This is a genomic window from Affinirhizobium helianthi (genome assembly GCF_042680945.1).
Taxonomy (GTDB): domain Bacteria; phylum Pseudomonadota; class Alphaproteobacteria; order Rhizobiales; family Rhizobiaceae; genus Neorhizobium; species Neorhizobium helianthi.
Genome location: NZ_JBHUEQ010000017.1, coordinates 169,229 through 225,160 on the forward strand (window position 1 = coordinate 169,229; position 55,932 = coordinate 225,160).

The 55,932-nt window shown below is 58.3% G+C and carries 49 protein-coding genes (1 of these 49 running past the window's edge); 10 read left to right on the plus strand and 39 right to left on the minus strand.

The features are described from left to right. On the minus strand, positions 1–85 hold the beginning of the coding sequence (locus ACFSE1_RS10850) for an acetoacetate--CoA ligase (protein ID WP_377400644.1). It extends 1,868 nt beyond the left edge of the window; only the first 85 of its 1,953 coding nucleotides appear in the window; the start codon lies at positions 83–85; its stop codon lies beyond the left edge, outside the window. Positions 86–288: 203 nt separating this feature from the next. Here ACFSE1_RS10850 and ACFSE1_RS10855 point away from each other — a divergent pair, with 203 nt between their 5' ends. Continuing rightward, on the plus strand, positions 289–2,136 hold the full coding sequence (locus tag ACFSE1_RS10855; protein ID WP_377400647.1) for an AsmA family protein: 1,848 nt from the start codon (positions 289–291) through the stop codon (positions 2,134–2,136). A 21-nt stretch (positions 2,137–2,157) separates the two neighbouring features. Here ACFSE1_RS10855 and ACFSE1_RS10860 read toward each other — a convergent pair whose 3' ends face one another. The 5 genes from ACFSE1_RS10860 to ACFSE1_RS10880 form a co-directional block, all read right to left on the minus strand. Continuing rightward, a complete protein-coding gene (locus tag ACFSE1_RS10860) occupies positions 2,158–2,979 on the minus strand; it encodes an ABC transporter permease (RefSeq protein WP_377400650.1) in 822 nt (273 codons plus the stop codon). Position 2,980: 1 nt separating this feature from the next. After that, a complete protein-coding gene (locus ACFSE1_RS10865; RefSeq protein ID WP_377400653.1) occupies positions 2,981–3,889 on the minus strand; it encodes an ABC transporter permease subunit in 909 nt (302 codons plus the stop codon). A gap of 12 nt (positions 3,890–3,901) precedes the next feature. Next, positions 3,902–5,068 (minus strand): ABC transporter ATP-binding protein, encoded by a 1,167-nt coding sequence (locus tag ACFSE1_RS10870; protein WP_377400819.1) that lies wholly within the window; start codon positions 5,066–5,068, stop codon positions 3,902–3,904. Positions 5,069–5,136: 68 nt separating this feature from the next. Next, positions 5,137–6,231: a polyamine ABC transporter substrate-binding protein gene (locus tag ACFSE1_RS10875; RefSeq protein WP_377400657.1), complete on the minus strand. Its 1,095-nt coding sequence runs from the start codon at positions 6,229–6,231 to the stop codon at positions 5,137–5,139. A 143-nt stretch (positions 6,232–6,374) separates the two neighbouring features. Then, on the minus strand, positions 6,375–7,793 hold the full coding sequence (locus ACFSE1_RS10880) for a helix-turn-helix domain-containing protein (protein WP_377400660.1): 1,419 nt from the start codon (positions 7,791–7,793) through the stop codon (positions 6,375–6,377). Between the two features lie 205 nt (positions 7,794–7,998). Here ACFSE1_RS10880 and aceA point away from each other — a divergent pair, with 205 nt between their 5' ends. Beyond that, the gene (gene aceA / locus ACFSE1_RS10885) at positions 7,999–9,288 is read left to right on the plus strand and encodes an isocitrate lyase (RefSeq protein ID WP_377400663.1); all 1,290 of its coding nucleotides are present in this window, start codon (positions 7,999–8,001) and stop codon (positions 9,286–9,288) included. 46 nt (positions 9,289–9,334) lie between these two features. Continuing rightward, positions 9,335–9,571: an SMc00767 family acetate metabolism repressor gene (locus tag ACFSE1_RS10890; RefSeq protein WP_377400666.1), complete on the plus strand. Its 237-nt coding sequence runs from the start codon at positions 9,335–9,337 to the stop codon at positions 9,569–9,571. 67 nt (positions 9,572–9,638) lie between these two features. Here the strand turns inward: ACFSE1_RS10890 and ACFSE1_RS10895 are convergent, their stop codons facing one another. The 3 genes from ACFSE1_RS10895 to ACFSE1_RS10905 all read right to left on the minus strand — a co-directional run bounded on the left by ACFSE1_RS10895 (position 9,639) and on the right by ACFSE1_RS10905 (position 15,965). Then, the gene (locus tag ACFSE1_RS10895) at positions 9,639–11,468 is read right to left on the minus strand and encodes a methyl-accepting chemotaxis protein (protein ID WP_377400669.1); all 1,830 of its coding nucleotides are present in this window, start codon (positions 11,466–11,468) and stop codon (positions 9,639–9,641) included. A 563-nt stretch (positions 11,469–12,031) separates the two neighbouring features. Then, positions 12,032–14,566, minus strand: a complete 2,535-nt coding sequence (locus ACFSE1_RS10900; RefSeq protein ID WP_377400672.1) for a methyl-accepting chemotaxis protein — start codon at positions 14,564–14,566, stop codon at positions 12,032–12,034. Positions 14,567–14,768: 202 nt separating this feature from the next. Next, entirely contained in the window at positions 14,769–15,965 is a 1,197-nt protein-coding gene (locus ACFSE1_RS10905; protein WP_377400675.1) for a BaiN/RdsA family NAD(P)/FAD-dependent oxidoreductase, read from the minus strand. 131 nt (positions 15,966–16,096) lie between these two features. On the opposite strand from ACFSE1_RS10905, the gene ACFSE1_RS10910 reads away from it, so the two are divergent. The 6 genes from ACFSE1_RS10910 to ACFSE1_RS10935 all read left to right on the plus strand — a co-directional run bounded on the left by ACFSE1_RS10910 (position 16,097) and on the right by ACFSE1_RS10935 (position 23,404). Next, positions 16,097–17,533: a glutamine synthetase family protein gene (locus ACFSE1_RS10910; protein ID WP_377400678.1), complete on the plus strand. Its 1,437-nt coding sequence runs from the start codon at positions 16,097–16,099 to the stop codon at positions 17,531–17,533. Positions 17,534–17,540: 7 nt separating this feature from the next. Then, complete coding sequence (locus tag ACFSE1_RS10915) at positions 17,541–18,827, plus strand: NAD(P)/FAD-dependent oxidoreductase (RefSeq protein WP_377400681.1); 1,287 nt, start codon at positions 17,541–17,543, stop codon at positions 18,825–18,827. A 92-nt stretch (positions 18,828–18,919) separates the two neighbouring features. After that, on the plus strand, positions 18,920–20,392 hold the full coding sequence (gene zwf / locus ACFSE1_RS10920) for a glucose-6-phosphate dehydrogenase (RefSeq protein WP_377400684.1): 1,473 nt from the start codon (positions 18,920–18,922) through the stop codon (positions 20,390–20,392). Between the two features lie 5 nt (positions 20,393–20,397). Then, positions 20,398–21,096, plus strand: a complete 699-nt coding sequence (gene pgl, locus ACFSE1_RS10925) for a 6-phosphogluconolactonase (protein ID WP_377400687.1) — start codon at positions 20,398–20,400, stop codon at positions 21,094–21,096. A 106-nt stretch (positions 21,097–21,202) separates the two neighbouring features. Beyond that, entirely contained in the window at positions 21,203–23,023 is a 1,821-nt protein-coding gene (gene edd / locus ACFSE1_RS10930) for a phosphogluconate dehydratase (RefSeq protein WP_377400689.1), read from the plus strand. A 3-nt stretch (positions 23,024–23,026) separates the two neighbouring features. Then, a complete protein-coding gene (locus ACFSE1_RS10935; protein ID WP_377400692.1) occupies positions 23,027–23,404 on the plus strand; it encodes a nuclear transport factor 2 family protein in 378 nt (125 codons plus the stop codon). 115 nt (positions 23,405–23,519) lie between these two features. Here ACFSE1_RS10935 and ACFSE1_RS10940 read toward each other — a convergent pair whose 3' ends face one another. The 6 genes from ACFSE1_RS10940 to ACFSE1_RS10965 form a co-directional block, all read right to left on the minus strand. Continuing rightward, on the minus strand, positions 23,520–23,876 hold the full coding sequence (locus ACFSE1_RS10940; RefSeq protein WP_377400695.1) for a hypothetical protein: 357 nt from the start codon (positions 23,874–23,876) through the stop codon (positions 23,520–23,522). A 167-nt stretch (positions 23,877–24,043) separates the two neighbouring features. After that, positions 24,044–25,132, minus strand: coding sequence for an ABC transporter ATP-binding protein (locus ACFSE1_RS10945; RefSeq protein ID WP_377400698.1), 1,089 nt, complete (start codon positions 25,130–25,132; stop codon positions 24,044–24,046). A 63-nt stretch (positions 25,133–25,195) separates the two neighbouring features. Then, a complete protein-coding gene (gene bglA / locus ACFSE1_RS10950) occupies positions 25,196–26,851 on the minus strand; it encodes a beta-galactosidase BglA (RefSeq protein WP_377400701.1) in 1,656 nt (551 codons plus the stop codon). Positions 26,852–26,878: 27 nt separating this feature from the next. Continuing rightward, positions 26,879–28,042, minus strand: a complete 1,164-nt coding sequence (locus ACFSE1_RS10955; protein ID WP_377400704.1) for a carbohydrate ABC transporter permease — start codon at positions 28,040–28,042, stop codon at positions 26,879–26,881. A 1-nt stretch (position 28,043) separates the two neighbouring features. Next, positions 28,044–29,057 carry a carbohydrate ABC transporter permease gene (locus ACFSE1_RS10960; protein ID WP_377400707.1) on the minus strand — a complete coding sequence of 338 codons (1,014 nt, stop codon included), beginning with the start codon at positions 29,055–29,057 and terminating at the stop codon, positions 28,044–28,046. Between the two features lie 114 nt (positions 29,058–29,171). Next, on the minus strand, positions 29,172–30,533 hold the full coding sequence (locus ACFSE1_RS10965) for an ABC transporter substrate-binding protein (protein ID WP_377400710.1): 1,362 nt from the start codon (positions 30,531–30,533) through the stop codon (positions 29,172–29,174). A 274-nt stretch (positions 30,534–30,807) separates the two neighbouring features. Between ACFSE1_RS10965 and ACFSE1_RS10970 the strand changes: the two genes are divergently transcribed. Beyond that, on the plus strand, positions 30,808–31,833 hold the full coding sequence (locus ACFSE1_RS10970; RefSeq protein ID WP_377400714.1) for a LacI family DNA-binding transcriptional regulator: 1,026 nt from the start codon (positions 30,808–30,810) through the stop codon (positions 31,831–31,833). A gap of 3 nt (positions 31,834–31,836) precedes the next feature. Here the strand turns inward: ACFSE1_RS10970 and folD are convergent, their stop codons facing one another. The 24 genes from folD to ACFSE1_RS11090 all read right to left on the minus strand — a co-directional run bounded on the left by folD (position 31,837) and on the right by ACFSE1_RS11090 (position 55,596). Next, positions 31,837–32,736, minus strand: coding sequence for a bifunctional methylenetetrahydrofolate dehydrogenase/methenyltetrahydrofolate cyclohydrolase FolD (gene folD / locus ACFSE1_RS10975; protein WP_377400717.1), 900 nt, complete (start codon positions 32,734–32,736; stop codon positions 31,837–31,839). Positions 32,737–32,854: 118 nt separating this feature from the next. Then, a complete protein-coding gene (locus ACFSE1_RS10980; protein WP_377400720.1) occupies positions 32,855–34,729 on the minus strand; it encodes a GumC domain-containing protein in 1,875 nt (624 codons plus the stop codon). Positions 34,730–34,860: 131 nt separating this feature from the next. Further along, positions 34,861–35,550 (minus strand): WecB/TagA/CpsF family glycosyltransferase, encoded by a 690-nt coding sequence (locus ACFSE1_RS10985; RefSeq protein ID WP_377400723.1) that lies wholly within the window; start codon positions 35,548–35,550, stop codon positions 34,861–34,863. A 229-nt stretch (positions 35,551–35,779) separates the two neighbouring features. After that, positions 35,780–36,319 carry a hypothetical protein gene (locus tag ACFSE1_RS10990; protein WP_377400726.1) on the minus strand — a complete coding sequence of 180 codons (540 nt, stop codon included), beginning with the start codon at positions 36,317–36,319 and terminating at the stop codon, positions 35,780–35,782. After that, complete coding sequence (locus tag ACFSE1_RS10995; RefSeq protein ID WP_377400729.1) at positions 36,319–36,684, minus strand: hypothetical protein; 366 nt, start codon at positions 36,682–36,684, stop codon at positions 36,319–36,321. Before ACFSE1_RS10995 ends, ACFSE1_RS10990 begins: the two co-directional genes overlap by 1 nt. A gap of 25 nt (positions 36,685–36,709) precedes the next feature. Next, complete coding sequence (locus ACFSE1_RS11000; RefSeq protein ID WP_377400732.1) at positions 36,710–37,273, minus strand: rod-binding protein; 564 nt, start codon at positions 37,271–37,273, stop codon at positions 36,710–36,712. A gap of 310 nt (positions 37,274–37,583) precedes the next feature. Next, a complete protein-coding gene (locus tag ACFSE1_RS11005) occupies positions 37,584–37,991 on the minus strand; it encodes a hypothetical protein (protein WP_377400735.1) in 408 nt (135 codons plus the stop codon). A 7-nt stretch (positions 37,992–37,998) separates the two neighbouring features. After that, positions 37,999–38,751 carry a flagellar biosynthetic protein FliR gene (fliR, locus tag ACFSE1_RS11010; protein WP_377400738.1) on the minus strand — a complete coding sequence of 251 codons (753 nt, stop codon included), beginning with the start codon at positions 38,749–38,751 and terminating at the stop codon, positions 37,999–38,001. Next, the gene (gene flhA, locus ACFSE1_RS11015) at positions 38,748–40,835 is read right to left on the minus strand and encodes a flagellar biosynthesis protein FlhA (protein WP_377400741.1); all 2,088 of its coding nucleotides are present in this window, start codon (positions 40,833–40,835) and stop codon (positions 38,748–38,750) included. The genes fliR and flhA overlap by 4 nt, the downstream gene beginning before the upstream one ends. Before the next feature lie 129 nt (positions 40,836–40,964). Next, positions 40,965–41,231 (minus strand): flagellar biosynthesis protein FliQ, encoded by a 267-nt coding sequence (gene fliQ / locus ACFSE1_RS11020; protein WP_377400744.1) that lies wholly within the window; start codon positions 41,229–41,231, stop codon positions 40,965–40,967. Between the two features lie 217 nt (positions 41,232–41,448). Continuing rightward, positions 41,449–41,964 carry a flagellar hook assembly protein FlgD gene (gene flgD / locus ACFSE1_RS11025; protein WP_377400747.1) on the minus strand — a complete coding sequence of 172 codons (516 nt, stop codon included), beginning with the start codon at positions 41,962–41,964 and terminating at the stop codon, positions 41,449–41,451. Next, on the minus strand, positions 41,955–42,404 hold the full coding sequence (flbT, locus tag ACFSE1_RS11030; RefSeq protein ID WP_377400750.1) for a flagellar biosynthesis repressor FlbT: 450 nt from the start codon (positions 42,402–42,404) through the stop codon (positions 41,955–41,957). Before flbT ends, flgD begins: the two co-directional genes overlap by 10 nt. After that, complete coding sequence (flaF, locus tag ACFSE1_RS11035; protein ID WP_377400753.1) at positions 42,401–42,748, minus strand: flagellar biosynthesis regulator FlaF; 348 nt, start codon at positions 42,746–42,748, stop codon at positions 42,401–42,403. Before flaF ends, flbT begins: the two co-directional genes overlap by 4 nt. Positions 42,749–42,785: 37 nt before the next feature. Further along, positions 42,786–43,874: a flagellar hook-associated family protein gene (locus ACFSE1_RS11040; protein WP_377400756.1), complete on the minus strand. Its 1,089-nt coding sequence runs from the start codon at positions 43,872–43,874 to the stop codon at positions 42,786–42,788. A 3-nt stretch (positions 43,875–43,877) separates the two neighbouring features. After that, complete coding sequence (gene flgK, locus ACFSE1_RS11045; RefSeq protein ID WP_377400759.1) at positions 43,878–45,323, minus strand: flagellar hook-associated protein FlgK; 1,446 nt, start codon at positions 45,321–45,323, stop codon at positions 43,878–43,880. 31 nt (positions 45,324–45,354) lie between these two features. Continuing rightward, positions 45,355–46,566: a flagellar hook protein FlgE gene (locus tag ACFSE1_RS11050; protein ID WP_377400822.1), complete on the minus strand. Its 1,212-nt coding sequence runs from the start codon at positions 46,564–46,566 to the stop codon at positions 45,355–45,357. A 223-nt stretch (positions 46,567–46,789) separates the two neighbouring features. Next, entirely contained in the window at positions 46,790–47,461 is a 672-nt protein-coding gene (locus ACFSE1_RS11055) for a winged helix-turn-helix domain-containing protein (protein ID WP_377400762.1), read from the minus strand. Between the two features lie 282 nt (positions 47,462–47,743). Beyond that, positions 47,744–48,313 carry a transglycosylase SLT domain-containing protein gene (locus tag ACFSE1_RS11060; RefSeq protein ID WP_377400764.1) on the minus strand — a complete coding sequence of 190 codons (570 nt, stop codon included), beginning with the start codon at positions 48,311–48,313 and terminating at the stop codon, positions 47,744–47,746. Then, positions 48,249–49,724, minus strand: coding sequence for a flagellar hook-length control protein FliK (gene fliK, locus ACFSE1_RS11065; protein WP_377400766.1), 1,476 nt, complete (start codon positions 49,722–49,724; stop codon positions 48,249–48,251). Before fliK ends, ACFSE1_RS11060 begins: the two co-directional genes overlap by 65 nt. A 4-nt stretch (positions 49,725–49,728) precedes the next feature. Further along, positions 49,729–51,003, minus strand: a complete 1,275-nt coding sequence (gene motC, locus ACFSE1_RS11070) for a chemotaxis protein MotC (RefSeq protein WP_377400768.1) — start codon at positions 51,001–51,003, stop codon at positions 49,729–49,731. Then, complete coding sequence (locus ACFSE1_RS11075; RefSeq protein WP_377400771.1) at positions 51,003–52,268, minus strand: MotB family protein; 1,266 nt, start codon at positions 52,266–52,268, stop codon at positions 51,003–51,005. The genes motC and ACFSE1_RS11075 overlap by 1 nt, the downstream gene beginning before the upstream one ends. Then, the gene (locus tag ACFSE1_RS11080; protein ID WP_377400774.1) at positions 52,265–52,906 is read right to left on the minus strand and encodes a hypothetical protein; all 642 of its coding nucleotides are present in this window, start codon (positions 52,904–52,906) and stop codon (positions 52,265–52,267) included. The genes ACFSE1_RS11075 and ACFSE1_RS11080 overlap by 4 nt, the downstream gene beginning before the upstream one ends. Positions 52,907–53,156: 250 nt before the next feature. After that, positions 53,157–54,125, minus strand: a complete 969-nt coding sequence (locus ACFSE1_RS11085; RefSeq protein WP_377400777.1) for a flagellin N-terminal helical domain-containing protein — start codon at positions 54,123–54,125, stop codon at positions 53,157–53,159. Positions 54,126–54,621: 496 nt separating this feature from the next. Then, positions 54,622–55,596 carry a flagellin N-terminal helical domain-containing protein gene (locus ACFSE1_RS11090; protein WP_377400780.1) on the minus strand — a complete coding sequence of 325 codons (975 nt, stop codon included), beginning with the start codon at positions 55,594–55,596 and terminating at the stop codon, positions 54,622–54,624. Positions 55,597–55,932: the final 336 nt, after the last annotated feature.

The following is a 55,932-nucleotide window of genomic DNA, read 5'->3' on the forward strand; positions in this document are numbered from 1 at the left end:
CGCTCAACCAGGCCATGAACTGCGTCAAAGGCGCCTGCTGGCAGCGTTCAACCGAAGGGACCCAAAGCGGCATTTCTGCATTCATCAGCACATCCTCCAACCCTGATTGAGAAGCTATAGCATGTTGCAATGCAGGATAAAGAGGGTTCAACCTGCTCGCATTTGCAAGAAAGCCACATTTCCGTTAGAGCCATCGACACAGATCACAGCCTCATCTGTGCCGGAGAAACGTCCTAGTCAGAACACGTCCGCAGGACCGGGCATCACCGTGGAAGCCTTTTCAACCGTATGAACCAGCACAAGCCGCGCCACCTACTGACCAGCGCCGCACTTCTGGCGAGCCTGCTTGTGCTTGCGGGTATTCTGGCTTTCCGCGTCTTCTCGCCTTCACTGATCTCTTCCGCACTGGTTCGCGAGCGCATGGAAGCATCCGTCGAGGAATGGCTCGGCCATGATATTCTCATCGCCGCCGAGCCGGATCTCAGCTTCTGGCCACGCCCGGTGGTGACGTTGAGGGATATCACCATCCGCACGCAGGACCGGGCGGACGCGGCAATCATTGGTCATGTGGAAGCGCTGTCTGCCCGTTTCAGCATCTGGCAGGCTCTGCGGGGTGCGCCCGTCTTTGAAGATTTCACGCTCGTGGGACCACATATCCTGTTGAAGCGCAATGCAAAGGGGCAACTGAACTGGGGCACGGACGGGCTTCTTGGGCAAGCCCTTCGGGAAGCGGCGGAGCGCGAAAACGCCAGTGGTGCCCCCTCCGACGATCCGGTCATTGGCGACATCACCATTGTTCAAGGCTCCGTCCTTCTCAGTGATGCCGCTGGCCGATCTCTGTCCATCACCCAGATCGAGGGTTCGCTGGATTGGGCACGGCTTTCTGCCTCCGCACGGTTGAGAATGAAGGGCATGGTGAACGAACAGAGCGTGGCGCTGGATATCAGCACAGCCGCGCCCCTGATGCTGCTCGCCGGTCACAGTGCGCAGGTCGATGCCAGTCTCCAGTCCCCGCTGGTGTCCGCCACATTCAGCGGATCGGCCGATCTGGCGCGCTATGCCTTTTTCGCCGGAGACCTGAGGCTTTCGGTTCCGAAAGTGGCAGATGTCGTGACCTGGGCGAACCTGCCAATTCACATCGCTGACCGGCTGACAGACTTTTCCCTCTCTGCAAGGCTCGTCACACTTGGCCATGTGCTTCGTTTCGATCAGCTTTCTATCGGAGCCAATGGCACAACGGGAAGCGGCGTGATGGATCTTTCCATGGCCACGCAGACATCTGCGCCAAGGGTGACCGGAACCCTGGCTTTCGACGCCATGAACCTTGGCGATCTGGTGACCGCTATTTCGGGTCAATCCGATGAAGACGTTGAGCCGCCTGCCCGGCCAGACTTCCCGCCCTTCGAGCGCCAGCTTGGATTTGATGTGCGGTTTTCGGCAAGCAAGGTTGAGTTTGGCCTGCTGAACATGACGAATGCGGCGGTGAGCGTTGTCTCCGATTCTGAACGCGCGCAGGTGGAAATCCTGGACGCGGACCTGTTCGGCGGCAACCTGACCGGCGATGTTTCCATGACCAATGAGCCTGCGGTTCGCACCGCGCTGAACCTGAAGGCACGGGACGTCAATCTTGCCCAGCTGGCCAAGGCCCTGAACCTGGGCAACAGCGCCATCAGCGGAACAGGCAATCTTTCCGCCCGGTTCTTTGCCGATGAAGCGATCCGTGGCATCAGCGCGGACGACATCCAGGGACAAATACAGTTCAATGCCAAAAATGGCACCCTTCCGGCGATTGACCTGACAAGGCTGGAAACACTGGCGGGCGGCACCAGCTATTTCGAGCTGAAGCAGCTTCGCCGAACCTCGCTCGACTTCGACACTCTCGACGTCAAGGCCGATATCAACAGCGGCACCGCTGAAATCCAGTCCTTCCTGTTGCACGCCGCACCCTATCGCCTCGCACTATCCGGCACGGTTCCCTACCTCACGCGCAGCCTCTTTCTGACTGGCGAGCTGGAAAACACATCCAGTGGCAAAGCCGCGCATGGCTTGCTGGTTGGCGGTGTCTGGCCCAATCCGGTCATCTGGCCGTCGGCAAGCCCGGCACGGCTTGCACCGACCGCGCCGGGCCAACCCTGAAACGACATGAGATGAGAAGGCCTATCCGGCCGCTCCACGCAGAGCGACATGCTCATCCCGGATCCGCCGCAATTCATTCCGCTTTGAACTGAGAGAGGCGACGATCACGCCAAGTGTCACGAACCCGATCAGGATCGTGCAGATGGCGTTGATTTCCGGTGTCACACCGAGCCGCACCTGGGAATAGATCTTGATGGGAAGCGTGGTTGCGCCGGGGCCCGTCGTGAAGCTTGCGATGACCAGATCGTCCAGAGACAGTGTGAACGCGAGCATCCAGCCGGAAACGATGGCGGGCAGGATCAGAGGCAGCGTGATGCGGAAGAAGGTCTTGACCGGAGGGCAACCAAGATCAAGCGCGGCCTCTTCAAGGCTGCGGTCGAAGGTGAGAAGCCGCGATTGCACGATGACCGCCACATAGCACATGGTGAAGGTGGTATGGGCGATTGTCACCGTCCAGAAGCCGCGATCGACATTCATCGCGACGAAGAGAAGCAGCAATGAGAGGCCGGTGATGACCTCCGGCATGACAAGCGGTGCATAGATCATGCCCGTGAAGGGAATGCGGCCGGGAAAGCGCGGAAAACGCACCAGGGTCAGGGCAGCCAGCGTACCGAGAATGGTGCCGAAGGTGGCACTGAGCACGCCGACCCGCGCCGTCACCGAGGCCGCCTCCATCAGGCTCTGGTTGCTCCACAATGCCCGGTACCATTCGAAGGAAAAGCCGCCCCAGACGGTGACGAGCTTGGACGCGTTGAAGGAGTACGTCACCAGAATGATGATCGGGATGTAGAGAAAGGCAAAGCAGAGGGTGAGGACGGTGCTGTCGAAGCGACCTGGTTTCATCTCACGCCACCTTCTTCTGCTGGTTCTGGAAGATCACAATGGGGATTACGAGCGCCATCAGCAACAGCACCGCCACTGCCGAGGCCAGCGGCCAATCCCGGTTCTGGAAGAATTCGGTCCAGAGTGTCTTGCCAATCATCAGGGTTTCCGGCCCGCCCAGGAGATCGGGAATGACGAACTCGCCGGTGATGGGAATGAAGCAGATCAGCGCGCCAGCGATCACGCCCGGCAGGGAGAGCGGGAAGGTAATGCGCCAGAAGGCTTTCCAGGGCGGGCACCCCAGATCGCTCGCCGCCTCAAGCAGGGTTCCATCCATCTTTTCCAGCGCCGCATAGAGCGGCAGGACCATGAAGGGCAGATAGGAATAAACAATGCCGATGACGACCGCATATTCCGTGCGGTAGATCTGGACCTGCTGGTCCGGCCCAAGAATGTGAAGGCTCTGCAAGAAAATCGTCAGCAAGCCTTCAGGCTTCAATATGCCGATCCAGGCATAGACGCGGATCAGAAACGACGTCCAGAATGGCAGGATCACCATCATCATCAGGATGGGACGAATGGCCGGCCTGGCCCGCGCCATGGCAAGCGCCATGGGATAGCCCACGAGAAGCAGCAGGAAGGTGGAAATCAAGGCAATGCGAAGGGACGAAAGATAGGCTCCGATGTAGAGCGGATCATCCGTGAGATAGGTATAGTTCTCGAAATCCAGGTTGGACAGGAATTCGCCGATTGCATCGAAGCCTTCGAAGACCGGCGTATAGGGCGGCATCGAGATTTCCGTGTCGGACAGGGAAATCTTGAAAATGATGAAAAAGGGCGCCACGAAGAAGAGCAGCAGCCAGACATAGGGTATGGCAACGACCAGCCAGCGCAGGGGATGGGTGCGGGAGGAGACTGCAATGTCTGCCATGTTAGAAGCCTCCTAACGGGTTAGCACCATACCGGCATCTGCGGGCCAGCTGAGCCAGACCATATCGCCGAAGGTGATGGGCCGATCCACAAGCCGCGAGACATTGGCCTGGGCGGCGCGCAGGATGCGCCCGTCGTCCAGCTTGACGAGAAAGAGCGAAAAGTCGCCCAGATAGCCGATATCCCAGACCTCGCCATGGGCAATATTGACATCCCGGCCAGTGGGCTGGTCCAGCGAAATTCTCACCTTTTCGGGACGAAGGGCAAAGGCGACGGAGGCGCCGACGGCAGCCGCGCAGTCCTGTTCCACCGCAATTGCCAGCCCTTCCGATTGTAGCCTGACGACCGGCGGGTGACCCGGGGTCAGTACCTCGCCATTCTTGGCGGAAATCTGCGCCTCGAGAATATTGATGTCGCCGATGAACTCGGCCACGTAGCGGCTGTTCGGCGCCTCATAGATTTCCGCAGGGGTTGCCACCTGCACCACCACCCCCCTGTCCATCACGGCGATACGGTCCGACACTGTCATCGCCTCTTCCTGATCATGGGTGACGATCAGGAATGTAAGACCAAGCGTGTGCTGGATGTCCATCAGCTCGAACTGGGTTTCCTCCCTGAGCTTGCGGTCCAGCGCGCCGAGCGGCTCATCGAGCAGCAAGACCTTAGGGCGCTTTGCCAGAGAACGGGCAAGCGCCACGCGCTGACGCTGACCGCCGGACAATTGGGCAGGCTTGCGCTTGGCAAAGGATTCGAGCTTCACCAGTCTCAGCATTTCCCCGACACGTGCAGCAATATCCGCCTTCGGGAGCCCATCCTGCTCCAACCCGAAGGCCACGTTCTTTTCCACCGTCATATGCGGAAAGAGCGCATAGGACTGGAACATCATGTTGGTGGGGCGACGATAGGGCGGAACGCCAGCCAGATCCTTGCCTTGCAGGAGGATGCGCCCCTCGGTCGGCTCCTCGAAACCGGCCAGCATGCGCATCAGCGTGGTCTTGCCGCAGCCGGATGGTCCCAGCAGAGAAAAGAATTCGCGCTCGTAGATATCGAGCGTCAGATTGTCCACGGCAATGAAATCACCATAGCGCTTGGTGATGTTCTCAAACCGTATGAAAGGTGTGGCAGATGGATCGGTCCAGGGAGAGAACTTGCGTTTAACGGGTCCGAGAGTCTTCGCCATGCCCTGCCCACTTTGCTCGTCGCCAGATTGGAAAATGGCGGGCATGACGCCCGCCAGAAAGAAACGCCTCAGCGGCCGTTCTTGAACTTGGTCCAGATAGACGTCGCCTCTCGCTGCGACTTGCCCTCGTAAGGCGAAATCGTGAAGAGACGGTCGAGAACCTCCTTCGTCGGATAGACGGATGGGTTATCGAGAATTTCCTTGTCGATGAACTTCTGGGAGGCAAGATTGCCGTTGGCATACTGAACATAGTTCGATGCCTTGGCGATGACTTCCGGCCGCATCAGATAATTGATGAACTCGTGCGCCTCTTCGACATTCTTCGCATCGGCTGGAATGGCGAGGTTGTCGAACCACATATATGTGCCCTCTTTCGGGATCACATAATTGATGTTCACGCCATTCTTGGCTTCCTCGGCGCGGCTCTTGGCCTGCAGGATATCGCCGGACCAGCCGATGGTGATGCAGATGTCGCCATTGGCAAGATCATTGATATAAGCGGCCGAGTTGATCGAGGTCGCATAGGGGCGGATCTTGTTATACACCTCGCCGGCTGCGCGAAGATCGGCAGCATCCTTGCTGTCGGGGTTCTTCTTCAGATAGTTCAGCGCGACGGCAAAGGTCTCATCCGGCGCATCCAGTACGTTCAGGCCGCAGGCTTTCAGCTTTTCGGCATTTTCCGGCTTGAAGATGATATCCCAGCTGTCAATCGGCACGTCGCCCAGCACGGCCTTGACCTTTTCGACATTATAGCCAATGCCCGTTGTGCCCCACATGTAGTTGACCGCATGGGCATTGTCCTTGTCGTACTTGGCAAGGCGCTGCATGATTTCCGGCCACATATTGCCGAGATTGGTCAGCTTGGATTTGTCCAGTTCGCGATAGACACCGGCCTTGATCTGGCGCTGGAGGAAAGGACCGGTCGGCACCACCACATCATAACCGGAACCGCCAGCCAGAAGCTTGGTCTCCAGCAGGCTGTTGTCGTCGAAAACGTCATAGACAACCTTGATGCCGGTTTCCTTGGTGAAATCGTCAATGACGGCGGGGTCGATGTAATCCGACCAGTTATAGACGCGGACTTCACGATCCTGAGCCAGAACCGTAGTGGAAGCGAAAGCGGCGGTGGCCAGCGCCAGGATGCCCAAGGTGGCGGTTTTCATGTCAGCTCCTGTTCCCGTCTTTCCGCCCATCTTCCTCATGACGACAGGCGCGATTTCTGTATTCGTGGCAGGAGAGTAGAAAGGAATGAGGAAAGCGACAAGCGCAAATCTTCGGCAACGCACAAAGCCTGTGCATTCATCGACTATTGGAAATCGAAGGCACTGAGACCGGTGACCATCTCATCCAGTCCCACGGGACGCGTAACGGGCGGCTCTGCGCGGGAAAGACAGCCCTGGCGCTCGCACAGGCGGCATGCGGTGCCTGCCAGAACCTTGGCGGCAGGCAGATCCGCCGCGGCGCGATAGACAAGCTCTCCGGCGGCCTCCAGATCGCAGCCAAGCAGCAGGGCCCTGCGGCGCACCCGTTCGCCAAATGTCGCATGCGCCCCTTCAATACTGCGCGAAATCGTCAGGAACCGCGTTTCATCCGGCATTTCGACAGCATCCACCACCGTCTGCCCCGGCTGCATCAAGGCCAGATGCACCCCCAGCCTCGGACACTTGCCGCCAAACCGGGCCTTTGGAAAGCCTTGCGCGCCCGCCCGGCGCAGAACATGACCGGCGTGATCCATCTCCATGATGAAAAAGGCAGGAGCTGAAGCACCCGGCCTGGCCAGCATGGGAAGCCGGTAAGCGGCCTGCTCGAAAGAGACGTCAAAGCGTGCGGCCACCACATCCACATCGAATCTGGCCCGCGACGCTGCCGTGAGAACGCTGCCATAGGGCATCAACAGGGCAAGCGATGCGAGCCGTGCCAGTTCGAAGCGGGCAATGCGCATGGCTTCTGCCGAATCGAGCGACAGAGCCTCCAGCTCTGCATCAATTTCCTGCCGCAACGCCAGCAGTGCCACCTCCTGCGCAATTTCCCGCCGCCGGTCTGCCGAGGATAAGCGCTCGGACAGGAAAAGCCGCATGGAATGGCGATCGTAACGGCGGCTGAAATTGGGCATGGCATGAACCGGCAAAAGGCGCACGGAAATGCCATGCCGTTCCCGCAGCCAGGCCTTCAGCCGCGCCGCAATATCCTCCCCCGAGGGCAGAGCCTCGATGAAGCTTTCTGCCGCCGCCTCGATCTGCGGATGGAAGCATGAGCGCTGCTCCAGCCGATCCCGCACCAGATCGACAGGAAGCCGCGCACCCGCAAGCGATGTCTCATGCCCCTCGCGCGCCAGCAGTTCCGAAAGGTCGGTCAGGCGCGCCGCCTGCTCCCGATAGGCGCGATAAAGCTTGATGATGCCGCCCGCAGCATTGGGTGCGCTTTCTGCCAGCTCCAGCACCTCCTGATCGCCCGGAATTTCCCCTGCCAGAAGAGGATCGGCGAACACCTCGCGCAATTGCACGGCCGCGCCACCGCTTTCGGCCTGCAGCTGATCGAGATCCACCTTGTAGACGGAAGACAGGCGCAAGAGCAGTTGCACGGTCAAGGGGCGCTGATTGCGTTCTATGAGGTTGAGGTAGGAGGGAGATATGCCCAATCCCTCCGCCATTGCGGTTTGTGTCAGTTGCAGGGCCTGCCGCACCCGGCGCACTTTCGGTCCCGCAAATATCTTCCGCTCGGCCATATCCCGCCCCCGTTCTTTACATATTTTACAAATTTACACGCGGTCCGGTGAAAGACAAGACAACTTAACCTCATTTGCCTCCAGGTTTTGCCCGAATTTCTGGAAATATGCTGCAATGCAGGGTAAAACAGCATTATCGAATTCAGGCGCCAGGGATGAGACATACTTTGTCAAAGCACTTGCGCCTCCATTGGGAGAGAGAACCATGACAGACTTTTACAATCTTGTTCCAACAGCACCGAAAGGCCGCTTCGATGGCATTCAGCGCCCCTATACGGTGGACGATGTAAAACGTCTGAGAGGCTCGGTTGAGATCAGATATTCGCTAGCGGAACGAGGAGCGAACCGCCTTTGGCAGCTTCTTGACCAGGAAGACTTCGTCAACGCACTGGGAGCGCTGTCCGGCAATCAAGCCATGCAGATGGTTCGCGCAGGGCTGAAAGCCATCTACCTTTCCGGATGGCAGGTTGCCGCCGATGCCAATACCGCATCAGCCATGTACCCCGACCAGTCGCTCTACCCGGCCAACGCGGCGCCGGAACTGGCAAAGCGCATCAATCGCACCCTGCAACGCGCCGACCAGATCGAGACCGCCGAGGGCAAGGGTCTTTCCGTCGATACCTGGTTTGCGCCCATCGTTGCCGATGCCGAAGCTGGCTTTGGCGGTCCGCTGAATGCCTTCGAAATCATGAAGGCATTCATTGAGGCCGGTGCAGCCGGCGTTCACTACGAGGATCAGCTCGCATCGGAAAAGAAGTGCGGCCATCTGGGCGGCAAGGTTCTCATCCCCACCGCAGCCCATATCCGCAACCTGACTGCGGCCCGACTGGCAGCCGATGTGATGGGCGTTCCAAGCCTTGTCATTGCCCGCACTGATGCGGAAGCCGCAAAGCTCCTGACCTCCGACATCGACGAGCGCGACCAGCCTTTCGTCGATTACGAAAAGGGCCGCACAGTCGAAGGCTTCTATCAGGTCCGGAACGGGCTTGAGCCCTGCATTGCGCGCGCCGTAGCCTATGCGCCCTATTGCGACCTTATCTGGTGCGAGACCTCCAAGCCGGATCTGGAGCAGGCGCGGAAATTTGCCGAGGGTGTACATAAGGTTCATCCGGGCAAGAAGCTTGCCTATAATTGCTCACCGTCCTTCAACTGGAAAAAGAACCTGGATGACGCGACGATCGCCAAGTTCCAGCGCGAGCTGGGCGCCATGGGCTACAAGTTCCAGTTCATCACGCTGGCTGGCTTCCACCAGTTGAACTTCGGCATGTTCGAGCTGGCGCGCGGCTACAAGGAACGCCAGATGGCGGCCTATTCCGAACTTCAGGAAGCGGAATTTGCCGCCGAGATCAACGGCTATACGGCCACCAAGCATCAGCGCGAGGTCGGCACCGGCTATTTCGATCAGGTCTCGCTGGCCATTTCCGGCGGCCTGTCCTCCACCACCGCGATGGCAGAATCGACCGAGCACGATCAGTTCCGCCCCGCAGCCGAGTAATTGCAAGCACCCTTCAAGAACCCCCGAAGACAAGAGGAGAAATGCCATGAATGCCCAGACACGAGTCAAGGAACGTGCAGAAGAGCAAAGCACCTCGATGAGCACGGATCAGCAATCCGCCATCCGCATTCTCGCAAACGAGCTGCATCGTTTGAACCATGCGGTGATGAAGGCGGTTGAGGCAGGCGTTTCCGTGGAGCTTGTCCGCTCTGCGCGGCACCATGGCGGCAATGGAAACTGGGGGGATCTGATGATTCCGGTCGTGGTTGCACAGCCGCGCTAAAGCAAACGGCATGAAACGAAAAAGGGCGGCCCCGTGGACCGCCCTTTTTGATGGCTTCGATAATCGATCAGGCCGCGCGGCGGGACTGCTGGCTTGCCTCTGTGCGGAACTGCTCGACCAACTGACGCAGGTTCTCCGCCTCTGCGGCAAGACGGGCGCTTGCCTGGCTGGTTTCGGACACCATGGCACCGTTCTGCTGGGTCAACTGATCCATCTTGTTGACCGTTCCATTGATTTCCTTCAGCGCCAGCGACTGGTCGTGGCTGGCGGTTGCAATCGCTTCCACATGGCTGCTTGCACCGGCAATCTGGCGGCTGATCGTCGCCAGCACCTGCCCTGCCTGCTGGACCAGTTCAGAACCGTTCCGCACTTCATTGCTGGACTGATTGATCAGATCCTTGATTTCATGCGCCGCACTTGCAGAACGCTGCGCCAGTTCGCGCACTTCCTGCGCAACGACCGCAAAGCCCTTGCCCGCCTCACCCGCGCGGGCTGCCTCGATACCGGCGTTCAGCGCAAGCAGATTGGTCTGGAAAGCAATATCATCAATAACTTCGATGATGGATTCGATCTTGGAGGATGCCTCCTCGATCCGGCCCATGGCATCCACGGCGCTATTGACCACGGTGGACGAGCTGTCCGCTGTCTTCTTCGTCTCGGCAACTGCGTTGTTTGCCTCACGCGCCCGCTCGGCGGAATTGGTGACCGTGACCGTGATTTCATCCACAGCGGCGGCCGTTTCTTCCAGCGAAGCCGCCTGGGTTTCGGTTCTGCGGGCAAGATCCCCGGAGGAATTGCTCAACTCGGCCGTCCGTGCCTCGATGCTGACAGTCGTATCGCGGATACGGCTGATGGTTTCGCTGAGACGCGCCATGGAGGCATTGTAATCCAGGCGCAGATTTTCCAATCGTCCGGCAAAGGCCGTCTTGATCGTATAGGTCAGATCGCCCTGCGCCAGACGGGCAAGCGCGGCACCCAGTTCATCGACCGCCTGATCGATCTGGCGCGCCACGAGATGACGCTCCTCGTCATGTCGGCGCCGATCGCTCTCTGCAGCGGTGCGCTCTTCCTCCGAGCGCGCTTCCACCAGCCGCTTTTCCTCGGCATTGCGGCGGAACACCTCAAGCGCTCGCGAAATATCGCCGAACTCGTTTTCGCGATCCGTATAGGGAACCTTCACATCCTTGCCGCCAGCAATGGCGAGAACCGTTTGTGTGAGTACAGGAAGAGGCCGAACCAGACGGCGGGTCATGATGAGGCCGATCAGGCCGACGGCACCGATGGCAAGAATCCCGGTCAGGATCATGACCCAAACGGAGGCGGTAATCTGCTCGAAATAGACTTCGGCATGGATGCCGATGAAGAGAACGCCAGTCACGCTGCCGCTTGCGTCCTTGATCGGATAATAGCCGGTGACAAAGCTTTTGCCGAACAGGGTTGCAGGACCGAAATAGGCTTCACCACGGGCAAGTTCCGCCTGAGCCGGATGATCGGCAGCCAGTTTCGTGCCGATGGCGCGATCCCCGTTCTCCTTTTTCACATTGGTGGAGATGCGGACGAAATCCGTGCCCTGACGCTCGAAGATAGTGGCGACACCGCTGATCGATTCCGCAACACGATCCACCAGGGCGTGATCCGTTATGCCAATCTTGCCGGCCTGCTGCACGGACGTGACCGTTCCATCACGAACGGTGATGGTGGAGCCCTGAACAGCCGCGCCATAAAGGACGGCCATGGCCCGCATGGCAGAGCGCGCATCCTTGTCAGACCTGGTCTCGATCTCATTGCGGAGATTGACATAGGTCATGCCGGATACAGCGGCAACAGCGGCCACAACCAGCGCAAGACAGAGTAGCAGCATTCGGGCTGTTACTGTTTTTGGGAAAAAGATCTTCATCGGCCCCTCGCGTGGAAATTCACGGATCAGCCTATGCGGATTCAGTAAAAGACCTATAAATTTGACAGATGCTAATATCGTTTTCGGTGATGTTTTGGCGAATTACCCCCTAAAAATTTGGGGATAATTCTTACCAAGCCCTCAATCTTTGTGCTTCGCCACGCTCCATCAAAACATACTAATATATTCGATGTTAATTTAGCTACAGCAGCGACGATTATTATCCCATTACTATAAGTAGTACTGACACAACAGCTGTAGCGCAGCTGGCTGCGAGGAAGAGACGAAGGCGGACCATGTTCTGGGCCTCGGCAATGGCCAGGGCGACGGCACGTGCACGATGTCTCTGCATCTTATCCTCCTTCGTTGTTCCTTCCCCGGAGCGGAGCAAGGGCATCAGCGATTGATTGATCGCCTCCGCATTGGGAAAGCATGGCTCAACCCACTTAACAAGTGTTGAATAAAGGAGGCAGACAACGGCCCTGCCGCGATGGCCGATCACTATAGTAAAAGACCTCCCAACAGGGGGGAGGTCTTGTCTCGAAATATTAATGAGCAGCCCGTCAGGCCGCATGAGAGCGGCGGGGTTCATATCCCTCAACCGCCTCTGCCTGCACACGGAACTGGCGCAGCAGAGTGACAAGCTGATCCGCCTCATCGGCAAGTTGGCGGCTTGCAGCACTGGTTTCTTCCACCATGGCCGCATTCTGCTGGGTCAACTGGTCCATCTGGTTCACCGCGCCGTTGACCTCCTGCAATGCGGAGGACTGATCGCGCGAGGAAAGCGCGATGCTTTCCACCTGCGTATTGATGCGGGCAACCTGCGCACCAATGGCTTCCAGCGCTTGCCCTGTCTCCTGAACCAGCCGCGATCCGTTATCGACTTCGGCGGTGGAGGCGCCGATCAGCTCCTTGATTTCCCGCGCCGCGCTCGCGGAACGTTGCGCAAGTTCACGCACCTCCTGCGCGACAACGGCAAATCCCTTGCCGGCCTCCCCTGCGCGGGCGGCTTCCACACCGGCATTCAGCGCCAGCAGATTGGTCTGGAAGGCAATGGCATCGATGACCTCGGTAATCTGGCCGATCTTCTGCGATGCGGCCTCAATGCGCTGCATGGCGCTGACGGCGTTGCGCACGATGACAAGCGATCCATCTGTATTCCGGCGCGTATCGTCGACGATGGAATGGGCTTCATGCGCCCTTTGCGCCGCCGAACGCACATTGGAGGTCACCTCGTTGACGGCAGCAGCCGTCTGCTCCAGCGATGCGGCTTGCGTTTCCGTCCGGCGGGACAGATCGTCCGTGGACTGCGACATCTGGCGGACATTGCTCTGGATGGCGGCAACATTGTTCTGGATCAGGCGGATCGTATCCTGAAGACGCTCCGTCGATTTGTTGAAGTCGAGACGCAATTGTTCCAGACGACCCACGAAGGGTGTGTCGATGGTGCTGGAAACATCGCCCGAGGCCAGACGCTCCAGTCCGGCGGCGAGCTCGCTGACGGCAAACTGAATCTGGCGATCGATCTCCTGCTTTTCCTGTTCGTTGCGGCGGCGCTCCTCTTCCGCGGCTGCGCGTTCCTGTTCACTGGCAACCTCGATGCGAACCTTCGCCTGCGCGTTCTCCTTGAAGATACCAAGCGCACGCGCCATGTCGCCGATTTCGTCGCCACGGCTTACGCCATCGATGTTGGTGTCGAGGTCGCCGGATGCGAGTTTGCGCATGGCGGCTGCAATCTGCAGGATTGGCCCCTTGAAAGTGAAGACGAGGCCGATGCCAGCGAAGATTGCCACCAGGATGCCCAGCACCATAGCGGTAACGGAAATCTGGTTTGCCTTGTTGCGCTCAATCCCGGCGGCATCGCGCTGGGCCGCGGCAAAGGCGGTCATCCGGCCCCAGATATTGCCGATTTCAGCACCGGCCGCCTCGAATTCCGCATTGCGCTTGACGGCAATGCCCAGAAGCGTCTCAGCCTCCTTATCCATCACAGCCAGCACCGGCAGCATGGCGTCCGCGCGCTTGTGAAGCTCAGGCGAAAGGGAAGGATCGGCCAGCAATGCGCCAACCGGAATATCCAGCCCCATCAGTGCATCCTGCAATTCACGCAGCTTTGTCTTGTCGGGTGACGTGGTGAAATGAACCGCTTTCAGCTCGATTGCGCGAATGGCGTCAAAGATCTGGCGCGTCGTTGTCAGGAAAGCGGTTGCCTTGGCAATGGGCGCATCCAGCTTGCCGAAAACCTCCGTCGCCTGACGGGATTTCAGCGTGGCAGTCCCCTGCAGGCGGATGGTAAAGGGCCGCATGAGGTTGATGATGCGCTCCACGGAGCTGACGGTCGCATCGCTGATGCCCTGATCCATCTGTTCGCGGATCTGCTTCATATTGTCGGAAAGCTGGGTCGCCAGCACCTGCTGCTCGGCCGGTAGCGCTTCCCCAATATCTTTGACGGCCGTGGCGAAATCATTCATCTGCGCCGTGAGCACGCCCATTTTCTCATCCGGCGCAGTCTTGCCGTTGAAATCGGCCACCAGCTTGGCAATGACATTGGCGCCCCGGTTCAGGCGCTCTGCGTCACGCAGCAAACCCTTTGCCGAAGCTTCATCGGTGGCGAGGTTTTCGCGGGCGCTGGTTGCATAACTCAGCAGATCGGTCTGGCTGCGGATGAGAATGGCCAGATTGCTTTGCAGGCTTTCGCGAACCGAGACTTCCTTCTCATAGTCTGACCAGAGCTGGTTCACGCGCCCGCCGATCGCCTCCGTCGCAGTCACGGCACTTTGCATGTCGCTGTAACCATCTTCGGAATTGGCGCTGTCGCGAACCGATTTCAAAAGCGCCGCTTGCGTTGCAATTTTCTGGTTCAGGTCGTTTCGCGCCTGCTCTGTGGTGTTTTGCAGGAAGGAGCCCATGCTTGAATAGACATCCTTGAACCCGCTGAGGGATTGCAGCACCGCGTTCGACATATCCATGCGCGACTGCAGCAGGCTGGAGGCATAGAGACCCGATAAGCCCACCGCTGAAATGCTCACGACAAACGGAACGATGAAGGCAATTACCTTCGTCTGGATCTTGAAGCGCGCAAGCATGCGATCGATCATCATGCCAATCCCCTTGTATTTGTTCGGCTTTGCTAAAACTAACGGGTACTCGCAAAACCCTCTTTTCTCCTTTCTGCACCGAACCCATGAACGAAAAATAAAAATTGGTGGTTTTGGAATTAAATTTAAATTCCGTTAATTAGAGACTATCAATCCCGGGAGTGAATTTGTCCCGAATCAAGTCAGGCCAAGCAAGAAAAACACTTTAGGCGAGTATAGATGCAATAGATTCGCCGGATGCGTGTCCAGATGCCCAGGCCCATTGGAAATTATAGCCACCAAGCCATCCGGTCACATCCACGCATTCACCAATAAAGTAGAGGCCGTTCACCAGATTTGACTGCATTGTCCTGGAATCGAGCTCTTTGGTATCCACCCCTCCGACCGTCACTTCTGCAGTCCGATAGCCTTCCGACCCTGCAGGCCGGATCGTCCAGTTCTGTACGGAATCGGCAATGGCCTGAAGACGGCGATCATTCTGCTCGGCCATTGGCCCGGCGAAGGAGCCGGCCTCAACCAGGTAAGCGGCAAGACGACGAGGCAGCATATCGGACAAGACGGTTTGCACGGCCTGCTTGCCACCGCTCTGGCGCGCCGCCTTCAATTGCTCCAGCAAAGCAAGGTCCGGTCTCAGTTTCAGGCTGATTGCATCTCCTTCCCGCCAATAGGACGAGATCTGCAAGATGGCGGGGCCGCTGATGCCCCGATGGGTAAACAAAAGGGCTTCCCGGAAAGCCGTCTTCGCGTGAGAGACTTCCGCTTCCACTGCAACACCGGCAAGTGTGGCCAGACCTTCCAACAATGCGGGATCGAGCGTAAGAGGCACGAGACCGGGGCGGGTCTCGACAATCCTATGGCCGAACTGTTCGGCAAGCCGATAGGCGAAACCTGTCGCGCCCATCTTGGGGATGGATTTGCCGCCGGTTGCCACCACAAGGGACCGACATTCCACCGTGCCCTGATCGAGTGCTATGCGAAAGCCGCTTTCTGTCTTCTCGACGGAGGTGATGGTCTGCTGCAGTTTAAGCTGCGCACGGCCAACCTGCATCTCATGCAGCAACATCTGGATGATGTCCTTGGCGCTGTTATCGCAAAACAGCTGCCCGAGGGTCTTTTCATGCCAGGAAATGCGGTGCTTTTCCACCAGATTGAGGAAATCGCGCGGGGTGTAGCGGGCGAGCGCAGATTTGGCGAAATGCCTGTTGCTGGAAATGAAATTGGCCGGGCTTGCGTGAATATTCGTGAAATTGCAGCGCCCACCGCCGGATATGCGGATCTTTTCGCCGGGGGCGCGCGCGTGATCCAGCACCAGAACGGATGCGCCGCCGCGCCCGGCACGGGCCGCGCACATCAACCCGGCAGCGCCTGCGCCCAAGATCACCACATCATATTTCGGCTTCACGTCGATCTTCCTTCATTCAACTGGCGCGGGCCTTTGTGTTCGCGAGGATAGCGATAAAGTCAATGCGGGGCGCTGGCCAATTCCCCGCTCTCGACTATGATGCGGCCAACGTCAACAATGATCGGTGACTTATGCCGCCTAAGAAAAAGTCCTCAACCTCCGCATCCAGAAGCACTGTGAAAGCCGCCCCTCCTGCGCCGCTGACATCGCTGAGAGGTGTTTCAAGCTGGCGCGAGGCAACCGCATGGTTGAAGGCGCGCGGCATTGAGGACGTGGAATGCATCACGCCGGACCTGGCAGGCGTTCCGCGCGGCAAGATGATGCCGACCTCGAAATTTACCTCCAACACATCGCTGGCCCTGCCTTCCGCGCTCTATCGCCACACGATTTCCGGCGAATATCCGGATGAAACGGAAAACTTCCGCTACGAGCCGCGCGACAGCGATTTGAAACTGGTCCCCGATCTTTCCACGCTTTCCGTTGTTCCGTGGGAAAGCGATCCGACCGCACAGGTCATTTGCGATGTCGTGGGCACCAATGGCGAGGAAGTGCCCTATACGCCCCGCAACGTGTTGAAGAATGTGATGCGGCTCTACAGCGAAAAGGGCTGGAAGCCGGTGGTTGCGCCGGAAATCGAGTTCTATCTCGTCGCAATCAACGAAGACCCGGATTATCCGCTGCATCCGCCGAAGGGCCGCTCGGGCCGTTCCATTGTCGGCGGTCAGGGCTATTCCATCGCCGGGATCAACGAATTCGACGAGTTGATCGACGATATCTATCACTTCTCGGAAAAGCAGGGTCTCGAGATCGATACGCTGATCCATGAGGAAGGTCCGGCGCAGCTCGAAATCAACCTGCGCCACGGCGATCCGATCCAGCTTGCCGACCAGGTCTTCCTGTTCAAGCGCACCATTCGTGAAGCAGCCTTGAAGCACGGCATCTATGCCACCTTCATGGCCAAGCCCATGCAGGGCCAGCCAGGTTCGGCCATGCACATTCACCAATCGGTGGTGGATGCCAAGACAGGAAAGAACATTTTCTCCAACCCGGATGGCACCCCCTCCCGCGCCTTCTTCAACTTCATCGGCGGAATGCAGAAATATGTGCCAAGCTCGCTGGTGATGCTGGCACCCTATGTCAACTCGTATCGCCGCCTGACGCCTGACATGGCCTGCCCGGTGAACAATGCCTGGGGCTATGACAACCGCACCACCGCCTTCCGCGTACCGATTTCCGAGCCTCAGGCCCGGCGCGTGGAAAACCGCCTGCCAAGCTCCGATGCCAATCCCTATCTCGCGCTTGCCGCCTCGCTGGCCTGCGGCTGGCTTGGCATCATGAAGGAGATCGAACCGACCGAGCCGACCTATGACACGGCCAACGAAGGCTCCATCGACCTGCCACGCGGACTTCTGGAAGCGGTGGCCCTGCTGGAGGACGAAACGGCGCTGGAAGAAGTGTTCGGCAAGGAATTCATCGGCATCTATGCGGGCGTGAAGCGCGGGGAGTTTGAAACCTTCATGCAGGTGATCAGTCCGTGGGAGCGTGAATTCCTGCTTCTCAACGTGTGAGGGTCCCATGGTCTGGCAAAGCCCGATAGCGCCTGGCGTTTCCTGGTATCAGGAGAGCCTGGGCGAACGCCCCGAATATCCGCCGCTGGATGGTTCGGTATCTGTAGATGTCGCCATCATCGGCGGCGGCTATACCGGGCTTCAGGCAGCCTATAACCTCGTCAAGCGCGGCGTTTCGGTGGTTCTCATCGAAGGGGCGCGCTTCGGCGACGGTGCTTCGGGCCGTAATGGCGGACAACTCGGCACCGGCCAGCGCGCCTGGCCGGACGAGATGGAAGAGGAACTTGGCTTCGAGCGCGCCAAGGCCCTGTTCGACATGGCGGAGAATGCCAAGCGTCACCTGCTGGAATTTGCGGAAGTCCATGGCATCGACATGGACTATATCCCCGGCCAACTGAACGTTTCGCACAAGGCCAGCTACGAAAAAGCGTATCGCCGCTCCGTCGAGGTGATGACAGGGCGCTACGGTTATCGGCACTTGACCTTCATGGACAGGGCCGAAACAGCCGAACGGCTCGGCTCCACGCACTATTTCTGTGGCGTGCGCGACACCGGCACCGGCCATATTCATCCGCTGAAGCTTCTGGTGGGCCTTGCCCGCGTGGCGGCAGAAGCAGGAGCACGCATCCACGAAATGACACCGGCGCAAGCCATTCGGCAAGTCTCCGGGAAAACGCTGATCGACACCAAACGTGGCACGATCACTGCCGAACGCGTTCTGATCGCCACCAATGCCTATATCGGCAATCTGGAACGCGAAACGGCAGCCCACGTGATGCCGATACGCTCCTTCATCGGTGCGACCGAGCCGCTGGACAAGTTCCCCTCTATCCTGCCGGGCAAAGAGGCCGTGGCCGATAGCCGCTTCGTTGTGCGCTATTTCCGCAAGAGCCGCGATAACCGGCTGCTGTTTGGCGGGCGCGAAGCCTATACAGCCGATAGCCCGCGCGATATCTCGTTGCATATCCGCCGACAGATTGCCGAGCTTTATCCCTCGCTGGCCAACATCAACATCACCCATGGCTGGGGCGGGTCTGTTGGCATCACCATGCCACGCAAGCCCTTTGCCCGGGAAGTGATGCCCGGCGTCACCTCCATCGGCGGCTATTCCGGCCACGGCGTGATGCTGTCGAACTATAGCGGCAAGATCTACGCCGATGCGATTGCGGGCAATAGCAGCGAACTGGATCTCTTCAAGGATCTCAAGGTGCCCCCCTTCCCCGGCGGCGCCAGGTTCCGAAGCCCGCTGCTGTTTCTTGCATTGACCTGGTATGCCCTGCGCGACAGGTTTTGATGCAAAGTGAAGCCTTCTCACCGAAGAGGGCTGGCTTTTTTAAATCGATTAGATTATTGAGTATCCAACCCGAGACTTGGAAAGAGTGAGGCATGAGCAGCCAGATCATTCCCGTTGAACCATTCGATTATGTCGTGTTTGGCGGCACTGGAGACCTTGCGGAGCGCAAGCTGCTCCCGGCGCTTTACCACCGCCAGATCGAAGGTCAGTTCTCCGAACCGACACGGATTATTGGCGCTTCGCGCAGCGCATTGAGCGATGACGAGTTTCGCAAATTTGCCGATGCCGCACTGAAGGAACATCTCAAGCCTGGCGAATACGACGACGCTGAAGTGTCGAAGTTCCTCAATCGGCTGCATTATGTATCCGTCGATGCGAAATCCGATGGCGGCTGGGACAAACTGAAAAAGCTGCTGGACGATGGAAAGGAGCGCGTTCGCGCTTTCTATCTCGCTGTTTCGCCTGCCATTTTCGGTGCGATCTCCGAGAAGATCCGCGACCACAAGCTGATCACCAAATCCACGCGCATCGTGGTGGAAAAGCCGATCGGACGCGACCTTGCCTCCGCACTGGACCTGAACGACACGATCGGCAAGGTTTTCCGCGAAGAACAGATCTTCCGCATCGACCACTATCTCGGCAAGGAGACGGTGCAGAACCTGATGGCGCTGCGTTTTGCCAACACGCTCTATGAGCCGCTGTGGAATGCGCAATATATCGACCACGTGCAGATCACGGTGGCGGAATCGGTCGGTCTGGAAGGTCGCGCCGGTTATTACGACACCGCTGGCGCGCTGCGTGACATGGTGCAGAACCACATTCTGCAGCTCCTCTGCCTTGTTGCCATGGAGGTCCCCTCCTCCATGGATTCCGAAGCGGTTCGCGATGAGAAGCTGAAGGTTCTTCGCGCCCTGAAGCCGATCAATGCGGACAATGTCGAGCAGATGACGGTGCGCGGCCAGTATAAGGCAGGCGCTTCTGCGGGCGGTCCGGTGAAAGGCTATCTCGAAGAGCTTGAAGGCGGCGTTTCCAACACGGAAACCTTCGTTGCCATCAAGGCCGAAATCAACAATTGGCGCTGGGCTGGCGTTCCCTTCTACATCCGCACCGGCAAGCGCCTGACGAGCCGGATGTCGGAAATCGTCATCACCTTCAAGCCGATCCCGCACAACATCTTCGAAAACGCTGCCGGTCGCATCGTGGCAAACCAGCTGATCATCCGCCTGCAGCCGGATGAGGGCGTCAAGCAATCACTGATGATCAAGGATCCCGGTCCGGGAGGCATGCGTCTGCGCAATGTTTCGCTCGACATGAGCTTTGCCGAGGCCTTCAACGTGCGCAATCCGGATGCTTACGAGCGCCTGCTGATGGATGTGATCCGCTCGAACCAGACGCTGTTCATGCGTCGCGACGAGGTGGAGGCCGCATGGCGCTGGGTGGATCCAATTCTCAAAGGTTGGGAGACCACCAATCAACCGGCACAGGGCTATACCGCCGGAACCTGGGGCCCAAGCCAATCCATCGCGCTGATCGAGCGGGATGGCCGTACATGGCATGAAGGATAACTGGCATGGTGGTGCGTCTGCATAGCTTTTCCGACACGCAAGTTCTTGCCACCCGATTGGCAAGCGATGTGGCGCAGCATCTGGCCGATGCCATCTCGGCGCGGGGAATGGCCTCCATGGCCGTTTCCGGCGGCTCTACCCCGAAGCGTCTGTTCGAGATGCTTTCGGTGGCGGAAATCGACTGGAGCAAGGTTACGATCACGCTGGTCGACGAACGTTTCGTAGCCGCAGACAATCCGCGCTCGAACCATCTTCTCGTTGCGACCCATCTTTTGCAGAACAAGGCTGCGGCAGCGACCTTCCTTCCGCTCTATCACGATGTCGCCTCCGCCCTTCAGGCAGCTGCCATTGCCACCGAGAAGACAGAGGATATCGGCAATCCCTTTGACGTGGTGATCCTTGGCATGGGAACGGATGGCCATACGGCCTCGTTCTTCCCAGGTGGAAACCATCTGGCTCGCGCCATTGCCCCCGATGCTCCTCGCGGCGTGATGACGATGGAAGCGGATGGAGCAGGCGAAGAGCGCCTGACATTTACCTATCCGTCTCTGGCGGATGCGCGCTTCCTGGTGCTGCATATCGAGGGTGATGGAAAGCGGGCGGTTCTTGAGCAGGCCGAAGCTGGCACCGATGAAACCGAGATGCCGATCCGCGCCATGCTGAATCGTGCGCCTTCGGATCTGGATATTTACTGGGCACCCTGAACTGGCGCTTTGCCCGGCGCCTATTAGCCGCCCGTTGTGCGGCCCACACACAGATTGATAGACCGGCGCGGCTCCCAGCCGCCGGTTCTCCCATGGAGGATTGAGCATGACTGCAAATTCAAGCATCGAAGCAATCACCCGCCGGATCATCGAGCGCTCCAAACCGCGCCGCGAAGCCTATCTGGATCGTGTGCAGCGGGCCGCATCCAAGGGCGTGCATCGTGCGACACTCTCCTGCGGCAATCTCGCCCACGGCTTTGCGGTCTGTTCCCCCTCCGATAAGGCGGCGCTTGCCGGCGATGTGGTTCCGAACCTTGGCATCATCACCGCCTATAACGACATGCTTTCGGCACACCAGCCCTACGAGACCTTCCCGCCCATCATTCGCGAAGCAGCCCGTGAAGCGGGCGGCGTCGCTCAAGTGGCAGGTGGCGTTCCGGCCATGTGCGATGGTGTAACGCAAGGCCAGCCCGGCATGGAGCTTTCGCTCTTCTCGCGCGATGCCATTGCCATGGCGGCGGGCGTCGGTCTCAGCCACAATATGTTCGATGCGGCTGTCTATCTCGGCATTTGCGACAAGATCGTTCCCGGTCTGGTGATTGCGGCCCTGACCTTCGGGCATCTTCCAGCCGTTTTCATTCCAGCCGGACCGATGACCTCCGGGCTGCCCAATGACGAGAAATCCCGCATTCGCCAGCTTTATGCAGAAGGCAAGGTGGGACGCGCCGAACTTCTGGAAGCGGAATCCAAGTCCTATCACGGCCCCGGCACCTGCACCTTCTACGGCACTGCCAATTCCAACCAGATGCTGATGGAAATCATGGGCTTTCATATGCCGGGGGCCTCTTTCGTCAATCCCGGCACGCCGCTGCGCGAAGCCCTGACGAAGGAAGCGGCCAAGCGCGCGCTGGCCATTACGGCACTGGGCAACGAGTTTACGCCTGCGGGCGAGATGATCGATGAACGCTCCATCGTCAACGGCGTGGTCGGCCTTCATGCGACGGGCGGCTCCACCAATCACACGCTGCATCTTGTGGCCATGGCGCGCGCCGCAGGCATCGAGCTGACATGGCAGGATATTTCCGATCTTTCCGATGTTGTGCCCTTGCTGGCCCGTGTCTACCCGAACGGGCTTGCGGATGTGAACCACTTCCACGCCGCAGGCGGCATGGGCTTCCTCATCAAGCAGCTTCTGAAGCAGGGACTGCTGCATGACGACGTGCGCACCGTCTTTGGCCAGGGCTTGCACGCCTACACGGTCGAGGCACGGCTTGACGAAAAGGGCGCGGTGGTGCGCGAGGCAAGCCCGGAAGAGAGCGGCGACTCCAAGGTTCTCACCAAGATCGACACGCCATTCCAGTCGAACGGCGGTCTGAAAATGCTGACCGGCACACTCGGCAAGGCCGTCATCAAGATCTCTGCGGTCAAGCCGGAACGCCATGTGATTGAAGCGCCTGCCGTGGTCTTCCACGACCAGCAGGAATTGCAGGACGCCTTCAAGCGTGGCGAGCTGAACAAGGATTTCGTCGCCGTCGTGCGCTTCCAGGGCCCGAAGGCCAACGGCATGCCGGAACTGCACCGCCTCACCCCGCCGCTCGGCGTGCTGCAGGATCGCGGCTTCAAGGTGGCCCTCGTCACCGATGGCCGCATGTCCGGCGCCTCCGGCAAGGTTCCGGCCGCCATTCACGTCACGCCCGAAGCCTGCGATGGCGGGCCGATTGCCCGCATCAAGGATGGCGATATGATCCGTCTCGATGCCATCAACGGCACTTTGGAAGTGCTGGTGGATGACGCCGAATTTGCCGCCCGCCCCTTGGCGGAAGCAAAGCTGGAGGATAACGAATTCGGCATGGGCCGCGAATTGTTCGCTCCCTTCCGCCGCAATGTCGGCCCTGCGGACCAGGGTGCCAGCGTATTTTTCGGGTGAGAGATGGAAGTTTCAGGCAGTCAGGCTATTGAACATCCGGTTCAGATGCAGCTGGAGGCCTACAACCGGCGCGACATCGACGCCTTCATGCAATGGTGGGCCGATGACTGCCTTTACTACGCCTTTCCAGACCAGCTTCTGGCATCGGGCAAGGCTCAGATCCGCGAACGCCACATCGAACGCTTCCGCGAGCCGAACCTGCACGGCAAGCTCCTCAACCGCATGGTGATGGACGGCATGGTGATCGACCATGAAACCGTCACCCGCACCTTCGCGGAAGGACCGGGCGAGATCGATGTGATCTGCATTTATGAGATCGCGGACGGCAAAATTGCGAAGGCATGGTTCAGAATGGGCGAGAAGCGGCTGAGCGCGGAATAGGTCACCAAGGTCGGAAAAACCTATTTCCGGATCAACGAGGAAGCATACCCAAACGATATCATGAATATCAGGCTGTAGGGTCAGACCGCGCAGCCAGGGTTTAGCCCCCGCCCCCTCACCAGCTCCGCACGTCCAGCTTCTTGTCCTTGTGCGCCGGGTGCGTGGAGAAGATGAAAATGCGGTCCAGTTCCTTCTGCGTCAGCATGCGCAGGAAGCGAACATCAATGGTGTTATTGGCATTGGTGCGCATCAGCACGCAGCCGATCTTCGAAATCCGAGCATCGGGAATGTCGAGCACAAATTGTTCCGGCAGATTATACTGGGTCAGCAGTGCAAGAACTGCCCCGCTCATGGAAATGCGGATCACATCGCAACGGCGTGACGCCATGTGCATGACGTGCTTTTCGGTATACTCGATACGAGCCGCATTCATTGTGTCTTCCATGCGAAACCGCGTTTCGCGGTCATACATGAAAGATTCCTCTCGCTTAAGGTAGTGGTTCGGACCCGTCGTCATCTCAGCACCGGCTATGCATATTCGATCGATGAAAGCCTAAAGCCTAGAGCTTAACGAAGAGTGTGGTCCCCGGCGCCGTGCACACAAGCAAAGCGCTGGAAACAACAAAATGAACAAGCGTGCTACCTGCGATAGGTCTGTCCTTGCGCGTCGAATAAATGCATTTTGGATGAATCTGCGGTGAAGCGGAGGCGCTCACCTTTTTCAACTTTGAAAATGCCAGGGATCTTGGCAATGATCGGCTCTTCGTCGGACAGTCCTTCGATGTAGAGAAGCGTAACCTCACCCAGAGCCTCGACAATCGCGACGGTTCCTTCGAAGAGATAATCCTCGCCGGTGGTTACCGTCAGGTCTTCGGGACGTATGCCGAAGCTTGCCGCCTTGCCCTTTTCGGATGCCTGCGTTGCAATGGGCACGGAAACGACCTTGCCGCCCCTCAGGTCAATCCGCGTTGTTGCGCCCGTTTCCGCCACGGTTGCGGGAATAACATTCATGGCGGGTGAGCCGATGAAGCGGGCAACGAACAGGTTCTGCGGGCGCTCGTAAAGCTCCAACGGTGCGCCGACCTGCTCAATGCGACCCGCCGATAGCACTACGATCCGGTCTGCCAGCGTCATGGCCTCCACCTGGTCGTGGGTCACATAGATCATGGTCGTATCGGCCATCTGCTCCTTGAGCTTGGCAATTTCGATACGCGTTGCCACGCGAAGTGCTGCATCGAGGTTGGAGAGCGGCTCATCGAACAGGAAGACCTTGGGATTTCGGCAGATGGCACGGCCAATCGCCACACGCTGACGCTGGCCACCGGACAGCGCCTTGGGCAGACGCTCCAGATATTGCGTCAGCTGCAGAATATCGGCGGCAGCACGCACGCGCCGGTCGATCTCCTGCTTGTTTTCGCCCGCAATGCGCATGCCAAAGGCCATGTTGTCATACACGGTCATATGCGGATAGAGCGCATAGGACTGGAACACCATGGCAATGCCACGCTTGGAGGGCGGCACCTCGTTTACCCGGTTGCCCTCGATGAACATGTCGCCGCTGGTGATTTCCTCCAAGCCGGCAATCATGCGCAGCAGCGTGGATTTACCGCAGCCGGATGGGCCGACAAAGACCACGAACTCGCCTTCCGCGATCTCAAGATCAATGCCGTGCAGAACCTTCACCTGCCCGTAAGCCTTGCGGATGTCTTTCAGAACGAGTCCGGTCATGTCTCTCCCCTTTTCATCCTCTGGAGCGGGAAGGCGGCGAACCGCCTTCCGCCGTTTTTATTGTCATGCATGGCGTGCGAAGGCAGCGCTCCAGGCGGGCAGTGCCAGCATGCGGCCGTTGAGATCACTGGCAAAGCCATGGCCCTCCAGCAGTGCCCAATCGCCATCCGGCAATTCGGTGGCCACCTCATCCGCGCTCATGTTGAAGATGCACAGAACCACCTCGTTGCCGAGCTTGCGCAGATAGCGCAGGACCGGCCCTTCCACCGGCAGGAACTCGATGTCCCCCTTGGCGAAGGCCGGGTGCTGCCTGCGAAAGGCGAGGAAGCGGCGATACTGCTCCATCACCGAAGCCTCATCTCCCTGCTGCACGTTGACGGCGCGCAACTGATGCTCCACCGGGATCGGCAGCCATGTCTTTTCCGCATGCGAGAAACCCGCCTGCTGGGCGTGATCGTCCCAGACCATCGGCGTGCGGCATCCATCGCGGCCCTTGAATTCCGGCCAGAACTGAATGCCATAGGGGTCTTGCAGATCGGCATAGGCGATATCCGCCTCCGTCAGGCCCAGCTCCTCGCCCTGATAGATGCAGACGGAACCGCGCTGTGTGAGCAGGATGGCCGCCAACTGCTTGGCATAGGCTTCGCGATCCATCACATCGGCACCCCAGCGGGTGACGTGGCGCACCACATCGTGGTTGGAAAAGGCCCAGCAAGCCCAGCCTTCGGGTGCAGCCGACGCAAAGGCTTTCTGCACCTCGGCCACACGCTCCGGCGTCAACTGGTCCGGTGCCAGGAACTCGAAGGCATAGCACATCTGCATCTTGTCGCCGCCGGAGGTATATTCCCCCACGATCTCAAGCCCGCGCTGGCTATCGCCCACTTCGCCAACGGCGGCAATGGCCGGAAACTCGTTGAGCACGGCACGGAAGCGCTTGAGGAATTCCAGATTTTCCGGGCGGTTCTTGTCGTAGATATGCTCCTGGAAATTATAGGGGTTCACCGCAGGGGCGGTGGAAGCATTGCGCCGTTCCGGTGCCAGCGAAGGATTGTCGCGCAACTGCTTGTCATGGAAGTAGAAGTTGATGGTGTCGAGACGGAAACCATCCACGCCACGCTTCAGCCAGAAGCGCACCACATCCAGCAGCGCATCCTGCACTTCCGGGTTATGCAGGTTCAGGTCCGGCTGGGATGTGAGGAAGTTATGCAGGTAGTACTGCATGCGGGTCGGGTCCCAATGCCAGGCGGACCCGCCGAAGATCGACAGCCAGTTGTTGGGCGGCGTGCCATCGGGCTTTGCATCGGCCCAGACATACCAGTCCGCCTTGGGGTTAACCCGGCTCGACCGGCTCTCGATGAACCAGGCATGCTGATCGGAACTGTGGGAAATCACGAGATCGATCATCACCTTGATGCGCAGACGATGGGCTTCCGCAATCAGCGCATCGAAATCCGACAAGGTTCCGAACATCGGATCGACATCGGTATAATTCGAGACGTCATAGCCGAAATCGCGCATGGGCGACGGGAAGAACGGCGAGATCCAGATGGCATCCGCGCCCAGCGCCGCAATGTGGGAAAGCCGCGCCGTGATGCCCTTCAGGTCACCAATGCCATCGCCGTTCGAATCCTGATAGGAGCGCGGATAGATCTGGTAGATGACCGCGCCGCGCCACCAGTCTGCATCGGGCGTTTCGGTCGTCTGTGAAATAGCAGTCATGCGTGTTGAACCTTGATGAAGAGGCATTCAGCCGCCCTTGACCGAACCGGCAAGGAGGCCGCGCACCAGATATCGTTGAAGCCCGAAGAACACCAGCAACGGCACCACGATGGTGACGAAGGCTGACGCCGTCAGGATTTCCCAGTTGCCCCCGCGTGATCCCAGAAGCGCATTCAGACTGCCGGTCAGAACCAGTTGATCGCGACCTGTGCCCAGGAAGACGATGGCAACGAGCAGGTCGTTCCAGACCCACAGAAACTGAAAGATTGCGAATGAGGCCAAAGCAGGGAACGAGAGAGGCAGCACGATCTTCATGAAGATCTCGAAATCGGACGCGCCGTCCACGCGTGCGCTTTCGATGATTTCCTTGGGAAGACCGGCAATGTAGTTGCGCAGGAGATAGATGGCGAGCGGCATGCCGAAGGCGGTATGCGCAAGCCAGATCCCCGCATAGGTTTTCGAGGATGTGCCGAAGAAATTGCCCACTTCGTTATAGAGCCTGAGAAGCGGGATCAGCGACATTTGCAGCGGAACGACAATGAGGCCGACAACCAGCGCAATGATGAGCGCGCGGCCCGGAAAATGCATCCAGGACAGGGCATAGGCGGCGAAGGCGGCAATCAGGATCGGAATGATCGTTGCCGGGATTGTCACCGTCAGCGAGTTGATGAAGGCCTGTCCGATGCCTTCGGAGAACAGAACGGTGCGGTAATTCTCCAGCGTGAAGACCGGGGGCGTCGTGACCGTCAGATAGATGCGCTTGCCGCGCGAGCCTTCAAAGGGTGCGGTCTTGGTATAGACGTAAGTACCATCGGAATTGATGGTCAGCGTTTCGCCCTCGCCCAGATCCGCCGGCTCTCCGGCCTTGTAGGCTGCCGGTTCCTGTACCCGGGTTCCAAACGCCTTTACGGTTCCGCCCTGGCCCTCTTCAAAAACTGAGCCGGTGATAACGTAATTTGCGCCTTCCTGTCTGGCGGTGGAGGGATCGCCCAGCCGCCCTGCACTGGTTTGCGAGGAGCTGCCAAAGGCCGTCCACCAGCCGGATGTGGTAATCTGGCCCTTGTCCCGCACGGAGGTGACAAGAATACCCAGGGTCGGAATAAGCCAGAGGATGACGATCAAAAGCACAGAGAGGTGAACGATCAGGCGCGGCAGACCGACGCGTCTCAGGCGGGTGGTTAGGCTTGCCATCTCAATGTCCTCCCGCATCCTGGTTGGCCTGACGGATATTCCAGATCATGATCGGCGTGACAGCCGCCATGATGACCAGCGCGATGACGGCACTTCGGCCGCTATCGCCGCCGCCGCGGAACATCCAGTCGAACATCAGGTTGGCCAGAACCATCGTATCCCACTGGCCGTTGGTCATGGTCAGAACGATATCGAAAACCTTCAGAACAAGAATGGTAATGGTGGTCCAGACCACGGCAATCGTGCCCCAGATTTGCGGCACCATGATCTTCCAGAAGATTTGCCAGCCATTGGCACCATCGATCACCGCAGCCTCGATTGTCTCTTCCGGAATGCCGCGCAGCGCCGCAGACAGAATGACCATGGCAAAGCCGGTCTGGATCCAGATCAGGATAATCATCAGGAAGAAGTTGTTCCAGAAGGGCATGGAGATCCACACCTGCGGATCGCCGCCCAGCCAGGTGACGATGGCGTTCAGAAGGCCGATCTGCGTGTCGTTGCCGCCGCGATATTCGTAAATGAACTTCCAGATGACCGAGGCACCCACAAAGGAAATCGCCATCGGCATGAAGACAATGCTCTTGGCGATATTGCCCCACCAGATGCGGTCGGTCAGAACCGCAATGACAAGGCCGAAGAAGGTGCAGGCGGCTGGAACGACAGCCAGCCAGAGAATGTTATTGAAAATGGATTGGCGGAAGCCTGCATCGAAAAAGGCCCAGCGGTAATTGGCGAAACCAACGTAATTGACGCCTGCCCGATCGTAGAAAGACAGGATGAAGGTCGCGACCACGGGATAGACAAGGTAGATGGCGAGCAGCAGCAGCGCCGGGCCGAGAAACAGCCAGGGGCGCACCACAGCCCGGCGGTTGAGATTGCGCGAAGCCTGGGTCACATCGCCCGCCCGCACAGGCAAAGCGGCATTCAGCAGCTTATCCGATAGCCAGTAATACAGCGCACAGACGAAGACACCCACGACCATCACACCGACGGCCGACACAATCTGCGAAACCATGTCCCCTCCTTGAGGCCTCGCCTCAAACCTTCTCACCGGCGTTCATGCCGGTTTTTCTTTTTCGGAAAGAGATGGAAGGGGCCGCCGCATGATCCCGGCGGCCCGCAATCTGGTTTACTTCAGGCCGTCCCAGGCCTTCTGGATCTCATCGCCAACCTGTTGCGCCGACTTGCCGCCAACGAAATCGACCATGCCTGTCCAGAACGCGCCAGCACCGATCTTGCCCGGCATCAGGTCCGATCCGTCAAAGCGGAAGGTCGTCGCCGTGGTGAGGATTTCTCCCTGCTTTTTCAGCGCATCATTGGCATAGGCTTCCGTCTTCACGCCCTTGTAAGGCGTCAGGAAGCCGGACTGCGCCATCCAGACCTCGTGCGCGATCGGCGTTTTCAGGAAGTCGATGAAGGCGCGTGCCGCAGGTGAATCCTTCGTGATGGTGACCAGCGTTCCGGCACCCAGAACCGGCGTGCCCAGTTCTGGCTTGGAAGCGTAGGTCGGCATGTAGAAGAAGTCTGCATCCGTGCCAAGCTTGGTGCCTTCGGGGAAGAAGGTCGGGATGAAGGACGCCTGGTGATGCAGATAGCACTTTGGCGGAATGTCGAAGAGACCCTTCGGGCTATCGCGGAAATCGGTGGACGCCACGGCCGCAACGCCGCCGGACACGTATTTCTCGTTCTTGGCAAATTTGCCGAACTCTTCGATTACGCTGACCACCTTCGGATCGTTGAACTTCACCTTGTTCGTGACCCAGCCATCATAGGTCTCTGGCGTGTTCATGCGCAGCATCAGGTCTTCAACCCAATCGGTGGCTGGCCAGCCAGTGGCACCGCCGGAACCCAGACCGATGCACCAGGGCGTGCCGCCATCCTTGACGATCTGATCGGAAAGCTGGACCAGCTCCTCCATCGTCTTGGGAACCTTGTAGCCTGCTTCCTCGAAGTTTTCCGGAACGTACCAGACCAGCGACTTCAAATCTGCCTTGTAGGGAAACGCAAAGAAGCCATCCTGACCATCCTTGCCCTTGTAGGTGCCAAGCTGCACCCAGGATTTGCCAGCGCCGTAATTCTCCTCAACCCATTTGCCGGTTTCCGGCCCCAGATTGACCAGGAAGCCCTTGGAGGCAAGGTCCTGAAGAAGACCCGGCTGCGGAAGGATCGCAATGTTCGGGGGCGAACCGGCTTGCGTATCGATGACGATCTGCTGCTCGTAGTTTTCCGATGACGAATACTGAACATTCGCACCTGTGGCATCGTTGAAATAGGCAAGCACGCTGCGGAAAAGCTTTTCGTCGTCCCCGCGCCACGGACCGAAGATCGTCAGCGACTGACCCTTCAGATCTCCATGAGATTTCTTGAAGTCTTCGTAGCTCTTCCAGTTGAATTTCGCATCGGAACCAGGCGCGAATTTCAGATCAGCCGCAGATGCACCGGCGACACAGAAGCAAAGGCTAGCAACGCCAGCCAGCAATAGATGTTTCATCAAGACAAACCTCCCGTCAGGATTGAGCAGCTTTTATAACTGCCGAAGAATTGAAGCACCTCCCAAAGCGCTTTGAACGCAAGGAAGACATGGGTGAAGGGCATGAGTCAAGAGGTACCCGACAGCATTCCTTCGGTCGCCTGAGCAGAAAATAGGGCAGAGCCCTGCAAAGTCTATTGTTTTGCATTTTGCAGAAAAACGGGCAAATATGCATTTCGAAGCGCTTTGAACGGGAGAAAAGCCCCGTGGATCGCTTGGGAGGATGGTAAGGGCTGTGAATCTCAAAGAACTGTCGAATCTTCTGGGCCTATCGCAGACCACGATCAGCCGCGCCCTCAACGGCTATCCGGAGGTGAATGCCACAACCCGTGCGCGCATTCTGAAGGCTGCGGAAGAAACCGGCTACCGCCCGAACCGGGCGGCGCGACGCCTTGCCACCGGCAAGGCCGGCTCATTGGGCCTCGTCATGCCGGTGACGGCGGAGCAGCCGATGGACGCGCATTTCGCGGAGTTCCAGAGCGGACTGGCCGACGAATGTTTGCGGCACGATTTCCACTTCACCATCATGCCCGCCAAGCCGCAGGAGGAGGAGCAGGCCATTCGCGATCTGGTTTCCAGCGGCGCAGTGGATGCCTATTACCTCGCCTATATGCGCGAAAAGGATCCGCGCATCGCCATGGCACAATCGCTGCCCATTCCCTTCATCGTGCATGGGCGTTCCCTGGGGCTGGCAGAGGACTATCCCTATCTCGATGTCGACAATGAAGAGGCCTTCGCAGAGGCGACGCGCTATCTTCTTTCCCTGGGCCATAAGCGCTTTGCGCTTCTGAATGGTCCCTTTGATCTGGATTTCGCCCGTCGCCGAAGGGCGGGCGTGGAAAAATCGCTTGCCGCTGTCGGCATGAGCCTTCCGCCAGAGCATGTGAGCAGCACGTTGATGACAGACGCCAACGGTTTTCAGCACATGATGCGGTTTCTCGAACAGGGTTCAAGACCAACCGCTGTTCTCTGTGCCAGCACGGTTCTGGCGCTGGGAGCCGTCCGGGCTATTCGTCAGGCAGGCCTGGAGGTGGGCAAGGACATTTCCGTCATCGCCCATGACGATGACCTTCTGCTTCTGAAGCCGGAACATTTCAGCACGCCGCTGACCACAACCCGCTCCTCCATTCGAGAGGCTGGCAGGCGTATTGCCGAACGGCTTATCGCTGCAGTGAAGGGAGATGATACCGATGCGCCGCAGGCCGAACTCTGGCGCGCAGAATTCATCCTGCGCGCCTCGACCGGACCTGCGCCATCCTGAAAATCAGAATTGCGGGATAGGCCGACCGACGGAGCGGTAGGCGGCCACCACGGTATTGGCCATCAGCATGGCGATGGTCATCGGCCCCACACCACCCGGCACCGGCGTGATGGCGCTGGCAATATCGGCACATTCATCAAAGGCAACATCGCCCACGAGGCGGGTAGCCCCCTCGCCTTTTTCCGGCGCATCCACCCGGTTGATGCCTACATCGATGACCACAGCGCCGGGCTTTACCCAATCCTTGCGCACCATCTGGGCACGGCCCACGGCTGCCACCAGAATATCGGCCTGACGGCAGATGCCCGGAAGATCCTTGGTGCGGGAATGTGCCATGGTCACAGTGGCATTGGCCGCCAGAAGCAGGAGAGCCATAGGCTTTCCAAACAGATTTGAGCGACCGATAACAACGGCATTCATGCCTGAGAGGTCTGCGCCCAGCTGGTTGCGCAGAAGCAGCATGGCACCGGCAGGCGTGCAGGATACAAGCCCGCTTGCCAGATCGCCGCTCGCCACCTTGCCGGCATTGACGACGTTGAGGCCATCCACATCCTTTTCCGGACGAATGGACTGAATGACGGGTTCGGAATTCAGGTGCCGGGGAAGCGGCAGCTGCACCAGAATACCGTGCACGGCTGGATCGGCATTCAGCTTTTCAACCAGCGATTCAAGCTCGTCCTGCGTGGTGGCTTCCGGCAATGTGTATTGCATGGAATGGAAACCGCACTGCTTTGCCATGCGGCTCTTGGCGCCCACATAGGCGTGACTGGCCGGATCGTTACCAACGATGACAACGGCCAGACCGGGCTTGATGCCTGCTTCGCGCTCCAGCACCGCCGCCGCCTCACCGACAGCATCCGTGACCTTGGCTGCCGATTTCTTGCCATCGATAATGACTGCCACGCCTCATCCTCCTGCGGTGAAGATTGCTGCGGCCATGCGCATTTGCCTGCCGCGTTCGAGGCATATTGCTCTATGCGGTCACTTCATTGAATGCAAGGGAGCGACGTAGATTGTCATCTCAAGCGACATTGCGCCACTGAGGTGGTCCGGCCGTGCTGGAAAGGGGTTCGAACTGCCCGGATTCAGCCTCCATTGACAGCACCTCACGCATCCGCTGCAGCTGTTCCAGCAGAACTTGAAGTTCCGCCACGTCCAGCAGAAGCTCATCCTCCTGGTCAGCGGACACGACCTGCTCCTCGCTACGGTCGAACAGCGCGGCCTCCATCAAAGGTGGAAGCGGATTTTCTTCGCCCAGAGGCTCCACATTGGCCATGATCAGTTCACGCAACCACTCATGGGAGCGGTCATCATTGGCAACCGCCTCCAGCATGGCCGCGACAGAGCGGTGCATTTCATCATCGTCAACCGGCTCTTCGTGATCAGACCATTCAGGAACATGGACCGAATGCGATGGCCATTGTGCCTCCACCAAATCCTCTTCCGTTGGAGATACGGCGATCCGCATCGGCACGCTGGGTTCGAGCAGTTCGTCGACCGGCTGTTCCAGAGCCTTATGTGACGTGGATGCTTCAACAGTCGGGAGGTAATCGGGCAGGATCTGCGGCTCGATTTCGAAGGCATCGCCGAAGGGATCCGCAAGTGTCTGCACCTCCGCTTCCGTCTCCGCTTCCGCCTCCGGGCGGGCTGGCAGGCAGGCACCACCGAGGCACAGGCCCGCAAAGGCACCCAATAGCGAGTAAATCCAGAGTGGAAGCCCGGACACGGACACATCAGACACCGCAGCCGGACGCAGCGGCACAATCACTGCCGCCGGTTCAACATCCCTGCTGTCGGCGCGCAGTGCCTCGAGATAGGTTTTTCGCAGGGTTTCAGCCTTCTGCTCAAGCCGTTCATAGGCCTGAACCTTTTCGGGAACGGGGTTTGCATCCAGAGCCGCCAGTTCCCCGGCTGTCTTCTCCTGCTGTGCTTTGACTTCGGCGCGTTCGCGATTGGTCTGGGCAATCAGTGCCGTCACGGCTTTCGCAATGGCCGCGCGTGCGTCAGCTGCGGCACCTTCTGCCGCCATTAATGTGGGATGCCTGGGCCCGAGGCTGACCGAAAGTTGCTGAACCCTCACCTCTGCATCAAGATAGCGCTGGCGTTGCGCCTCAAGCCCTGTCACCTGCAATTCGTCCGGAAGCTCGCGCCCGGAGTAATCCGCCGCTTTCCAGAGAGACAGCGCATCGGCCCGCCGCTCCAGCATCTCCTGCTGGCGAGCCAGCGCATCGGCCTGTGCCGCAAGCACAGAACGCTGATTGCGCTGCTGTTGCACATTCGCCAGTTCTTCGGGCGACAGGTCCAGCTCCTCCATCGAGGACTGCGCCTGTTCAAGCTCGGTGCGCAGTTTTGCAAGCCTCTCTTGCCCGGCAGAAGGCTGGCTCTGCTCCAGAAGCTGTTTCAGGACATCGGCCCCGGCATTGGCAACATTTACGGCTTCTTCGGCCTTGGAACTTTGCGCCAGAAGCAGGATCGTGCGCCCGTCAGGCGCGACAACGGGTTTCAGCATGCCTTGCAAGCGCTCACGCAGCGACGCTTCGGAGCGGTCGATCGTCATGGCATCGCCGGTGATGATGTCGTTGAGGAAGTCGAAAACGCCCTGACGCGAACGGATATCCTGCCCGGACCAGCCAAGACGCTCGGCAATGCGATCCAGCACCTGCGGCTGGTAGATTTGCGAAGGCAAGGCGTCGACGAGATCCGCCTGCCCCGGCAGAACAACATTCAGGCTGGCTGTTGCAGTGAACTGTCTTTCCACATTCAGCGGCAAGGCCACGGGGGCGAGAGCGCCCAGACTTGCGAAACCGGCGAGCAGCAGCGATGTCAGCATCGCTTTGCCGCTGAAGCGCCGTCCGCTGAAATGCATGCTGTCTCTGACGACATCGAACGCAAACATGAAACCAACCGTGCTTGCAGCCATGCGCTAGGCGCATGCTGTGAAAGCGACGGGTCATTCCACATCATCCGTCGCTGCCTCAATTTGAGCATTTCCGGACGACGACATTCGGCGTCCGGCCACGCCCAACATTAAGACAAGCTAAATTTATTTGACGAATAAAGGGTTAACGAGAGGTCGTCAGAGCCGCTTTCCGGTGGGTTATGATGTGTCGGGCAAGCGGCAAAGAAACCGGGGCAAAAAAGCGCAAGGCCGTCATAGGCAAGCGAAAGCTCCCGTTCCAGCAGCAGTTCCTGTTTGATCGTGCTGCTGTCGACCAGCACGAGATGAGGCTTCACCGCGGCGATCTCGGCCATCAGCCTTCCCCCCGCCCCTGGTTCTGCACCCAGTTGCAAATGTGCGGCATAGACCTGATGCCACGGAACATGGGCGCGGATGAAATCGCGCGCGGCGGAGAGCCGCTGGCGATTGCTGCCAGCCAGAACAAGCCGCTTCGGTTCCGCCATGTAGGTCAGAAGGACAGGAATGAACTCGGCTGCAGGAATTGGCGCCAGAGCGCGCGAACGGAACGAGAGGCGCAGCAGGGCGGCCACGATGGCGCTTTCCGGCAAAAGAATACGCTCGGCCAGATTTTCCCGGTAAGCCGCTTGCAGCAGACCTCGCACCAAAGCAGATGCCGTGACAAAGGAGACCGGTCGATAACCGACCCTTACAGCCGTCATGGCCTCCAGTAGCGACAGGTTTTCCAGCTTGCTATGGGCGGAAAAACCGGTCACCAAGCTTCGATAGAAGGCAAGAAAAGGAAGGCGCTTCAAAGCCATGAAGAGCCTCTGAGGCGTGCGAAAGCAGGCGGCAGAACGGCGCCGCCCGGGGCAGAGTTTGCCGTTTCCCGTTTCCATTGAATGTAAAGAGGCAGGCGCATTGCACCCCTCATTCTTATCGAGCAGGGCTCCTCCGCCCACGCCCGATGTGGTTTCAACCGAAAACCCGTGCGCATGCGCGGGCCTTCCTTTTTTGTTTCGACCAGCCGTCATGCTGACGGGTTTGCAATCAATGGCCGGAACTTGGTGTCTTCTCCGCCTTTACGCCTTCCACGATCTTTGTCGGCGCAACCTGCTTGTCTGGCTGACGCTCTCCATTTGCCCGGATGTCGTCCTTCGAAAGGTAGTCGAGCTGCTCAACCAGGACATCCAGAACATATTCCTCCTGGAAGCGCTCATTGAGCTTCTGCTTGATGGCATTCCTGAATGCCTGAAGATCAAAGCCGCCGGTGTTGGAGAGATCGACCATCTTGTTGCCGACGAGCAAGGTAAACAGCTCGTCGGTCATCATTTCCGTCAGCGGCAGATTCACACCCTTGATCTTTTCCTTGTCCATCATGAAGGAAATGCGGGTGATGAAGTAACCCTGAACAGCCCCATCCTTGAGCATGGGAATATTGATGCTCTCGCCCTTCACCAGCTCGGATTTGTCACGCAGTTGCGCGGCCTCGTCCACGGGCGGCTTCGGCTTCGACATCTGAACGGAGAAGAAGACGGCGCCCAGCGTGACGATGCAGACCCAGAGGCCGGTGAGGATGAGCTTGACCATCAGGATTCGCTGTAAAGGAATTGTTCTTGTGTGTAGGTACCGTCACCATCGGCATCGCGAGCGGCATTCTTGAGAATATCCGCAACCGTGCGAACAGCGTGCAGATGCGCTTCGACGCGGCGCGCATTCAGCGCCAGCTTGTCCTTCAGCACATGCATCTGGTTCATGTGATTGACGGCAAGTTCCTGCGGGTCCGTAGAGCGGAACAGCATCGTCAATTCATAGAGGCAACGGCTTTTGTGGGCGTTCGAGACCTTGAGATCGAACTGCGCATCCTTGCCGATCCGCTCATTCTCGTTATCGATGATCATCTCAAGCCGGCCGAGTACGGACTTGATGCGATAATCGCTCGAAATGACTTCCATGTTATCTTGTCCAGTAAGTGTCATGTCATGCCTCGGCTTGTGCGCGTTCGGTCGACGCAAGATCGAATACTTTCCGCTCAAACTCGTCGATCATGCTGATCGCCTTGTTGCGGCTGTCCTTGTCTGTTGTGGGATTGGGCGCTACTTCATTGCGCATCTTGTCGAGCGAATGCTTGAAAACCTGTTCAGCAATACCGATGCCGCCGCTCTTCGCCACTTCATCGGCGATCTTTTCCGACATCATGCTCTGCCAGAATTCACCGGCCGAGCCCTTGCCGTAAACTTCCTCGCTATCCTTCGGCATCATGGAGTTCACGAAGCTCTGAAGGATGGAGGCTTCGAACTTCCGGTATTCCTCCGGCATTTCGATGCTTCGATCAGCCTTTCGGGCTGTATCGACATGGCTGCGTGTACCGGCATCGTCCAGAAAATCGACGACGGAAGAGAAGCCGGTTCCAGCTGCGGCCAGCCTGGTCGCCGTCGTTGCTGCGCGCGTGGCCGAAAGCTTGGCCTGCGCTTCCTGCACGGAGGTCGGGTCTGCTGCGCGCAACACGTCCATGACGAGATCGCTTGGAGGAGAGATCGCCACGTCTGCATCCTTTCGTCCAGCGGAATGAGGCTCCAGTTCAAGGACCGCATTCCGTTAAAATTGAGCCTGTGAGATACGTCCGGCAGACCACTGGTCTGCCTTGCGCATGTCTTTCCACTGATCATCTCTAAAGAGCCGCTTTGTGTTTACGGCAGCTGCCGCAGAACTGACAGAAGCTTCTCTTTGCTTCGGATGGAGGCAGTATGCTGAGTGAAGCTTGGCTCAGGCTGGCGTGGCCCCTGAAAATCGGGAATGAAATGCAAATGTTAGAGGTGGGGGAGACGGTTTTGCGCCCGGCCATGGAAAGTGATTATCGATCTTTCGCGGTTTCGGCGGCAAGTGTCAGCTCAAGCAAATCATAGATTGCATTGTCGTCGCGCTCGCGATCTTCAAGCCCGCGCGCCTCCTTCATCTGCTCCTCCAATCGCTCGCCCTTGGTGCGTTCGCGCAACACGCGCGCCTCCAGCACCTGCTGGACGCCGGAAAGCTGCTTGTCCTTCACCATCAACCGGCCGAAACGCTCCGCATAGGTCTTCGAGAACTGCCGGTGAACCGGAGCCATGGAGCCGATGGCATCAATCACCTTGTCCATGGATTCCGCGACCTCCTGCCGTTGCTGATTGGTCGCGGCCAACTCGCCCTCGGCCATCTTCTCCAGATGCCGCTGGACATTGACCAGCCGTTTCAGTTTCTTCGATCGGGTGTCCGGGCCAGCCATGTGTCCCTCAGAAGGAGTTGAACACGGGGCCGAAGCCATCCGCGAACTGCCGCGCCAGGGCGGCAATGGAAACATACAGCATAAACAGGCCGCCGGCGATGAGGAATGGCGTTGAGATGAAGTAGATCGGGATCTGCTGCGCCAGCTTGTTGACCAGGCCCACCCCGACGTTGAACAGCAGCCCGAAGATGAGGAAAGGGCTTGCCAGACGCAGCATGATGCTGGTCGAGGCGCGTAAGGTGTCTGCCAGGGTAATCAGCATCTTCTGCGGCTCGAGGATGGCGCCAACCGGCGTCGCCCCGTAGGAATCGACCAGGGCGCGGAAGACCACATGGTGGAAATCCAGCATGAACAGCATCATCAGGCCGCAGAAGGAGATGAAGTTGGTAACGCTGGTTTCCGACATATCTTCGAGAATGTCGTGGCCTGCGGGTGCCGAGAAGCCGATCGACATACCGATGATTGCGCCGGAGAATTGCAGGCCCAGCACATAAAGGCGGGCAATCATGCCATACATGATGCCGATCAGCATTTCGGTGAAGATGAGGCCGATATAGGTGGCCGTGCCTGAGGAGACACGCGGATAGACCGTGTTCCAAAGGATTGGCAGCACCGCAAGCGAAATGGCGACGGATACGAAGAGCCGCACATTCATGGGCAGGCGGGCGCTGGAGAAACCCGGCAGGGTCATGAAGCAGCCTCCCATCCGGCAGAACACCAGAAAGAAGGCCAGCATCGTACCCTGCGGGTCGGTTATCATGAAATGGAGCCCAGTATCTTGATATCCAGCCCCTTGGCCAGTTCCACATGGGATAGAACCGGCAGCGTGGCGAACAGTCTCTCGATAATCATGCGCACATAGGAACGCGTTTCAGGCGATGTGACTAGCACGAAGGGCATGCCGCGGTCCATGAACTCGCGGATCACTTTGTTGGCCTGTTCACTGAACTCTTCCAGTTGGCGCGGATCGATGTCGAACTCGATGACCTCGCCCTTGGAATCGCGCTTCAAGGCTTGATGGAAAAGCAGGTCCCACTTGCTGCCCAGACGCAAGACGCGCAAGACGCCGTTATCCGTCAGGTCGCCGCACAGCTGCTGCGACATGCGCACGCGCACATGCTCCACGATCTGCTCGGTCTTGCGCACATGCGGCGCAAGCTCTGCCACCGCTTCCAGGATGAGGTGCAGGTTGCGAATGGAGACACGCTCTGCCAGCAGCAGCTTCAAGACCGCCTGAAGGCCGGAATAGGACATGTGCGACGAGCAGATCTCATCGGCGAGCTTCTTGTATTCCGGGTCCAGCCTGTCGATCAGGATCTTCACATCCTTGTAGGAAAGCAGCTGAGGCAGGTTGTTGCGGATGACCTCGCTCATGTGGGTCAGCACCACGGAGACATTGTCGATGGGGTGGAAACCCTCGCGCTTCAGATCTTCCGCAAAAGCCTCAAGGATGGAAACAGCCGGCATGCCAAAGGCGGGTTCGCGAATTTCATCGCCCGGAATGCTCGGCTTGCGGCCAGTGCCGGTGACAACCAGCACTTCGCCGACGCGCAGCATATTGGAGGCGACGGTGGTGCCATGAATGCGGATCTGGTAGGATTTTTCCGGAATTGAGATATCGTCTGACACCTTGATTTCCGGAACGACGAAGCCGTACTGGCTGGCGAACTTCTTGCGCATCTTGCTGACACGGAAAGCCAGCTCCTGGTGCGCTCCGAGCAGGCGCGTGGAAATCTGCTTGCCGAGCGCCAGCTCGATCTCTGCGGTCCGCAGCATGGATTTCACGGAATCCTTGTCTGCTTCCTTCGTCTGAATGATCTTCTTCTCTTCCGCCTCACGACGCTGCTGGTTTTCTGCCTCGATGCGACGCGGAACAATCCAGGCGCCAAAGGCCAGAACACCGCCGAGTGCGGCAAATGGAATGAACGGCAGGCCGGGGACGAGCGCTAGGATGCCCATCAGGACGGCCGAGAGGGTCAAGGCGCGGGGATAGCCGCCCAGCTGGTCAATGACGGCCTTGTCAGCCGTGCCGGCGCTTCCGCCGCGCGACACAAGCAAGCCTGCAGCGAGAGAAACGATAAGAGCGGGAACCTGGGAGACGATACCGTCACCGACGGACAGCTTCACGAAAACATCCGCTGCCTCACCGATCGGCATTCCGTGACGGAAATAACCGATGATAATGCCGCCGAAGACGTTGATGGCCGTGATCAGAAGGCCGGCAATGGCATCGCCGCGCACAAACTTCGAGGCACCGTCCATGGCACCGAAGAACATGCTTTCTTCTTCCAGCTCACGGCGGCGGTGCTGTGCTTCTTTCTCATCGATGATACCCGCCGAAAGGTCGGCATCGATCGACATCTGCTTGCCGGGGATCGCATCGAGTGTGAAGCGGGCGCCAACTTCCGCGATACGCGTGGCACCCTTGGTGATGACGATAAAGTTGACCGTCACCAGAATCATGAAAACGATCACACCGATCATGAAATCGCCGGACATGACAAGCGAGGCAAAGCCTGCAATCACGCCGCCCGCCGCATCATGGCCTTCGTGACCATGGGTCAGAATGGTTCTCGTCGTCGCGATATTCAGCGACAGGCGCACCATGGTCGCTATCAGCAGAATTGTCGGAAAGGATGAGAAATCCAGTGGGCGCTGAATCCAGAGCGCGACCATGAGGATGAGAACGGAGAAGGCAATCGAGAATGCCAGCCCCACATCGATGAGGAATTTGGGAATTGGCAAAAACAGAATGCATAGAATGGCAATAATGCCAAGGGCGAAGCCGATATCCCGACCGTCTGGATTGACCTTCGGAATTGAGAGTGCAGGTGTCTGTGCCATCGCTTCTTTCCGTCTCTTCATGAGAAGGCCGCGCAGAAAATCTGCGCGATTTCACTCTGAACCTAGACGCTGAAGCTTGCGCGAGGATGGCTGCCTGTTGGCAAAGCCGCGAACGGCAATGTCAGGCCTCTAGAAGCCGGATTGTATTCGCGAGAAAACGAGTTCGGAGAAAATGTTGATTTGCGAACCGATGAAGGGTGCGGCCAATCCGCAGCTCAACAGGATGGCCACAATCTTCGGGACGAAGGTGAGTGTCATTTCCTGAACCTGCGTCAGAGCTTGAAGGAAGGCGATACTAACGCCCACCACCATGGCGACGATGACAGCGGGACTGGCCGCGATCAAAACGGTTCGCATGGCTGCCTGCATGATTTCCAATGCGTCGGCTTCGTTCATGTCGCCACCTCTCGCCCCGAATCATTCGGAGCCTCATGCACCAGTATCTAGAGCATTTCCGATTCATACGGAATCAGCTCAAATGCTGTCATTATGTCTTTTCACGCAGGCTCAACGCGAAACCGCTCACCCGCATTTTGTGGATGTGCTCTGCACCGTGAGTAAGGGAATGCGCCCGCATCGAGACGCAGTCCCGGCTACAGCCACGTCAGATCGATCAGGAAGAGCCGAAACCTTGCTCATTCTCGGGGCTGGAGGCAGCTTCGGCTGCCGCAGGCGGAGGCGTGATCGGTGCATCGGACACCACAACGCCTGCCTGCATGAGGATTCTTTCCTTCTTGTCAGTCAATGCGATGACGCCATCGGAATAGACCTCGACCTGAGCGATCTTGCCGCTGACCGTGTTATCCGAACTCATCACATATTTACCGACAAGGTCACCAGCGCGAGTCAGTGCCTCGGCCTGCAACATGCTCTTCAGGTGCGTATTCGTCTGGATCGTCTGCTCCACCTGTGAGAAGGAGGCAAGCTGCGACATCTGCTGCGACGCATCCATTGGCGAAGTCGGATCCTGGTTTTTCAGCTGGGCAATGAGCAGCTTCAGGAAGCTGTCATAGTTCAGACTGGCCTTGTTGGCCGCACCGGCAGAAGCAGATGCATTGGCCCACGGATTGTTCGACACCGTATTTTTAGTGGCTGTGGATGTCGCGCTGGTGGTTGGATCTACCGCCATGGCGCGATCTCCCTCCGGATCTGTTCAACCGTCGCCGGCGTCATTTCCTGGTTGTTGAGAATGCGATCTTCCGCAGCATAAAGCGAACGGATGGCCTTCAGGGCATCGAAGGCGCGGCCGCTGACAACCAGAGCGTCGATACGCTTCAGTTCAGCCAGAACCTCTTCATCCTTGAAGCAGCTCAACAACATGGAAATCGACTTGCGGAACATCGCAAGCGACTGTTCCTTGCCTTCCGGATTGATCAGCATCATCTGGGCGATGAAGTACAGCTGACGCAAGGGCGTGGTCGCATCTTCAAGCTGCAGGACATGGTTTTCCAGAAGGAAGGTCACGTCATTCAGAAATTCGAGGGCCACCTTGCGGTCGACGCGCAATACAGCGCCGTTGATGAAAATTCTCTCGCCGGACTTCAGCGAAATGCGCAGTGTACTTTTCATTTCAATCCATCCCTGATGATGGTGGTTACATCGATGATGCCTTGGAAATTCGAGGATTGGCGACGCCGGATCTGCTCGCACTCCTTGAGAATCCAGATTGCGATGGAGATGAGGTTTGCCCGCAGCTCCACGTTCAGTTCGTTTTCCGGCTGACGCAGGTCTTCAATGAAGCGGATCCAGACGCGCCGGGTGAAGAACAGCGCCTCCACAGTTGCGCCCGAGTAGTCTTCTGCATCCCGTGCCGCTTTCAGAAGTTCGATTGTGCGATCCAGCGCCTGACGTTCGCGGCTTTTTGCGTCCGCGATATCGTCCTCCATGATTTCGGCATATGAAAACTGGTACATTCATGTATCCTTCATTTTCACTCACTTCCTTTTACCATCAAAGGAAGTTAATAAGACTTAGCTTCTGTATTCTCGACGTTAATGTGTAAGACGCCTCAAGAAGCGCCTGAAGAGACGTGACCCTTGTGGATGCCTCGAAAGCATCAACACCTTGCAGATCGTTCAGATGGACTTCAAAGATCTTCTTCTGTGCAGCGAGCGACTCGTTGGCCTTCTTGATCCGCTCACTGGAAATACCCAGTTCCGTCCGCGCCTGGGTGATTCCGCCTTGAGCCCGCCCGATCGCCTCATTGGCCTTGACGACGACAACATTGCGCGCCGCCTCAAGCATTTCAGGCTTCAGGAACTCCGCGGAAATGACAGTCGCGAGCATGAAGTTGCGAAAGCCACGGCCATTGGCATTGGCCGAGGTCGCGACCACTTCCGATGAGTTGATCCGCGTCTGCATGTTGGCGTCATTGGCGTTGGAGACGAAGGTTTTCCAGAAATCCTGACCCGCCACGGCAGCAAGGTGCGGTGGGCTTGTCAGAGGTGCAGTGCCGTTGAACTTGGCCTCCAGATCATTCAGGAAATTCTGCATATCCGTGGCAGTCATATCTGCCTTCGAGGCAAGACCATTCGTGCTCAGAAATTGGTTCAGCTCCGCGTCGAACGCCTGTTTGAACGGCGAACTGGCCTGCGTGTAAGAGGTCAGCGGCTTGACATCCGTATTGACGCCCGAGAACAGATGCTCGCCTGCGACCGAAACATTGGCTGCATCGGTGAAGGAATTGAGCGCCGATGTTAATGCCTGTGTCGCATCGCCAAGCGTAGAGGGGCTGGAGGTAAGGGACGCCAGGACACCGCGAACGCTATCGATGGACTTCGACATCGTGGACAGGGCGGAGTCGGACGAATCGATGCGGGTCGTTGCCACCGAATTCGTTGTCAGCTGCGATTCGATACGCATGACATCGCGGGTCAGATCGAGATTGCGCGATGTTTCTGCGCCAATGGCCACACCCATATCCGCGTGGACACCGGTTGTGACTTCCTTATTGGCCTTAATGAGGTCCGTCTGCGCCTTCGCCATAACCTGACGAAGGCTGGTCTGAACCGATACCGAAGAGCTGAATGACGTCTTCATGACTTATCCTGCCACAGCTAACAAGGCTTTCATCATTTCATCGATGGTGCTGACCAGTTTGGTCGCCGCCTTGTAGGATTGCTCGATATCGAGAAGCAGCGAGAGCTCCTCATCGAGGTTAACCCCGGTTTCGTTGGAATAGGCTTCGGAAGCCCGCGAATACATTGCCGTCTTGGTCTCATTCGCAGCACTTGCCGTGCTGCGCATGGCCTCCAGCCAGCCGGCAGAGCTGGATGCATAGGTCATCAACGACAGGTTACCCTTGACGTCCGTTGTGTTGTCGAAAGCACGTGTAGCTTTCATAGCCTGCGCGTAGCTGTCTATCAGTGTGGAGTAGCCAGAGCCGCTCGTATTCACCACATAGGCCGCACCATTCATGCCGCCGTCACGGATCGTGGTCGGAGTGGCCTTTGCAAGAGCATTGACCTTGATCGACCAGGACAGGCCCGGCTGCACGACGCCTGCTGGCGGAATAGTGCTATTCACACCGTTGGTGAACAGGCCGGCCACCGGAGTCGACAAGCCACCCGGACCGGTCTCAGCGAAGGACGCAATCAGCCCGCGAGCAATTTCATCGAGCTGGCTCTGGAACTTCGGAGCCGCCTCGTCGCGGATCTGAAGCAGGGCCTGCAAGGAACCCGCCGCATTGGTGTCGCCACCCTGGCCAGGCGTGATCGCCGTACCATCGATGAACACCTGGTTGCCCGTGACGAGCGCCGTGTAGGTGTTGGTCGGCACGAAGGACACAGCACGCGGAATGCGCTCGAAGAGCGTCGTTCCCTCGGACGTATAGATGGCCATATCGCCATTGGTGCGCAAGACGGTCGATACGCCGACAATCTCGGATATCTTCTTCAAGAGAGTTTCGCGCTTATCCAGCGGCGTGCTGGGATCTGCACCCAGCGCGTTTGCGCTGACGACCTCATTGTTGGCCGTCTCGAACTGCGCCAGAAGGTTGTTCAGTTCATCAACCTTTGTCTTGATCTGCGCATCGGCGCGCTGGCGAACACCCTGGACCTCGGTTGAGGTTACATTCAGGTTATCGACCAGATCCTGCGCTGCCGTGACCACGCTTGCACCAAGCGTTGCCTCGCCTGGAGAACCGGCATAGGAGGACAAGGCATTGTAAAGGGTCTGCAACTTTGCGCTCGGAGAGTTGTCGTAATCATTATTGCCGAGAAGGTCGCGAATTTCTTTCAGCCCGGCCAGCAGGGTAGACTGGCCGGATGACATAGATCCCGTGAGGATGGTCTGCCGCAGGAGCGGCTCGCTCTGAGCACGTTCGATGCTCGCAACCACGGCTCCGTTTCCGGAGGTCGTCAAGGCTGCATTCCGACGCACGTAGTTCGGGTTCTGCGCATTGGAAATATTCGTCGACACCACCGTCGTTTGCTTGGAGGTGTTGTTGAATATCGACTGAGCCGTATTCATTGCTGCGGTAAGCGACATCTATGCTACTCCTGCGGAGACTTTATCCGCCTTAACGCTTCAGGTTCACCAGAACGTCCAGCAGTTCCGCACCGGTCTGGAACACCTTGGAATTGGCAGTGTAGTTTCGCTGGGATTCGATCATCTGGGTCAGTTCGTCGGCGATATCGACGTTGGAGCTTTCCAGCTGGCCGGACTTGATCTTGCCGTAGCCGGTGCTCCCCGCATAACCCATGACAACAACGCCGGAGGTGTTGCTCTGGGAATAGACGTTACCCGCAAGCGGCGTCAGGTTGTCCGGGCTCTGGACGTTGGCCATGGCGATGCGGAATTTTGGAACCGACTGACCGTTCTTGTAGAGAATGGAGACAATGCCATCCTCGCCGATCTTTACCTTGTCCACGGCGCTCGCACCCTGGCCGTTGATGTTGCCGGTAATTGTGTAAGCTGCGCCGAGCTGCACATTATTACCGATATTGATATTCAACGCGCTCAGATTGGCGCCGTTGATCGTCGTCGCCGTTGTCGTGATCGTTCCCGTTGCCGGTGCAGTCAGCCTACCATTGGCATCGAATACCAGTGCCGTGGTTCCAAGCGCAGTCACCGCTGCAGTCACCGGATCCGTATAGCTGATATCAAGGGTCCAGTTGTTGACCGAATTCTTCGTGAACCGGACGTCGAGAAGGCGCGAATTGCCCTGCGAGTCATAGGCAACCACGGAGGTATTCTTCACGAAACCGTTGGCCTCGTTGGCGGGAAGGTTTCCGGAGAGGAAGCCGGCCGTCGATGCCGTGGCAGACATGCCACCCGCATTCACGTTGATCTTGCTCAGGCCCTCGAAGCCATTGATCACAATCGTCGGATCGGTCGTGGATGAATAGGGATATCCCATGAGGGTGAAGCCGGCGGCGTTCTTCAGCGAACCGTCATCCTGAATGACAAAATTGCCGGCGCGCGTCAGATAGTCTGCGCCATCGGCAGCGGAAACGATGAAGAAACCCTGGCCGTCAATGGCAAGATCGGTCGGGGACGAGGTGCCGGTCAACGCACCCTGGTCGCCGATCGAATAACGAACCGTCGTATTGACGCCGCCGGAATTGTAATTGCCGCCCGTGGAAGGCAAGACCATCGACGAGAATTGGGTGGATGCCTTTTTGTAGCCAACGGTACTGGAGTTCGCAATATTGTCGCCGACCGTGCTGAGGCGATTGGCTTGGGCATTCATACCGGACACGCCGGTTCGCATGGTTCCGTAAAGGCTCATATCAATTCCTCGTTCTGCCTGTACGACGACACTAGATGACGGGCCTTGCGTGAAGCTGGCTGTTTGGCTGTTCATCAGCCTTTCCACACATCCTGATAACAGGAGCAGTCCGGGGTATTCTCCGAGGTAAACAAAATACAAACCCCGGAAATCTCTGTCGATTTCCGGGGCTCAAACTGCCTAATGCCGCGTAAAGAATGTGCTGAATGACGCTGAAGTTGTATCAGTTCCAGTCGATGCAGTAGCCAAGGAAGCGTTTGCTGTCGACCGGATCGAAGCCGAGCTTCTTGCGCAGCTTCTTGCGCAGCTTGCTGATGTGGCTTTCAACGACGTTCTCTTCCACTTCCTCGTCGAAGATTCCGTAGATCGCGTTGAAGATCTGGGTCTTGGAAACACGACGGCCACGATTGGCGACTAGGTATTCCAGAATACGCCGCTCGCGCCGCGGGAGGGGGAAGATTTCACCCTGGATTTCCGGATCGCGGCCATCGTCGAACACGCGAATGGAGCCAACATCGGTGTAGTTGGTCAGCGCCTTCACACGACGGCGGATAGCCGCCGCACGGGCGAGAATCTCACGCGGGTGAACGGGCTTACGCACAACATCATCGACGCCGCTGTCGAAGAGGGCAAGCGTTGCTTCCAGCGAAGGCTGATCACTCACTGCAATGACCGGCGCCGACGTGCGATCGCGAATTGCGCGGGGCAATTCCAGCGCGTGCTCGCTCTGGCCGATCAAAAAGGCTTCAACCGCTGCAATGTCCGTGTCAGCTGCAGTGTTGACCCATTCCCCGAATTCACGGGGATCAAAACCTGTTGAGGGCACGCCCTCACGTCCAAAAAGTGAGGTGTAACCCTCTTTAACAAGCTCACGCTCATCAACCACTACGATCATTCGTCCGCCTCCGAATCAGTGTGGTGCCTCGATGGACTATGCGTACGAATCGGAGGGTTCATGAACAACTACCTAAAATTAACCATAGCTTTTAATAGTTGATTAAGGATCGGCTCCCGATTTGCCCTATATCTAGTGGGTCCTGTGGAAAAGTTGCACAAATTTTTAGTGGAAAAGTTAACACTCTTTAAAGACGCCCTTGATCTGCCACTTTTCGAACAAATCAGTGGCGCATAGACACCCCAGAAAAGTGAATAAAAGTCAACCAACTTTAGATTGTTCTCACTGGCAGAATTTTGCAGCCGCCGGTGTCCACTTGCCATAGCCCGTGGCAACCAGGTTCGACATCACCCGGCAGACATATTTCTTCTGGGCGGGGTCATTATTGGGTCCAGCATGGTATCTCGCTACCGCCATCGTCCAGGTTTCGTGCCGGTCGTGGAGGTTGCGGAGGAACTTCGCCGCATATTCCACGTTGCGGCGCGGGTCGAGCATCTCCTGTACGGAGGCAAAATTCTCTCCGTGAAAGTGGTGATTAATCTGCATGCAGCCCATGTCGATGAGCACGCGGCCCTGCCTCCTCGCCTCGGCAAACGCCTGCAAAGCGGCCGCAGGCGTCTCTGGAAAATAGGCCTTGCCTTCAATATTCAGCGCCCAGGGATAAAGGCTCCCCTTCCTCCCGGTCTCTGTGAGACCGACCGAATAGAGGATGCCTTCCGGCACTTGATACTTTGCTGCTGCGGCCTGAATTTCCCGCTCGCAGGCGCCTGCTGCGACGGCCTGGGCGTCAGAGATAGATATCGTCAGAGCGAGCGTCACCGCCAGAGGCAGCAACACGCGTATCCGAGACATGATCATTGGATTCCATTCCTGAACTGAAAGAGGAGCCCGAGCGGCCGGATTGTCCCTGCCCGCCGCTGCCATTGCCCTGCTGACCGAGAGCTGGCCCACGCTGCCCGGAATCGCCGCCTTGGCTCGATGCATCGGATTGCGAGGATGGCGTGATGCTGACCGTGACCTGATCAACCGTGAAGCCCTGGGAGCGAAGGGCATCGAGAATGCCCGAGCTGTCCTGCGAAAGCTGGTTCTGGGCTGCGCGGTTCTCCACGGTGAGGTGAACAGTCAACTGGTCTCCGGTGAGCTTCAATGTCGCCGTGACGGTTCCGAGATCGTGCGGCGTCATCTGCAGCTTCAGAGTATTCACCACATGCCCGGTGCTGCTCTGCGCGGCCGCATTGGAAAGTGCCGCGCTGGGATGCATGGCGGATGTCCAATCCGGCTGATTGGTCATTGCCGAGGTCAGCGCAGCGCCATTCTGAGAAAGGTTGAAGCCCAGGAAGCGACGCGCATCCAGAACGGTTACGGTTTCGCCGCCACCATTGCTGCCGCGTGTTACCTCAAAGCGGGCCCTGCCATCGCTTGCCGTACCGATGGTCATTTCCATGCTGGCACCGCTGCGCTGACCGGCAAACTGGAACGTGCGCGTGCCACCTGTTTCGCCCTGCGTAGGCAGAGGCAGCGCATCAACCGCGTCGTCATCCTTACCAGCCCTCGAGGCTGCCAATTGCTGAACATCCAGTTTTTCCGCGCCACGGCCAGACTTCTCGGAACCCGTTTCGCTGCGGTTGGAGCTTTTCTGGGCGGCGCCTGCCTGCGCCAATTGGTTCAGCGCCTGGATTTCCTGCCCTGAGAGAAGCGACAATACAGATTTCACGTCCGGCTCCGTCGCGTTTCCGGAAGGCTTTGCAGCCACCTCTTCCGCAGGGCCCGTGCCGTCCTCTTCCTTCTCTGTCCGCGCTTTCGTATCAAGCAAGGCGGACGTGGTATCCTTCTTTTTGATCGGAGCGTTCTTGCCGGAGAGTTTGGCCTCTTCCAGCTTCTCATCGCTCAGAGACTTGGCCTCCGCCTGCGCTTCTGCAATCTGCTTGCCTTTCGGATCAACTGTCTTGGTGCCAGCATCAACCCCAAGGCTTTGAGCCCTCAGCGTGACTGACCTGATCAGGGCTTGCGGAGAGAGGCTGACCCGTCGGTTCTTGGTCTTGTCCTCGTCATCGTTATGGTCCTGACCGCGCTCTTCAGCCTGGCTCTGCTGGACGCGATCGCTTTTCTGGGTATCGCGCGACATCTTCGATCCGCGATTATCGAGGCTGGAGAGCGCCTTGCCGAAACCGTCCTCTTCCCCCTTGCCCGCTCGTCCCTGCCCCGCGTCCTGAGGCGCGCCGGTCGCATTGGGGGTCGGCATATTCAAAAGCGGCGTCAGCATGGCACTATCTCTCCTCCTTGAGCATATCGTCGATGGCGCCTAATCTCGATCGGCCTCTATCGACGAATGTCTTGAAGTCGGGGTCGAGTGCATGCGCGTTCGCCGCGGGGAGCGTTGCTGCTCCACCGGCTCCCACGGCATCATGCCCGGGCAGCGCAGAGGTCTGCTCTGCACTGATCTGATTTTCGACTGTAGCTGCCTTGTCTTGCTCCAGGCTTTCGAGGCTTGGTGGCCTTACAACCTCTTCCGCGACACGGCGTGCCGCATCGCGAAGCGCCCTGTCCTGCGCACTCAAAGCCTCGTCCGGAATTTCCTCCAGAGCCTTGACGCTTTCCTTCACCTGCGATGTCGACACTTGCGAGACGCTCTCGAAGAGCTTTGCGGCGGTCGCGCCTGTTTCCCGCGCCCCATCCGTGCGGCTCCCCGCGCGGTCCGCCGCCAGCTTGGCAAGATCTGCATTGCCCTTGATGGTCGCCTGACGCGCCATGCGCAGGAAGATCTCCTGGGCGCGGTCATCATCCATTACCTCCAGGGCACCATCGACATCCTCAATGGTAATGGTGCCGTAATGGTCGACAACGAGCGTCACGAAGAGATCGGCAAACTGGCTTGCATAGGGTGAATGAGAAAATCGGCGGGCATATTGGCGCGAATAGCGAAGCCCCCGGCTGGCGTCTCCCTCTTCGACCGCCACGGCAACGGAGCGGCGCAGCGCCGCCTCCTCGACAATGGTTCCCGGCGCCAGTAGCCGTGCCGTATCGTAGAAGGAAAGCGCCTTCTTTCGATCAGTGGCGATCATCACATTGCCAGCGACAAGCGCCAGATAGGGACCGATCCTCTGATCGCGGTATTCCGGCACCATGGCCGACAGCCCGCCGGAAATCATGGTGCCGCGACCTGCCAGATATTTTCTGAGCGCATTTGCCACGCGGTTATCGAAATTGCCCGCCGTATCCTTCGACACAAGATATTCGAGCGTCGCTGGATTACCGCCACTCATTGCGTAGATCAGGGCAGCATCGGCATTGCGCGGATCATCGAAGGCACGCGGCGACACAGAGCGAAGACGCTTATCGATCGTTCCAAGCAGGAAACGCTGCATCTCGCCAGCGGAATGGTCGCCCATGACGACCGTATCCTGCACATACTGCAGGGAGCGCACCATCTGATAGGGCTCGAGATTATCTTCTGCCTGTTGAGCACCCGAAACATTCGGCCAGACCACAGAAAGGGCCGTTGCCGCAAGCAAGGAGAAAGGGTGCCGGATTCGCCAGATCATCAAGCCTTACCGTCCTCGAGGAGAATTTCGATACGCCGGTTCTGATCTGCCAGCGGATTTTCCGGCACCTGCAGACGGCGATCAGCAAAGCCTGAAATCTGCTTGACACGGTCCTCGGCCAAGCCGCCCTTTACCAGCATGAAATAGGCACTATGGGCGCGGGCTGCCGAAAGCCGCCAGTTGTCATTCTCGCCGGACTTGAAGGGACGCGCATCCGTATGTCCGCGGATGAGGACATCGCCCTTGCGCTCCTTCAGAATATTGCCGATCTTTTCCATCGCAAGCACAAGTTCCCTGCGTGGTACCGCCGAACCGATATCGAACATCGGCGTGTTCAACTGATCCGAGATCGTGATCAGAAGCCCGCCCTCGGCGGGCGTGACAACGAGCCCTTCCGCCAGTTTTCCAGCCACGCCGGAAATCTGGGTTTCAATCTCTTTCTTCAGCTCTTCCGCCTTGCGCGCCTCGGCGGCCGCCGCAGCCGCATCGGCTTGCAGCGTCGCGGCGTCCGGACGCGCACGGGGCACGGCAATCGCTGCCATCTCAACCTCGGTGGCATCCTCAGTGCTTGCCGCTTTTTCCGCCAATTGTTGCCCAGGCGGCGTTGGCGGCAACATTTCCTTCAACGCTTCGGCAGAAGGATCGACAGGCTGCTTTTCCGACGGAGCCTTGTTCTGCCCATCCGCCTTCGTCACCTCGATCTGCTTGGTCCAGAAATCAGGATCGAAGGGATCGCGATAGGCCTCGCCGCCATCGGCCCCGGTTGCCGGGCCGGAGGTGCTTGCGCCGCCCTCCCCCTTGGCACTGACATTGGCTTGCTGACCGACTTCCTGCGCAATTTCGGCAAGAACCGAATAGGGGTTCTGGAAGAAATCCGCCTCCGAGAAGTTGGACTCCTCGCCCGAACTATTGGTCATATCCTCGCCGGTTGCCGCAGCGGAGCCAACCTGATCGGCATCGGCCTTGACCTTGGATCGCTCCTTCTGCTCCTGGCCATCGGCTGCATCGACAGGCTTTTTAAGTCCCTTCTGCGCCGGCGTCTCATCAGAGAGCTTGATCGGATTGAAATAGCTGGCGACAGACGCCTTGGTCTCTTCATTCGCGGCATTGACCAGCCACATGACGAGGAAGAAGGCCATCATGGCGGTCATGAAGTCGGCATAGGCGATCTTCCACGCGCCGCCGTGATGACCGTCGTGACCGCCGCCATGCTTCTTGACGATAATGATCTCATTCTTGCCGTGATGGTGGTTCTGCTCGCTCATCCCAGCACTTTCTTCACACTACCGGCCCAAGCGGAAAGACGCGTCACCAGTACGGATTCCTCGATGTCGACCGAAAGATCGAGATCGTCATTTTCAATGTGACGCAACTCAGGCGCTTCAGCCCCCAAGGCATCGCGAAACTTTTCGAACATATCCAACGGCCCTTGCACCGTGAGACGCGTGACCTCCTGGCTGGAAAGCGCATCCCGAACCATGTCGGCAAGCTCTTCGGCGGCCTTGGTTGCAAGCGCCTGATGCAGAACCGGCGCAAGCGCAGCCGCTGTCAGATCTTCCAGCGTCATCGCCAGAGCATCGCGCATGCCGCGGATCTGGCCTTCCAGACGAGCCACCGCATCGCCCTCCAGCTGTGCGCGAAGAGCAGCAATCGCTTCAGCGTGTTCAGCTTCGAGCTGCTCGCGTTCGGCGGCAAAAGCGGCTGCGGCTGCCCGTTCACCTTCAGCCTTGCCTTCTTCGTAAGCCGCGGCGCGCTCTGCATCAATATCGATGGCAGGCGCAGCCTCTATGGTCGGCTCAAAGCCGAAGGCATCACCGAAGTCTGTATCCTCCATGGCTGGTGCCACGACCGGCGGAGGAGCTGAGGAAAAATCCTTCAGATAGCGAGCAAGCGGTGCGGTCATCAGGCAATCTCCGGCCAATTGGCGCAGGCAGCACTGCGAGCCACAGCTTGGAATAGGGTGTAGAAAGGACCGGTCAACGCCATGATACCATTGACTCCGCTGCACAGGGTTCGGACACGCTTTCCAGATTAAAAACAAAGAGCGTGAATATTTCGGAACCTTAAGCAGTCAAACTTGCGCGAAGATGAAGATAGGGCCGCGAACTGGCGGATCGCGGCCCCCTTTCAGGACGAAAGCGTGAGCCCTCGCCTTACTGTCTGAACAACTGCAAAATGTTTTCCGCGTTGGTGTTTGCGATCGAGAGCGCCTGAATGCCCAGCTGCTGCTGGGTTTGCAGCGCCTTCAAGCGTGTCGATTCCTCGTTCATGTCCGCATCGACCAGTTTTCCGACGCCTTTGTCGATCGAGTCCATCAGGGAGGACACGAACGCTTCCTGCATGTCGATACGGCTGGTGATGGCACCGAGCGCAGAGGCCGAATCCGTCAACTGCTGCAACATGTTTTCGACCGCGCTCAGCATCCCGCCAAGCTGCTCTGGCGTGGTGTTGGCATCCAGCTTGATTTCCGTTCCCGATCCCATGCTGGCGGAGCTTGCATTGATCAGGAAGTAGGCGGCCGTCACCACTGTACCTGCGGAGGTCGTCTGGTTGACGGTCCAGTCCTTGGTCAGAATGCCGCGTCCCGCACTATGGGTATCGATCATGATCGAGTTGGCAGCGTTGAACTCCAGTGTTGTCAAGGAAACCGCACCATCTGGCGAGCGGTTGAAAGACGCCACGATGTTCTTTGGCCCGGCACCGACGGTGCTGCTGTTGAAGAGCCAGTTCTCGCCAGAGAAGGATGCCGATTCGGCAATCGAAGCGAGCTGGTTTTTCAGCTGCTGCACTTCCTTGTCAATCTTCGTCTTGTCAACGCCCGGTTCGGAAGCGGCGGTGATTTTCGACTTGATCTGGTCAACCACCCGAATTGCAGATTCAAGACCCGTATAGGCCGTATCCGTCTTGGCAGCGCCCAATCCCAATGCGTCCTGGACCGTGCTGAGGGCCTTGTTGTCCGAGCGCATGGTCGTCGCGATAGACCAATAGGCCGCATTGTCGGCTGCCTTTTCGACGCGATAGCCCGAAGAAATACGAGCCTGAACCTGCTCCATGTTCTGGTTTACGGATCGAAGCGTCTGAAGCGCGGCAAGTGCGCCCGTGTTGGTAATAATACTGGTCATAAAGGATTGCCCCTGGATGCGAAACGGGACATGCCGGAGCCTCACCGGCAACGCGCGACAGCATCATGCTCGCGCATGGACATCAGATGACCAGGCGCTCGGCGTTCTGAAACAGGTCTGGCCCTTCACTGCCAGGTGGCAGCTGAGCGGCAGGCTTGTCTTGAAACCGATAAAGCTGGATTCTGCTTGTGCGAGGCTGGCGTGAACGCGCATTGCGATCATTCCCCCTCACATCGCACGCATCTGAGCGCATTTCGACCGGACTGAATCACTCTGCTGCACAGGATCTTCGTCAGCATCATGGGCTTTGCCGATGGGCCTGTCTGACGAGAGGATCGCGGCGAAAGCCACCGTTCGCGGCAAAAAGCCTGTCGCCTGAACAGGTTGGCCAAAGCCTGGTCACGCGCCATTGTGAGCGGTGTCTGGCACCGGTCACAGCAGAAAAGGCCGCGCCAGTGGCGCGGCCTTTTCCAAAAACCCCGTCTCAGATCCGTGATTACTGACGGAAGAGCGTGAGAATGTTCTGCGAGTCGTTGTTGGCAATCGACAGAGCCTGGATACCAAGCTGCTGCTGCGTCTGCAGTGCCTTCAGGCGGGTCGATTCCTCGTTCATGTCGGCATCCACCAGCTTGCCGACGCCCTTTTCGATGGAGTCCGTCAGGTCGTTGACAAAGCTCGTCTGCAGGTCGATACGAGCGTTAACGGCACCGATATCAGCGGCAGCGTCCGTCATATCCTGAAGGGCGGCTTCGGTCACAGCCAGGGCAATCGAGAGCTGGTCAACCGTTGCATTGGTGATGTCGAGCGTCAGGAGGCTTTCACCCAGCGAACCACCGCCCAGCGAACCGACGGTCTGAACGCCGACAGAGTTGGTGTAGTTTGCCGTGTAAACCTTCGTCAGCATACCGGAGGTCGTGCTGTACACGCCTGCAGTTGCCGTTTCAGCGATCAGCTTGGAGCTGGTCGTGTTGTACTGAAGGGTCGTCAGGCTGATGTTGCCGGAAGCGTCGCGGTTGAACGAACCAACGATGGCCTGCGTGCCAGCCGTGTTGACGCCAGCCTTTTCATAAACCCAGTTCTGGCCAGAGAAGGAAGCGGACTTGGAGATCGAAACCAGCTGGTCCTGCAGCTGATCAATTTCCTTCTGGATCTTGCTCTTGTCGACGCCCGGCTGCGAAGCCGCGGTGATCTTCATCTTGATCTGGTCAACAACGCTGATGGAGCTCTTCAGAGCCGTGTAAGCAGTGTCGGTCGTGGCAGCGCCGAGGCCGAGTGCGTCCTTAACGGTGCTCAGTGCGTTATTGTCGGAGCGCATGGTCGTGGCGATCGACCAGTAAGCAGCGTTGTCAGAAGCATTTTCGATACGATAACCGGAGGAGATAGCGCTCTGGGTCTGTTCCATATTGCTGCTGATCGAACGGAGCGTCGAGAGAGCTGCAATCGCTGCGGTGTTGGTCAGAATGCTGGTCATAGGATGCCCCTACTGAAATACTATTGACGAGAAACTCCGGGTCCGCCGGCAAGGGGTGTCTTGCGTCATGCTCGCCCGCTCAGGTCTCGGCCTCGGGGCGCACCGCTTGTGTGCCTTCATATAAATCTATTAAGGTTAACAAAGATTAAATCGACGATAAAATCTTTTAAGGTTTTGATGGCGTTGGCTGGATTAGTCACGGCAGGCTCGTCTCTCATCAAAAGATAGAGACGGCATTTCAAGAGAGCCTGACTTGACCGGGGAAGCGCTAGGCTCCAGACTCAATTGCTCCACCATGTCACGATAGCTGCGATGTAGCAGGTTGCCGCGAAGTTT

What these genes read in the sequence shown, in the direction of transcription:
- ACFSE1_RS10965 (WP_377400710.1), bottom strand. Translation starts at nt 30,533, where the DNA reads ATGAAACATCTATTGCTGGCTGGCGTTGCTAGCCTTTGCTTCTGTGTC.
- ACFSE1_RS11075 (WP_377400771.1), bottom strand. Translation starts at nt 52,268, where the DNA reads ATGAGCGAGCAGAACCACCATCACGGCAAGAATGAGATCATTATCGTC.
- ACFSE1_RS10875 (WP_377400657.1), bottom strand. Translation starts at nt 6,231, where the DNA reads ATGAAAACCGCCACCTTGGGCATCCTGGCGCTGGCCACCGCCGCTTTC.
- ACFSE1_RS10860 (WP_377400650.1), bottom strand. Translation starts at nt 2,979, where the DNA reads ATGAAACCAGGTCGCTTCGACAGCACCGTCCTCACCCTCTGCTTTGCC.
- ACFSE1_RS11060 (WP_377400764.1), bottom strand. Translation starts at nt 48,313, where the DNA reads ATGTCTCGGATACGCGTGTTGCTGCCTCTGGCGGTGACGCTCGCTCTG.
- ACFSE1_RS11005 (WP_377400735.1), bottom strand. Translation starts at nt 37,991, where the DNA reads ATGGCTGGCCCGGACACCCGATCGAAGAAACTGAAACGGCTGGTCAAT.
- ACFSE1_RS10960 (WP_377400707.1), bottom strand. Translation starts at nt 29,057, where the DNA reads ATGGTTTCGCAGATTGTGTCGGCCGTCGGTGTGATGGTCGTGGGTGTC.
- ACFSE1_RS11040 (WP_377400756.1), bottom strand. Translation starts at nt 43,874, where the DNA reads ATGAAGACGTCATTCAGCTCTTCGGTATCGGTTCAGACCAGCCTTCGT.
- ACFSE1_RS10955 (WP_377400704.1), bottom strand. Translation starts at nt 28,042, where the DNA reads ATGGCAAGCCTAACCACCCGCCTGAGACGCGTCGGTCTGCCGCGCCTG.
- motC (WP_377400768.1), bottom strand. Translation starts at nt 51,003, where the DNA reads ATGATCTGGCGAATCCGGCACCCTTTCTCCTTGCTTGCGGCAACGGCC.
- ACFSE1_RS11055 (WP_377400762.1), bottom strand. Translation starts at nt 47,461, where the DNA reads ATGATCGTAGTGGTTGATGAGCGTGAGCTTGTTAAAGAGGGTTACACC.
- bglA (WP_377400701.1), bottom strand. Translation starts at nt 26,851, where the DNA reads ATGACTGCTATTTCACAGACGACCGAAACGCCCGATGCAGACTGGTGG.
- ACFSE1_RS10890 (WP_377400666.1), top strand. Translation starts at nt 9,335, where the DNA reads ATGAATGCCCAGACACGAGTCAAGGAACGTGCAGAAGAGCAAAGCACC.
- fliQ (WP_377400744.1), bottom strand. Translation starts at nt 41,231, where the DNA reads ATGAACGAAGCCGACGCATTGGAAATCATGCAGGCAGCCATGCGAACC.
- flhA (WP_377400741.1), bottom strand. Translation starts at nt 40,835, where the DNA reads ATGGCACAGACACCTGCACTCTCAATTCCGAAGGTCAATCCAGACGGT.
- fliR (WP_377400738.1), bottom strand. Translation starts at nt 38,751, where the DNA reads ATGATAACCGACCCGCAGGGTACGATGCTGGCCTTCTTTCTGGTGTTC.
- ACFSE1_RS10880 (WP_377400660.1), bottom strand. Translation starts at nt 7,793, where the DNA reads ATGGCCGAGCGGAAGATATTTGCGGGACCGAAAGTGCGCCGGGTGCGG.
- ACFSE1_RS11090 (WP_377400780.1), bottom strand. Translation starts at nt 55,596, where the DNA reads ATGACCAGCATTCTGACCAACACCGCAGCGATTGCAGCTCTCTCGACG.
- ACFSE1_RS10895 (WP_377400669.1), bottom strand. Translation starts at nt 11,468, where the DNA reads ATGAAGATCTTTTTCCCAAAAACAGTAACAGCCCGAATGCTGCTACTC.
- ACFSE1_RS10940 (WP_377400695.1), bottom strand. Translation starts at nt 23,876, where the DNA reads ATGTATGACCGCGAAACGCGGTTTCGCATGGAAGACACAATGAATGCG.
- fliK (WP_377400766.1), bottom strand. Translation starts at nt 49,724, where the DNA reads ATGCTGACGCCGCTTTTGAATATGCCGACCCCCAATGCGACCGGCGCG.
- edd (WP_377400689.1), top strand. Translation starts at nt 21,203, where the DNA reads ATGACTGCAAATTCAAGCATCGAAGCAATCACCCGCCGGATCATCGAG.
- flgK (WP_377400759.1), bottom strand. Translation starts at nt 45,323, where the DNA reads ATGTCGCTTACCGCAGCAATGAATACGGCTCAGTCGATATTCAACAAC.
- ACFSE1_RS10915 (WP_377400681.1), top strand. Translation starts at nt 17,541, where the DNA reads ATGGTCTGGCAAAGCCCGATAGCGCCTGGCGTTTCCTGGTATCAGGAG.
- ACFSE1_RS10910 (WP_377400678.1), top strand. Translation starts at nt 16,097, where the DNA reads ATGCCGCCTAAGAAAAAGTCCTCAACCTCCGCATCCAGAAGCACTGTG.
- ACFSE1_RS11080 (WP_377400774.1), bottom strand. Translation starts at nt 52,906, where the DNA reads ATGACCGCACCGCTTGCTCGCTATCTGAAGGATTTTTCCTCAGCTCCT.
- ACFSE1_RS10990 (WP_377400726.1), bottom strand. Translation starts at nt 36,319, where the DNA reads ATGGTCAAGCTCATCCTCACCGGCCTCTGGGTCTGCATCGTCACGCTG.
- ACFSE1_RS10985 (WP_377400723.1), bottom strand. Translation starts at nt 35,550, where the DNA reads ATGGCTTTGAAGCGCCTTCCTTTTCTTGCCTTCTATCGAAGCTTGGTG.
- ACFSE1_RS11085 (WP_377400777.1), bottom strand. Translation starts at nt 54,125, where the DNA reads ATGACCAGTATTATTACCAACACGGGCGCACTTGCCGCGCTTCAGACG.
- ACFSE1_RS10945 (WP_377400698.1), bottom strand. Translation starts at nt 25,132, where the DNA reads ATGACCGGACTCGTTCTGAAAGACATCCGCAAGGCTTACGGGCAGGTG.
- ACFSE1_RS10900 (WP_377400672.1), bottom strand. Translation starts at nt 14,566, where the DNA reads ATGATGATCGATCGCATGCTTGCGCGCTTCAAGATCCAGACGAAGGTA.
- flaF (WP_377400753.1), bottom strand. Translation starts at nt 42,748, where the DNA reads ATGTACCAGTTTTCATATGCCGAAATCATGGAGGACGATATCGCGGAC.
- ACFSE1_RS10935 (WP_377400692.1), top strand. Translation starts at nt 23,027, where the DNA reads ATGGAAGTTTCAGGCAGTCAGGCTATTGAACATCCGGTTCAGATGCAG.
- ACFSE1_RS11050 (WP_377400822.1), bottom strand. Translation starts at nt 46,566, where the DNA reads ATGAGCCTTTACGGAACCATGCGAACCGGCGTGTCCGGTATGAATGCC.
- ACFSE1_RS10980 (WP_377400720.1), bottom strand. Translation starts at nt 34,729, where the DNA reads ATGTTTGCGTTCGATGTCGTCAGAGACAGCATGCATTTCAGCGGACGG.
- zwf (WP_377400684.1), top strand. Translation starts at nt 18,920, where the DNA reads ATGAGCAGCCAGATCATTCCCGTTGAACCATTCGATTATGTCGTGTTT.
- ACFSE1_RS10870 (WP_377400819.1), bottom strand. Translation starts at nt 5,068, where the DNA reads ATGGCGAAGACTCTCGGACCCGTTAAACGCAAGTTCTCTCCCTGGACC.
- aceA (WP_377400663.1), top strand. Translation starts at nt 7,999, where the DNA reads ATGACAGACTTTTACAATCTTGTTCCAACAGCACCGAAAGGCCGCTTC.
- ACFSE1_RS10995 (WP_377400729.1), bottom strand. Translation starts at nt 36,684, where the DNA reads ATGGAAGTCATTTCGAGCGATTATCGCATCAAGTCCGTACTCGGCCGG.
- ACFSE1_RS10855 (WP_377400647.1), top strand. Translation starts at nt 289, where the DNA reads ATGAACCAGCACAAGCCGCGCCACCTACTGACCAGCGCCGCACTTCTG.
- flbT (WP_377400750.1), bottom strand. Translation starts at nt 42,404, where the DNA reads ATGAAAAGTACACTGCGCATTTCGCTGAAGTCCGGCGAGAGAATTTTC.
- flgD (WP_377400747.1), bottom strand. Translation starts at nt 41,964, where the DNA reads ATGGCGGTAGATCCAACCACCAGCGCGACATCCACAGCCACTAAAAAT.
- pgl (WP_377400687.1), top strand. Translation starts at nt 20,398, where the DNA reads ATGGTGGTGCGTCTGCATAGCTTTTCCGACACGCAAGTTCTTGCCACC.
- ACFSE1_RS10865 (WP_377400653.1), bottom strand. Translation starts at nt 3,889, where the DNA reads ATGGCAGACATTGCAGTCTCCTCCCGCACCCATCCCCTGCGCTGGCTG.